The organism is Streptomyces sp. NBC_00988 (assembly GCF_045162645.1).
Lineage (GTDB): Bacteria > Actinomycetota > Actinomycetes > Streptomycetales > Streptomycetaceae > Streptomyces.
Map to the genome: position 1 here is coordinate 4,871,381 of NZ_CP108730.1, position 57,671 is coordinate 4,929,051.

49 protein-coding genes and 1 pseudogene (1 of these 50 cut by a window edge) are annotated in these 57,671 nt (G+C 71.3%); 20 read left to right on the forward strand and 30 right to left on the reverse strand.

All coding sequences use genetic code 11. From position 1 onward, the window contains the following. The 6 genes in view from OG496_RS22120 to OG496_RS22145 are tightly spaced (at most 4 nt apart) and all read right to left on the reverse strand, a layout consistent with a single transcriptional unit that may run on beyond the window. Positions 1-661 carry the 5' portion of a hypothetical protein gene (locus OG496_RS22120; RefSeq protein WP_405972116.1) on the reverse strand. It extends 725 nt beyond the left edge of the window, so 661 of the gene's 1,386 nt are visible here — the first part of the coding sequence; it begins with the start codon at positions 659-661; its stop codon lies beyond the left edge, outside the window. Then, on the reverse strand, positions 658-1,728 hold the full coding sequence (locus OG496_RS22125; protein ID WP_405972117.1) for a RimK family alpha-L-glutamate ligase: 1,071 nt from the start codon (positions 1,726-1,728) through the stop codon (positions 658-660). The genes OG496_RS22120 and OG496_RS22125 overlap by 4 nt, the downstream gene beginning before the upstream one ends. A 4-nt stretch (positions 1,729-1,732) precedes the next feature. Next, positions 1,733-2,941 (reverse strand): ATP-grasp domain-containing protein, encoded by a 1,209-nt coding sequence (locus OG496_RS22130; protein ID WP_405972118.1) that lies wholly within the window; start codon positions 2,939-2,941, stop codon positions 1,733-1,735. Next, the gene (locus OG496_RS22135; protein WP_405972119.1) at positions 2,934-4,139 is read right to left on the reverse strand and encodes an MFS transporter; all 1,206 of its coding nucleotides are present in this window, start codon (positions 4,137-4,139) and stop codon (positions 2,934-2,936) included. The genes OG496_RS22130 and OG496_RS22135 overlap by 8 nt, the downstream gene beginning before the upstream one ends. Further along, positions 4,136-5,338, reverse strand: coding sequence for an acetyl-CoA carboxylase biotin carboxylase subunit family protein (locus OG496_RS22140; protein WP_405972120.1), 1,203 nt, complete (start codon positions 5,336-5,338; stop codon positions 4,136-4,138). Before OG496_RS22140 ends, OG496_RS22135 begins: the two co-directional genes overlap by 4 nt. Beyond that, positions 5,335-6,396, reverse strand: a complete 1,062-nt coding sequence (locus OG496_RS22145) for a pyridoxal-phosphate dependent enzyme (RefSeq protein WP_405972121.1) — start codon at positions 6,394-6,396, stop codon at positions 5,335-5,337. The genes OG496_RS22140 and OG496_RS22145 overlap by 4 nt, the downstream gene beginning before the upstream one ends. 187 nt (positions 6,397-6,583) lie before the next feature. Between OG496_RS22145 and OG496_RS22150 the strand changes: the two genes are divergently transcribed. The 4 genes from OG496_RS22150 to OG496_RS22165 all read left to right on the forward strand — a co-directional run bounded on the left by OG496_RS22150 (position 6,584) and on the right by OG496_RS22165 (position 10,755). Then, a complete protein-coding gene (locus tag OG496_RS22150) occupies positions 6,584-8,395 on the forward strand; it encodes a non-ribosomal peptide synthetase (protein WP_405972122.1) in 1,812 nt (603 codons plus the stop codon). A gap of 14 nt (positions 8,396-8,409) precedes the next feature. Continuing rightward, entirely contained in the window at positions 8,410-9,174 is a 765-nt protein-coding gene (locus OG496_RS22155; protein ID WP_405972123.1) for a thioesterase II family protein, read from the forward strand. Between the two features lie 13 nt (positions 9,175-9,187). Beyond that, positions 9,188-10,498, forward strand: coding sequence for a cytochrome P450 (locus OG496_RS22160; protein WP_405972124.1), 1,311 nt, complete (start codon positions 9,188-9,190; stop codon positions 10,496-10,498). A gap of 110 nt (positions 10,499-10,608) precedes the next feature. Beyond that, positions 10,609-10,755: a hypothetical protein gene (locus tag OG496_RS22165; protein WP_366490744.1), complete on the forward strand. Its 147-nt coding sequence runs from the start codon at positions 10,609-10,611 to the stop codon at positions 10,753-10,755. A gap of 21 nt (positions 10,756-10,776) precedes the next feature. Here the strand turns inward: OG496_RS22165 and OG496_RS22170 are convergent, their stop codons facing one another. After that, entirely contained in the window at positions 10,777-13,848 is a 3,072-nt protein-coding gene (locus tag OG496_RS22170) for a BTAD domain-containing putative transcriptional regulator (protein ID WP_405972125.1), read from the reverse strand. Positions 13,849-14,215: 367 nt separating this feature from the next. Between OG496_RS22170 and OG496_RS22175 the strand changes: the two genes are divergently transcribed. Beyond that, complete coding sequence (locus OG496_RS22175; RefSeq protein ID WP_405972126.1) at positions 14,216-15,754, forward strand: APC family permease; 1,539 nt, start codon at positions 14,216-14,218, stop codon at positions 15,752-15,754. A gap of 40 nt (positions 15,755-15,794) precedes the next feature. Beyond that, complete coding sequence (locus OG496_RS22180; protein WP_405972127.1) at positions 15,795-16,754, forward strand: D-2-hydroxyacid dehydrogenase family protein; 960 nt, start codon at positions 15,795-15,797, stop codon at positions 16,752-16,754. A gap of 40 nt (positions 16,755-16,794) precedes the next feature. On the opposite strand, the gene OG496_RS22185 is transcribed toward OG496_RS22180, so the two are convergent. Then, the gene (locus OG496_RS22185; RefSeq protein WP_399391732.1) at positions 16,795-17,337 is read right to left on the reverse strand and encodes a DUF2087 domain-containing protein; all 543 of its coding nucleotides are present in this window, start codon (positions 17,335-17,337) and stop codon (positions 16,795-16,797) included. Between the two features lie 196 nt (positions 17,338-17,533). Between OG496_RS22185 and OG496_RS22190 the strand changes: the two genes are divergently transcribed. Beyond that, complete coding sequence (locus OG496_RS22190; RefSeq protein WP_327403990.1) at positions 17,534-17,833, forward strand: chaplin; 300 nt, start codon at positions 17,534-17,536, stop codon at positions 17,831-17,833. A gap of 88 nt (positions 17,834-17,921) precedes the next feature. Here the strand turns inward: OG496_RS22190 and OG496_RS22195 are convergent, their stop codons facing one another. The 7 genes from OG496_RS22195 to chpG form a co-directional block, all read right to left on the reverse strand. Continuing rightward, the gene (locus OG496_RS22195) at positions 17,922-18,788 is read right to left on the reverse strand and encodes a tyrosinase family protein (RefSeq protein WP_366490738.1); all 867 of its coding nucleotides are present in this window, start codon (positions 18,786-18,788) and stop codon (positions 17,922-17,924) included. Beyond that, positions 18,772-19,224 (reverse strand): tyrosinase family oxidase copper chaperone, encoded by a 453-nt coding sequence (locus tag OG496_RS22200; protein WP_405972128.1) that lies wholly within the window; start codon positions 19,222-19,224, stop codon positions 18,772-18,774. Before OG496_RS22200 ends, OG496_RS22195 begins: the two co-directional genes overlap by 17 nt. A 166-nt stretch (positions 19,225-19,390) precedes the next feature. Beyond that, entirely contained in the window at positions 19,391-19,909 is a 519-nt protein-coding gene (locus OG496_RS22205) for a hypothetical protein (RefSeq protein WP_366490736.1), read from the reverse strand. Positions 19,910-20,107: 198 nt separating this feature from the next. Then, on the reverse strand, positions 20,108-20,605 hold the full coding sequence (locus OG496_RS22210; protein WP_328683267.1) for a DUF5949 family protein: 498 nt from the start codon (positions 20,603-20,605) through the stop codon (positions 20,108-20,110). Positions 20,606-20,731: 126 nt separating this feature from the next. Continuing rightward, entirely contained in the window at positions 20,732-21,022 is a 291-nt protein-coding gene (locus OG496_RS22215; RefSeq protein WP_033284544.1) for a hypothetical protein, read from the reverse strand. A gap of 256 nt (positions 21,023-21,278) precedes the next feature. Continuing rightward, complete coding sequence (locus OG496_RS22220; RefSeq protein WP_399391736.1) at positions 21,279-21,986, reverse strand: hypothetical protein; 708 nt, start codon at positions 21,984-21,986, stop codon at positions 21,279-21,281. 260 nt (positions 21,987-22,246) lie between these two features. After that, on the reverse strand, positions 22,247-22,486 hold the full coding sequence (gene chpG / locus OG496_RS22225) for a chaplin ChpG (protein WP_019065678.1): 240 nt from the start codon (positions 22,484-22,486) through the stop codon (positions 22,247-22,249). Between the two features lie 254 nt (positions 22,487-22,740). Here chpG and OG496_RS22230 point away from each other — a divergent pair, with 254 nt between their 5' ends. The 9 genes from OG496_RS22230 (at position 22,741) to OG496_RS22270 (ending at position 33,220) form a co-directional block, all read left to right on the forward strand. After that, the gene (locus OG496_RS22230; protein ID WP_405972129.1) at positions 22,741-23,820 is read left to right on the forward strand and encodes a DUF3344 domain-containing protein; all 1,080 of its coding nucleotides are present in this window, start codon (positions 22,741-22,743) and stop codon (positions 23,818-23,820) included. 53 nt (positions 23,821-23,873) lie between these two features. Continuing rightward, entirely contained in the window at positions 23,874-25,049 is a 1,176-nt protein-coding gene (locus OG496_RS22235; RefSeq protein ID WP_405972130.1) for a glycosyltransferase, read from the forward strand. Continuing rightward, positions 25,046-26,467 (forward strand): sugar transferase, encoded by a 1,422-nt coding sequence (locus OG496_RS22240; RefSeq protein WP_366490732.1) that lies wholly within the window; start codon positions 25,046-25,048, stop codon positions 26,465-26,467. Before OG496_RS22235 ends, OG496_RS22240 begins: the two co-directional genes overlap by 4 nt. Before the next feature lie 66 nt (positions 26,468-26,533). Then, the gene (locus tag OG496_RS22245; protein WP_366490731.1) at positions 26,534-27,868 is read left to right on the forward strand and encodes an O-antigen ligase family protein; all 1,335 of its coding nucleotides are present in this window, start codon (positions 26,534-26,536) and stop codon (positions 27,866-27,868) included. Beyond that, a complete protein-coding gene (gene murJ / locus OG496_RS22250; RefSeq protein ID WP_405972131.1) occupies positions 27,865-29,598 on the forward strand; it encodes a murein biosynthesis integral membrane protein MurJ in 1,734 nt (577 codons plus the stop codon). Before OG496_RS22245 ends, murJ begins: the two co-directional genes overlap by 4 nt. Further along, positions 29,582-30,340, forward strand: coding sequence for a polysaccharide deacetylase family protein (locus tag OG496_RS22255; RefSeq protein ID WP_405972132.1), 759 nt, complete (start codon positions 29,582-29,584; stop codon positions 30,338-30,340). Before murJ ends, OG496_RS22255 begins: the two co-directional genes overlap by 17 nt. Further along, positions 30,337-31,491: a glycosyltransferase gene (locus OG496_RS22260; RefSeq protein WP_405972133.1), complete on the forward strand. Its 1,155-nt coding sequence runs from the start codon at positions 30,337-30,339 to the stop codon at positions 31,489-31,491. The genes OG496_RS22255 and OG496_RS22260 overlap by 4 nt, the downstream gene beginning before the upstream one ends. After that, on the forward strand, positions 31,488-32,120 hold the full coding sequence (locus tag OG496_RS22265) for a lipopolysaccharide biosynthesis protein (RefSeq protein ID WP_405972134.1): 633 nt from the start codon (positions 31,488-31,490) through the stop codon (positions 32,118-32,120). Before OG496_RS22260 ends, OG496_RS22265 begins: the two co-directional genes overlap by 4 nt. Further along, positions 32,117-33,220 (forward strand): GNAT family N-acetyltransferase, encoded by a 1,104-nt coding sequence (locus OG496_RS22270; protein WP_405972135.1) that lies wholly within the window; start codon positions 32,117-32,119, stop codon positions 33,218-33,220. Before OG496_RS22265 ends, OG496_RS22270 begins: the two co-directional genes overlap by 4 nt. A gap of 22 nt (positions 33,221-33,242) precedes the next feature. Here the strand turns inward: OG496_RS22270 and OG496_RS22275 are convergent, their stop codons facing one another. Beyond that, positions 33,243-34,523, reverse strand: a complete 1,281-nt coding sequence (locus tag OG496_RS22275) for a glycoside hydrolase family 26 protein (protein ID WP_405972136.1) — start codon at positions 34,521-34,523, stop codon at positions 33,243-33,245. 153 nt (positions 34,524-34,676) lie between these two features. Here OG496_RS22275 and OG496_RS22280 point away from each other — a divergent pair, with 153 nt between their 5' ends. Together OG496_RS22280 and OG496_RS22285 are read left to right on the forward strand one after the other, a co-directional pair. Continuing rightward, on the forward strand, positions 34,677-35,987 hold the full coding sequence (locus OG496_RS22280; protein WP_405972137.1) for an ATP-grasp domain-containing protein: 1,311 nt from the start codon (positions 34,677-34,679) through the stop codon (positions 35,985-35,987). Further along, on the forward strand, positions 35,987-37,243 hold the full coding sequence (locus OG496_RS22285) for an NAD(P)-binding domain-containing protein (RefSeq protein ID WP_405972138.1): 1,257 nt from the start codon (positions 35,987-35,989) through the stop codon (positions 37,241-37,243). The genes OG496_RS22280 and OG496_RS22285 overlap by 1 nt, the downstream gene beginning before the upstream one ends. A 44-nt stretch (positions 37,244-37,287) precedes the next feature. Here OG496_RS22285 and OG496_RS22290 read toward each other — a convergent pair whose 3' ends face one another. From OG496_RS22290 to OG496_RS22300, 3 genes are all read right to left on the reverse strand, one after another. Continuing rightward, positions 37,288-38,220, reverse strand: a complete 933-nt coding sequence (locus OG496_RS22290; protein WP_405972139.1) for a chaplin family protein — start codon at positions 38,218-38,220, stop codon at positions 37,288-37,290. Positions 38,221-38,316: 96 nt separating this feature from the next. Beyond that, positions 38,317-38,544: a chaplin ChpD gene (gene chpD / locus OG496_RS22295; RefSeq protein WP_033284615.1), complete on the reverse strand. Its 228-nt coding sequence runs from the start codon at positions 38,542-38,544 to the stop codon at positions 38,317-38,319. A 259-nt stretch (positions 38,545-38,803) separates the two neighbouring features. Beyond that, positions 38,804-39,220 carry a rodlin gene (locus tag OG496_RS22300; protein WP_405972140.1) on the reverse strand — a complete coding sequence of 139 codons (417 nt, stop codon included), beginning with the start codon at positions 39,218-39,220 and terminating at the stop codon, positions 38,804-38,806. 191 nt (positions 39,221-39,411) lie between these two features. Between OG496_RS22300 and OG496_RS22305 the strand changes: the two genes are divergently transcribed. Together OG496_RS22305 and OG496_RS22310 are read left to right on the forward strand one after the other, a co-directional pair. After that, entirely contained in the window at positions 39,412-39,825 is a 414-nt protein-coding gene (locus OG496_RS22305; RefSeq protein WP_200711929.1) for a rodlin, read from the forward strand. Positions 39,826-40,139: 314 nt separating this feature from the next. Next, positions 40,140-40,550 carry a rodlin gene (locus tag OG496_RS22310; protein WP_200711930.1) on the forward strand — a complete coding sequence of 137 codons (411 nt, stop codon included), beginning with the start codon at positions 40,140-40,142 and terminating at the stop codon, positions 40,548-40,550. 58 nt (positions 40,551-40,608) lie between these two features. Here OG496_RS22310 and OG496_RS22315 read toward each other — a convergent pair whose 3' ends face one another. From OG496_RS22315 to iolC, 11 genes and pseudogenes are all read right to left on the reverse strand, one after another. Continuing rightward, positions 40,609-42,540: an AMP-dependent synthetase/ligase gene (locus tag OG496_RS22315; protein ID WP_405972141.1), complete on the reverse strand. Its 1,932-nt coding sequence runs from the start codon at positions 42,538-42,540 to the stop codon at positions 40,609-40,611. 96 nt (positions 42,541-42,636) lie between these two features. Then, on the reverse strand, positions 42,637-44,232 hold the full coding sequence (locus OG496_RS22320) for a von Willebrand factor type A domain-containing protein (RefSeq protein WP_405972142.1): 1,596 nt from the start codon (positions 44,230-44,232) through the stop codon (positions 42,637-42,639). A 148-nt stretch (positions 44,233-44,380) separates the two neighbouring features. Then, positions 44,381-45,244, reverse strand: a complete 864-nt coding sequence (locus OG496_RS22325) for an ABC transporter permease (RefSeq protein ID WP_328683247.1) — start codon at positions 45,242-45,244, stop codon at positions 44,381-44,383. Then, positions 45,241-48,198, reverse strand: coding sequence for a CocE/NonD family hydrolase (locus OG496_RS22330; protein ID WP_405972143.1), 2,958 nt, complete (start codon positions 48,196-48,198; stop codon positions 45,241-45,243). The genes OG496_RS22325 and OG496_RS22330 overlap by 4 nt, the downstream gene beginning before the upstream one ends. A 173-nt stretch (positions 48,199-48,371) precedes the next feature. Continuing rightward, a pseudogene (locus tag OG496_RS22335) lies at positions 48,372-49,375 on the reverse strand (IS5 family transposase). Positions 49,376-49,448: 73 nt separating this feature from the next. Continuing rightward, entirely contained in the window at positions 49,449-50,855 is a 1,407-nt protein-coding gene (locus OG496_RS22340; RefSeq protein WP_405972144.1) for an APC family permease, read from the reverse strand. A gap of 208 nt (positions 50,856-51,063) precedes the next feature. Next, positions 51,064-52,566 carry a CoA-acylating methylmalonate-semialdehyde dehydrogenase gene (gene mmsA / locus OG496_RS22345; RefSeq protein ID WP_033284526.1) on the reverse strand — a complete coding sequence of 501 codons (1,503 nt, stop codon included), beginning with the start codon at positions 52,564-52,566 and terminating at the stop codon, positions 51,064-51,066. A 14-nt stretch (positions 52,567-52,580) separates the two neighbouring features. Beyond that, a complete protein-coding gene (gene iolD / locus OG496_RS22350; RefSeq protein WP_405972145.1) occupies positions 52,581-54,464 on the reverse strand; it encodes a 3D-(3,5/4)-trihydroxycyclohexane-1,2-dione acylhydrolase (decyclizing) in 1,884 nt (627 codons plus the stop codon). Further along, positions 54,461-55,303 (reverse strand): 5-deoxy-glucuronate isomerase, encoded by an 843-nt coding sequence (gene iolB, locus OG496_RS22355; RefSeq protein WP_405972146.1) that lies wholly within the window; start codon positions 55,301-55,303, stop codon positions 54,461-54,463. The genes iolD and iolB overlap by 4 nt, the downstream gene beginning before the upstream one ends. Before the next feature lie 10 nt (positions 55,304-55,313). After that, a complete protein-coding gene (locus OG496_RS22360) occupies positions 55,314-56,246 on the reverse strand; it encodes a deoxyribose-phosphate aldolase (protein ID WP_405976676.1) in 933 nt (310 codons plus the stop codon). 107 nt (positions 56,247-56,353) lie between these two features. Then, complete coding sequence (gene iolC / locus OG496_RS22365; RefSeq protein WP_405972147.1) at positions 56,354-57,304, reverse strand: 5-dehydro-2-deoxygluconokinase; 951 nt, start codon at positions 57,302-57,304, stop codon at positions 56,354-56,356. Positions 57,305-57,671: the final 367 nt, after the last annotated feature.

Consider the following 57,671-nt stretch of genomic DNA (forward strand, 5'->3'; position numbering starts at 1 on the left):
CGTCGAGGTCCGCCGGGTTGGCGGTGGCCTCGAAGACGTGCAGCGGCCCGTCGCCGCGCGCCCGGGTGAGCCCGGCGAAGACGTCGAGCCACACGCGTGCCGTGTCGGGGCCGTCCAGCCGCAGTCCGCGCCCGGCGAGGAAGGCGGCGTACCGCGAGTCGCGGGTCGCGCCGGTGTACGGGGCGAGCGTGCTGAGTCCGCCGAGTGAGGCGGCCACGTTCAGCTCGACGAGTTTCAGTCCCTCGTCGGTGACGACCAGATCGGGCCGCATGAAGGCGGTGGCGACCCGGCGCAGCCGGGGCCGGTCCAGCGCCTCGGTCATCAGGGTCGCGTCCTCGTCCGGCAGGCCGAGGTAGCCGGCCCACGCCGCCAGGTCGTCGCCGAAGACGCGGCGCGGGAAGCCCGAGATCAGTTCGGCGAGCCGTACCCCGACCGTCTCGACCGTGCGTGCCGCTTCGGCGGTGAAGGCGTGCGGCGGGTACTGGTGCCGCCAGACGGGCCGGCTCAGCCGCTCGGTGAACCACTCCCGGTCGGTCTCGGCGGCGGGCGTCGCCGCGAACTCGTCCCAGGCGGCGAGGGCACGCGGCTCCAGCCAGGACCACGCGCCGGGCCCGGCCGCTTCGCCCTGGAGTGCCCCGGCCCGCGTGACGGCCCCGCTCATGACAGCTTCCCGGCGGTCCGCAGCGCCGCGAGCACGGTGTTGACGGCCTCCGAGGACCTGTCCTCGCCGGTCGCCCGGTAGTGGTAGCTCAGCCCGCCCGGGTTCACCATGTTGACCTCGATGACGTAGGGGAACGCCAGGTCGATGCCCGAGTAGAAGATCCCGAGGTCCGTCATCCGCTTGCCCAGCGCGCGGACGAACTCGTCCTCCTCCGGGGTGAGTTCGAGCGCGGCGAAGCCCGCGCCCAGGGTGGCGTTGGACCGGTGGTCGTTCTCCGGGTGGAAGCGCAGGAACCCGGAGACGGGGACGTCGCCGGCGAGGATGACCCGCTTCTCGTTGGTACGGATGTTGGGGATGTACTCCTGGACCGCGGTGTGCCGCTTGGCCATGCCGATGACGTCACGGCCGTAACGCCCGTACCGGGACGCCGCGTTGCCGGTGGCGTTGGCGAGCAGGGCCGAACGGTTGCGGTCGCCCTTGTTGACGACGAACACGTCCGCCCCGCAGCCGCCGTTGGTCGGCTTCACGACCCAGGAGCGGTCGCCGTCGGCCTCGACGAGCCTGTTGAGCTGGTCGTAGTCGTTCGAGACGTACGAGACCGGGAGGTGCTCGGCGGGGACCACGGCACCCAGGTTGATCTTGGTGTTCAGGTAGAACAGCGCGGACGCGTCGTTGACGAACGGCACCCGCTGGTTGAGCAGCCACAGCAGCTGGAAGGAGTCGGTACCCGACTCCGGGTGCGTGCCGGCCAGTACCCACACGAGGTCGAACTCCTCGGCGGACGCGTACGGCAGGCTCAGCTCGGGGAAGCTGCCGCCGCTGGTGAACTCCTCACTCAGCCGCACCCGGTCGCAGACGACGACGGAGTCGTGCACGCACAGGGTGTCGATGTCACCGATGTGCACCTCGTGGCCCTCACGGTGGAGGGCACTGGGAATGATCGAGTGGTTGTTCAGCTCGAAGGTGGATGCCCCGGAGACCAGGACCAGGATCTTGTACGGCAACGGATGCACCTTGTTCTGTGAGTCGTGGGCCGAGTGGGCGGAGTGCGGGGTTCGGGCGGTCATGCGGTCACGCCGGCTTCGACCCCGCCGTGAGTGTCCGGACCGCCCGGGCGAGGTTGTTCTCCAGCTCCTCGCGGGTGTCTCCGGTGCCGACCACGAACGCGTGCCGGTCGCCCGACCTGCGGACCTCCGGCGGGGTCGCGCCCGCGGGCACGCTGATGTGCACCTCCGCGACGCCGGGCAGCGAGGCGACGAGTTCGGTGCTGATGCCGTGCAGCGGGACCATGCGGTCGAAGGTGACGTACCGGATGCCGGCGACCCGTCTGCGGGGGCCGGCCGGGGGCGGTTCGAGGCCGAGGACGGCGGCGATCGTCTGGGCGAAGACGTCCTCGCCGAGGGCCAGGTCCAGCATGTCGCTGATGCGGTCGCCGCCGGGCCGCCCGTGCGACTCGATGAGCCGGGGTCCGGCCGCGGTCAGCATGACCTCGGTGTGCGAGGGCCCGTAGCGGTAGTCCACGGCGTCCAGCACGGCGGTGACCAGCCCGGTGATCGCCTCCTCGGCCGCGGGGCCGAGCGTCACGGGCAGGGTGTGCCCGGTCTCCACGAAGTGCGGGGCGCCCGTGGTCGCCTTCTCGGTGACGGCCAGGACGCGGTGGCCCTCGGGCGAGGTGACCGCCTCGACGGAGTACTCGGTGCCGGCCAGGAACTCCTCGACCAGGTGGGGCGTGGTGAACTCCGCCGAGCCGGAAACGAAGTCCTCGGCCTCCGCGCGGTCCGCCAGATACCGCACCCCCGAACTGCCCGTGCCGTCCACCGGCTTGACCACGCAGGGGAAGCCGATCCGTTCGGTCGCGGGCAGGATCTCGTCCCTGCCGGTGCACAGGGCGTGGGCGACCGGCGCCCCGGCCCGGTCGCCGACCACGGCCCGCAGCCGCGCCTTGTCCTTGAAGGCGGCCAGCGCACCGGGCGGGTTGCCGGGCCAGCCGAGCCGCTCGTTGACCACCGCGGCCGCCGCGCAGCCGAGTTCACCGAAGCCGAAACAGCTGACCGGCGCGGGGAGGTCCAACTCCCGTAGCAACTCGACCAGTTCACCGGGGTCCTCGATCCAGGCACTGCGCAGCGGCTCGCCGGGCGCGTTGTCCGGCAGCGGTGCGGTGGGATCGCCGACGACGACCATCGCGCAGCCGAGCTTCACGGCCGCGTCGATGACCCGGTCCCGGGGATTGAGCAGGACCGCCGTCGGGGTGCGGAGGCCGGTGTCGGGTGCGTCAGCCATGCTGGGCCCGTGCTTTCGGTAGAAGGAGACTGGTCAGCGCCGCGCAGAGGGAGAGGGAGACGAGCACCAGCCAGATGCCGCGCCCGCCGCTGAGGGACTGGAGCAGATAGCCGCCCATGCTGGAACCGAGCAGGCTGCCGACCGCGCCGACGGCGCTCATCGTGCCGAGGGCGAGTCCGGTACGGAGCGGCGAACTCGCCCTGACCGCCTGTTCGTCCAGGCTGGGCGAGATCAGCATCTCCGCGAAGGTGACCGGCAGGACGAACACGAACAGCGAGAACCAGCCGGTGAGCGGGATGAACACCGCGTAGGCGAGGGCGAAGGCCAGGAAGCCGGCGAGCAGCAGGGTCCGTGCCTCGGCCCGGTGGAACACATGGCGCAGCAGGGTGTACTGACACAGCACCACCAGTGCGCCGTTGACGATGAAGACGACCGAGATCGCGGCCGTGCTCCCCGTCGTCCGCTCGGCGGTGATGGGCATGACGACGTTGAGCTGGCTGTAGATCGCCCAGTACGCCACGCCGAGCAGGCACAGCGGCAGCCACTGCCAGAGTCCCCAGCCGTCACCGGCCGCGCGCGCCGCCGCGTCCTTCCCCGGGGTCCGCGGTCCGGGCGCCGCCCGCCGCACCGGGCGCACGGTCAGCCGTATGCCGAGCAGCAGGTGGGAGAGCACGCAGGCGCCCAGGATCCAGCCGAAGCCCAGCGGGTACACGAGCGCGCCCAGCGCGGGTCCGGCCACCACGCCGATGTTCACGAAGGTCGAGCGCAGCGCGAGCATCTCGCGGGGTTCGACGCCGTCCTCGGTGACCAGCAGGGTCTTGACGGACAGGCCGAGCAGCGAGCCGCCGACGCCGATCGCCGCGATACCGGCGACGAGCGGCACGAGCCGGGTGCCGGCCGGGCCGCCCACGCCGAGACCGACGCCCAGCAGTAGGTACCCCCCGATGCGCAGGGCGAAGCCCGCCGTCAGCACCGACCGGGTGCCGAACCTGTCCACGATCAGCCCGGACACCAGCGAGAAACCCTGGCCGCAGAAGGCGAGCAGTCCGACGAGGAATCCCGTCCGGGCGGCCGGCACGCCCTGTGCGGTGAACTCCAGCGCCAGCAGCGGCAGGAACATGAACGTCGTCAGACCGGTGAGCAGCACCGTCGTGAGCAGGACGCGTCCGGCCGGCGACATCCGGCGCCAGGTGTTCATGACGCCTCGTCCCCCGGGCCGCCGTCGTCCAGGTGCTCCAGGTTGGCCATCAGCCAGGCCTCGGTCTCCAGCAGCCGCTCCTCCACCTGCTCCGCGTCGGCGCCGGCGACGATCACGAAGCACAGGTGCGAGGTGCTGTTCTGGGCCACGGCGCCGGGCGCGAGCCCCTCGTTGACCTGGTACTCCCGCACCCACGCGAACGGCGGCCGGCCCGGAGCGCGGACCGGCCGGCCCTGTGGCAGCACGGAGACCGAGCCGTGCACCTCGGCGGGCGGGCCGGCGGGCGGCGCCTCGACGGGCAGTCCGACCGAGTGGCGCAGCCAGGCGGAGTGGAGGTCGACGCCGTAGGTGGCGCGGGTGAGCGCGGGAATGCGGTTGCCGCCGACCCGGGAGGCGATCTCGCAGAGCACCAGCTCGTCGTCCGGGGTGTGGAACACCTCCAGGTGGTAGGCGCCGACCTCCGGTGTGTCGAAGGCCGCCAGCAACCGGTCGAGGAACTCCTCCAGGCGCCGGGCGAGCGGATCGCCGGGGCGCAGCTGCACCGAGCCGTTGTTCTCCCCGGAGAAGACCCCGAGGCAGCTGCGGAGATAGCGGGAGGCGGCCACGAACCGGTAGCCGGGGGCGAGCACCGCGTCGACGTGGCACATCCGGCCCTCGACGAACTCCTCGGCCAGCAGGTCGTCCCGCCAGTGCCGGCGGCTGAACGCGGTCAGGCCGTCCTCGTCGCGCAGGACGACGATGTCGCGCGAGCCACCCTGCTTCACCGGCTTGACGACCACCGGGAAGCCGTTCGCCTCGATGAACCCGGTGAGGTCGGTGAACGTCTCCAGGCGGGCGAAGCGCGGGACGCGCACGGCGGCGCCGGCGACCCGCTTCATCACCGCCTTGTCCCGGAAGGACAGGGCGCTCGCCGCCGACTGGCCCGGGATGCCCAGGTCCGCGCGGATCCGGGCGGCGCGCTCCAGGTCGTACTCGTTGTCCGTGACGAGGTGGGTGAACGGCTGCTCCGCGGCGAGCCGGCGGATCGTCAGTTCCGGGTACGGGACGAACTCGCAGTCGGGCACGTACTCGTAGCGCGCGAGGCCCTCGGTGTTCTTCAGCTCGTTGTGGCTGAACACGTGGAGCCGGTCCGCCACTTCGGCGAGCATCGCGGCGTAGTCGTGCTGGGGGCCGTAGTTGATGACGGCGATCCGGCTCATGCCGCGTTCCTCGGGGAGCTCGGGACGACCGGGACGACCGGGAGATCGTCCTGGACGTCGTACGGCCTGCGGGCCCAGTGCATCGTGGACCAGGGGCCCGTCATCCGGGACAGTTCGGAAATGGTCCGCGGCCGGTACTCGGGGTCCTGGACGAGCGGGCCGTCGGGCGGGAAGACCCGGTCGACATAGCGGTGTCCCGGGTCGGCCGCGAGGAAGACGACGGGGCCGCCGTCCGGCTCCTGCCGGCGGATGTGCCGGGCGACCTGCCAGCCGGCGCCCGCGGAGAGCCCGGCGAAGACACCGGTGGTGGACAGCAGATGGCGGCAGCCGGCCGCGGAGACGTCGAAGTTGATCCAGTGGATGTCGTCGTAGGCGGTGTAGTCGATGTTGGCGAAGCGGATTCCGCTGCCGATCCCGGCGATGATGAAACCGTCCAGCGGTATGGCCTCCGAGCCGAAGGAGCGGCTGCCGAAGGGCTGGATCCCGGCGACCCGGACGTCGTTGCCCGACGCCCGCAGATAGCGGCTCATCGCGCTGGTCGACGCTCCGGTGCCGACCCCGCCGACCAGCGTGACCCCCGTCGACCCCAACTCCTTGACCAGGGTGTTCGCGACGCTCTCGTAGCCGATGTAGTGGACGTCGTCGTGGTACTGCTGCATCCAGTACGCGTCCGGGTTCTCCTCCAGGTACGTGTGGACCAGCCGGACCCGGGTCTCCTGGTCGTGCTGGAGGCCGTCGTCACCGGAGGAGGGCACCTGGGTGTAGGTGGCCCCGAGGTACTTGAGCTGGGTGCGGATGGCCGCGTCGACCGCCACGGAGGCGAAGATGTGGCACTTCAGGCCGAACTCACGGCAGACGAGTGCGAGCGCGTGCCCGTAGATACCGCTGGAGCTGTCCACCACGGTCTGCCCCGGGCGGACGACCTCACGGTCCAGCAGGTCCCTGACCGCGGCGCGGACCGAGGTGACCTTCATGACCTCGAACCGCAGCACATGGATGCCGTTCCCCAGGTCGATGAGGTCGGGTTCCGCCAGTTTCTCGGCGAATGATCTGTACAACGCGCTCTCCTGCCCTTCTGCTGCCCCCGCGTCGACACCGTGCGGACGACGACATACGAAGAGGTCTAGGGGAGGCGGGTCCCGGCGCCCTACCGGCCCGGTCCCGGCGCGTTCCCGTTCGGATCCCGGAGTGTTTCGGGACCGGGCCGGGAGGGTTCCCGGAATGGCCCTGCCGAGGATCTCCGGCATGACGACATCCGAATCCGGGACATCCGGCGTGATAGCAGGACCCCGCCTGCCCGAACCCGTGCCGCTCGTCTCCGAGGCGGTGCTGGCACACGCCCGCCGCCACCCGGAGCGCACCGCGGTGATCTGCGGCGAGGAGCGGGTCAGCTACGGCGAACTGGCGGCCGGGGCCGCCGCCGTCGCGCGCGCGATCGCCGCGGACGAGGAGAGCGCGGCCTCCCGCAGAATCGGCGTCGTCTCGCACCGCACGGTGGGAGCCGCCGTCCATGCCCTGGGCATCTGGCTGTCCGGACGCTCGTTCGTCTTCCTCGATCCGGCGGCGCCGCACCGCGCCGCCGAGCACATCCGGCGCACCGCCGGGCTGTCGGTGGTCGTCGACCCGCGCGAGTGGCCGGCCGAGCCCGCGGGGCCGACCACGGCCCCGGCCGCGTCGTACCCGCCGGACGCGGAGGCGTACGTCCTGTTCACCTCCGGCAGCAGCGGCCGGCCGAAGGGCGTCTCCGTCTCCCCGCGGAACCTGGCGCACTCCAACGCCGCCCGGCTCGCGCTGTACGACGGCTTCGGCACCCCGGTCTTCCTGCTGCTGTCCCCGTTCCACTTCGACTCCTCGATGGCCGGGCTCTGGGGCACCCTCGCGGCCGGCGGCACCCTCGTCGTCGCCGACGAGGACGAACGGCGCGTCCCCCAGGCCGTCCTCGGCCTGATCGCAGAGCACCGGGTCACCCACACCCTGACCGTCCCCGGCTTCCACACGGAGCTGCTGCACACGCTGCGCGAGGACGAGCGGCACGCGGCCGGGGCGGCCTCGCTGCGGCTGGTGACCAGCGCCGGCGAGGCGCTGCCGCAGAGCGTCGTCGACCAGCACTTCGCGCTGCTGCCCGGCGTGGCCCTCAGCAACGAGTACGGCCCCACCGAGTGCACCGTCTGGTCCACCGCCCGGATCTACGAGAAGCCCGGGCCCACCGGCATCGGCTTCCCGATCCCCGGCACCTCGCTGCGGCTGCTCGACGACCGGCTGCGGCCGGTACCGGCCGGCGCGGTGGGGCAGATCGCCGTCTCCGGCCCGGGCGTCGCCCGGGGCTACGTCGGCGACGAACGGCAGACGGCGGCGAAGTTCGTCGAACTGCCCGCCGGGCCGACGGCCGGTCCGCCCGTACGCGCCTACCTCACCGGGGATCTCGGCCGGTGGTCGGACGAGGACGGCCTCGAATTCGTCGGGCGGCTGGACAACGAGGTGAAGATCCGCGGCGTGCGCGTGCACCTGGAGACGCTGGAGGAGGCGCTGACAGCGCACCCCGACGTCCGGGCCGCCGCGGTGGCGTACGACGCGGAGAACGCCGTCTGCCACGCCTTCGTGGTCGCGGAACCCGGCGCCGAACCGGCCGCCGCCTCGATCCGCGGCTTCCTGGAGACGGAACTCGGCGCCGCCGTGGTCCCCGACCGGATCGTCTTCACCGCGGCCCTGCCGCGCACCGCCCACGACAAGACCGACCGGGCCGCGCTGCTGGCTGCCACGGCCCCGCCCGCGGAACAGGAACGTGAGCGGGAGCAGGAGCGAATACCGGAGCAGGCCGCCCGGCCGCCGGAGGACGGCGCCCTCGCCGACCACATCGCCCGCGTCTGGGAGAAGGTCCTCGGCGTACCGGTGGCCTCTTCCGAGCAGGACACGTTCTTCTCGCTCGGCGGCAACTCCCTGACCGTGATCAGGCTCTCCCGGGCACTGGGCGAGCTGGCCGGCCGCCCGGTCGGGGTCAAGAACGTCTATCGCTGCGGCACGATCCCCCAGCAGGTGGATCTGTTGTCGCGGCTCTGAGCGACGGGGTTCCCATGTCCGCGTACATCAGACCCAGCAGGCCCCTGTCCAGCGGCCCCGCCCATACCGGTGCCGGCTCCGTGCTCTGCTTCCCGCACGCCGGCGGCTGCGCCTCGTTCTTCCGGTCGTGGCAGCCACTGCTGCCCACGGCCCGGGTGCACGCCGTGCAGTTCCCCGGGCGCGAGGACCGGTTCGGGGAGCCCGCGCCCGAGAGCCTGTCCGCCCTCGCCCACGCGGTGACGGAGGAGATCTTGACCCGCGACGAGCGGTACTCCCTGCTGTTCGGGCACAGCATGGGCGCGTACCTCGCCTTCGAGGTGGACCGTCTGCTGCGCGAGGCCGGTGTGCCCACGCCGACCCTGGTGCTCTCCTCGGCGGCGTCCCCCGCCCTGCGGCCACCGGTCCCCTACGAGAAGGACGCCGACGTACTGGCGTACCTCGAACGGTACGAACCGCTCAGCGCCGAACTCCGGCAGGACGAGGAGCTGCTCGGGCTTCTCCTGGAGTACGTCAAGGACGATCTCAGGCTCGTGTCCGGCTACCGGGAACACACCGGGAAGCGCACCGGCGCCCGAATGGTCAGCGTGGTCGGCGAGCACGACATCCCCGAGATCCGGTCCCGGGCCGGGCGGTGGCGGGACCACGCGGGGGGCGAGTTCGTCCAGGTGGTGAAGCCGGGCGGGCACTTCTACCTGCGTTCGGATCCGCCCGTCGGGCTGATCGCCGCCGAGCTGGCCCGCACCGGGAGTCCCAACTCCCGTTCCACATCGACTTCCTGAGGGGGAACGCAGCATGCCGTACATCCACACGGGCCCGGCCGGGAATCCGGGGGACCAACAGGACCTCGCCGAACTGCGCCGCGAGGCAGGCCGGCTCGTCGACGGGCGGACCTACCGGCACGGCAACCCCTTCGAACTGTGGCGGCGGATGCGCGAGGCCGCCCCCGTGCTGTGGCACGAGCCCGGCGTCTTCCCCGGCTTCTGGTCGCTGACCCGGCACGACGAGATCAAGGAGGTGCTCAGGGACGCCGACACGTTCAGTTCCTCGTCCGGCATCCTGTTGCGCCCGCTGTCCCAGGGCGAGGACCCCGGCGGCAACCGCACCCTGGCGCTGTCCGACCCACCACGCCACCGCGTGCTGCGCGGAGCCGTCGCCGGCTGGTTCGCGCCCAGGAACCTGCGGCTGCTGCAGGCTGCCCTGGACGCGTCGGCCCGGCGGATCGTCGAGGCGGCCGTACGGAAGGGCCGGTTCGACTTCGTGACGGAGGTCGCCGCGCAGTTGCCGGTGGAGGTCGTCTGCGCGTTCCTCGGCATTCCGGACGAGGACCGGCCGCGGATCATCGAGTGGTCGACGGACGCCTTCTGCGCCGCCACGGCGGAGGACCGCAGCCTGGCCCATCTGGAGATCCTGGACTACTTCGGCGACCTGGTGGAGCGCCGCCGGGCCGATCCGGGCGAGGACCTGGTCAGCGTGCTGGCCGCGGTGAGCTACGAGGGCGAACCGCTCCCGCTGGACGAGGTGGTGCTCAACTGCGACAACCTGCTGGTGGGCGGCACGGAGAACGTCCGGCTCGCCATGTCGGGCGGGATGCTGGCGCTCCTGGACCACCCGGACCAGTTCGAGCTGCTGCGCCGGCCCATCGACAGCGCCGGCGACGGCTTGATGGAGTCCGCGATCGACGAGATCCTGCGCTGGACGTCGAGCGCCACGCACATCGTGCGGCGGACGACCCGGGAGGTGGAGCTCGGCGGCGAGCGGATCCGGCGGGGTGATCTCGTCGTGTGCTGGCTGACGGCGGGCAACCGCGACCCGGCGCACTTCCCCGACCCCGACAGCTTCGACATCCGGAGGTCCCCGAACCGGCATCTGGCGCTGGGCGCGGGCCCGCACTACTGCGTGGGCACCCAGCTGGCCCGGCTGGAGATCCGGGCCGTGCTGCGGGAGTTCCTCGCGCGGGTGGACCGGGCGGTACCGGACGGCCCGGCCGAGCGACTGGAGTCCATCGTGGTCAACGGCTTGCGGACCCTTCCCGTCCGTTTGACCTCGACATATGCCGTTCCCGCCGGTACCGGTCCGGGAACGGGGCGGGAAGGGCTGCGGTGAGCATTCCGACTACGCGAAGCAGGGAAGCGCCGGCGCACCTCGTCCGGAACACGCCCGTCCTCGCACCCGCACACACACCCACCGGACTCGCAGAAACGAAGGTGCACGGAATGCGCAGCAAACTGGCCGTACTCGCCGGAATCCTCACCATCGCCCTCGCCTCGGGAATCGGCGCCCTCACGCACGAGGTGTCCGCCCCCGCCGCCGGCCACTCCGTCCTGGCCAACGGCACCGGCCCGGGCAGCACCACCTCCTGACCCGGCCGCCGGTGGGCCCGCTCACCGGCGTACGCCCGTCATCCCGGCGTAGAGCTCGTCCGCGCCGAGCCGGTGCGCGGCCGCCTCCCGTACGTCGCCCATGCCGTCGAGGGCCTCGGCCATTCCCTCGACGGCGTGGGCCACCTCGATCCGGTACTCGATGGCCCCGGCGTGGAAGCGCGCGCCGCGGTGCAGTTCCAGGGCCTGCTCGAACTCGCCTCGCCGGCAGTGCACCCGCCCGAGGATGTTCTGGACGGTCGCCTGCCGGGTCGCGGTCCCCTTGGAGCGGATCAGGTGCAGGGCCCGGTCCGCGTACCCGACCGACTCCTCGGCGGCACCGAGCCACTGGCTCGCATCCGCGGCGAGCGCCAGCGCGTGCGCGTACTCCTCCGGCATCCGCCGTTCGTCGCCGAGTTCCAGGGCGCGCTCCACCACGGCGAGTGCGGCCGGGTGCTCCCCGGCGCCGAGCAGGGCCGCCGTCAGATCGGTCAGCGCCGTGATCTCCTCGGCGCGGGCGCCGAGTTCCCGGCTGAGCCGCACCGCGTGCTCGGCGGCCACCACGGCTTCCCGGTACCGGCCGAGCCAGGTGTACACCGTGCTCAGGCTGCACCAGGCGTACGCGCCCTGTCTGCCGTCGGCCATGTCGTGACGCCGTTCGACCGCCTGCTCCAGATAGCCCTGCGCCTCGGGGACATGACCGAGGCAGCTGTGCAGCAGGCCCAGCAGGCTGAGGCAGACCGCCTCGCCGTTGCGGTCCCCGTGGTCCTTCGCGACGCCCAACGCCTCTTCCGCCACCGGGATCCCGTCCCGGAACCGGCCCAGCCGCCACCACGCGGAGCCCAGGTTCGACAGGCTCACCCGGAGCAGCCCGGGATTCCCGAGCCCGCGGGCCGCGGCCACCGCGATCGTCGCCGCCTGCCGGTACTCCTCCAGATAGCTGCGCGAGTTGAGATGGAAGACCAGGTTCCGGGACAGGTGCACGGTCTGGTCGAGGAAGCCCAGCCGCTCGGCGCGCGCGACGGCCGAGAGCAGCGCGCCGTGTTCCCGTTCGAAGAACGACTCCGCCTCGGCGGCCCGGGCGCTCGACGGCGGCTCGGCCGCGGCCGTACCGCGTGCGTCGTCGGTGCTCCCGTGCGCGGCGGCACCGACGGGAACCCGCCCCGGATAGAGGATGCCGCACGCCTGGTCCGTCACCGCCAGGAAGTGGTCGAGCAGTCTCCCGAAAGCGGCCCGCGCCTGTCCGCTGTCCGCCCCCTCCTCCTCGCCCAGCCGCTGCGCGAAGCTGCGCACCAGGTCGTGGAAGGTGTACCGGCCGATCTCGTGCTGCTCGACCAGGTGCATGTCCAGCAGATGCTCCAGCACCTCCTCGGCCTCGGGCGCCCCGGTGTCGAGCAGGGCGGCCGCCGAGTCGGTGTCGGTCTCGGCGCCCGGGTGCAGCCCGAGCAGCCGGAACGCCTCGCGATGCCTCGCGTCCAGTCCGTGGTACGACATCCGCAGGGTGGCCTCGACGCTGCGGTCACCGGACTTCAGCTCGTCGAGCCGGCGGGTCTCGTCCCCGAGCCGGCCCACGAGATGGCCCAGGGTCCACAGCGGCCGGTTGCGCAACCGGGCCGTGGCGATCCGCAGGGCGAGCGGCAGGTTCCCGCACAGGGCCGCCAGCTCCGCCGCCGCCTCCGGCTCACCGAGCGCCCGCTCCTCGCCCAGCGCGCCGGTGATCAGCGCGAGGCTGTCCGAGGGCGACATCGTCCCGATGGACATCCACTCGGCCCCGTCGAGGCCGATCATGCGGGTACGGCTCGTGAGCAGGCCAAGGGAACCCGGGTGCGAGGGCAGCAGCGGGCGGATCTGCGCGGCGTCCGCCGCGTTGTCCAGCACCAGGAGCACCCGCCGGTTCGCCAGGGTGGCCCGCCACAGGGCGACCCGGCCGTCGAGGTCGTCGGGGATCCGCTCCCCCGCCACGCCCAGGGTGCGCAGCAGCGTGCCGATCACCGTGCCGGGCCGCATCGGCTGCTCGCCCGGGGTGAATCCGCGCAGGTCGACGAAGAGCTGTCCGTCCGGGTACCGGTCGGCCAGCCGGTGCGCGCCCCGGACGACGAGCGCGGTCTTGCCGCTGCCTCCCATGCCGTCGACGGCCACGATCCGCACCGCCCCGTCCTGCGGCGGTGCGGCGTACTCCAGCAGCTGGGTCAGCTCCCGGTCGCGCCCGGCGAAGTCCGTGAGGTCGTGCGGCAGGGTGCACGGGGCCGCCGCCGTCCCGGGCTCGGGTCCACCGGTCGCCGCGGGCGTCGCCGGCGCGACCGCGGGTTCCGCCAACACGGCGTCCGGCACGGCCAGTTCGGGACTGTCCCGGAGAATGGCCTCGTGCAGCCGGGTCAGTTGGGGACCGGGTTCGATGCCCAGTTCCTCGACGAGCAGTTCTCTGGCCCTGGCGTACTCGGCCAGTGCCTCGGCCTGTCGCCCCGAGCGGTACAGCGCGAGCATCAACTGCCCGCGAAACGATTCGCCCAGCGGATGTTCGGCGACGAGCTCGCGCAGATCACCGATGAGCTCCCGGCTCTCGCCCAGCGTCAGCCGCAGCTCCATCAGCTGCTCGACGGCGGCCAGCCGACGCTCCTCCAGCACGACGGAGGCCGCGGCGATCACGGACCCGCCGCCTCCGGGCAGCACGGGGCCGCGCCACAGCACGAGCGCGGTGCGCAGCAGTTCGACGGCCTCGGCGGGGTGGCCCGCCTCCAGCGCGTCCCGCGCCTCGCGCAGCCGGTCGGAGAACAGGCTCAGATCGAGTTGCTCACGAGCGACGTCCACCCGGTATCCCGGACCGTCGGTGACGATCATCGAAGGCCCGTCCGGGATGCGCTGCCGCAGATCGGCGATCGCCTTGCGCACCTGGTGCGCCGCTGTCGCCGGCGGTTCGTCGTCCCACGCGGACTCCACCAGCCGCGACACCGGCACCATCCGGCACGGGTCGAGCAGCAGGGTGGTCAGCACCCGCGCCTGGATGGGCCCGCCGAGTCGCAGCCGGACCCCTCCGGCCCTGACTTCCAGCGGCCCCAGGATCGCGAATCTCGCCTCCCCACGCACACCGTCGTCCACTCTGCGTCCCCCTCGGCTCCGCTTTCCGCATGATCGTGTGCATGATCATCGAAATCTACGCGTGGTGATTTTAAGCTGTCACCCGTTCACGGAACGTCAAAAAAACGGAAATGATCTCACGCCGGTAACGGGCCGTCGGGCGCCCCGCCAGGAGAAGCCCGCCGGACCATGACCGGCGCCGTCCGGGTCATCCGCCCATGTCCGCCCCGTGTTTCGGCCCGGTTTCCGTTACGTCCGGATGGACACGTAATGGTCAAGACTGACCCCCGAACGCTTGTGGGATTTCGCAAGGACGGCGGATCATTGGCCGAATCCCGCCCCCCGTCCCCGTTAGTGTCCCCTCCTCCCCGAACCCGCAGGAGCCCCGGTGGCCGCTGGTCAGATCGACTCCGAGCCGGCCGGCGCGCCGGCCGCAGCGCAGGTGGAACGGCAGAAGCTGCGCAAGCACTTCGGCCGTTTCGACATCCTCTTCTTCCTCCTCTGCACGATCGTCGGCGTGGACACGATCGGCACGGTCGCCTCGTCCGGCGCCGAGGCGTTCACCTGGCTCATCATCCTGGCCGCGGTGTTCTTCATCCCCTCCGCGCTGCTGATCGCGGAGCTCGGCGCCGCGTTCCCCGAGGAGGGCGGCCCCTACATCTGGACCAGCCGCGCCTTCGGCCGCCTCGCGGGCGCCGTCAACAACTTCCTGTACTGGATCACCAACCCGGTCTGGCTCGGCGGCACCCTCGCCGTCTCCGCCGTCACGGCCTACACCACCTTCTTCAACGACGGCAAAGACCTGAGCACCCCCGCCTTCTACGTCTTCGCCCTCGTCTTCACCTGGGTGGGCGTCCTCGCCGCGATCCTCTCCTTCGACGTCGGCAAGTGGATCCCCACGATCGGCGCCTGGAGCCGCTTCGTCCTCCTGGGCCTGTTCACGATCACGGTCGTCATCTACGGCATCCAGCACGGCCTGCACGGTTTCGGCCCCGGCGACTTCTCCCCGACGTACGCGGGCTTCGTCGGCCTGGTCCCCGTCCTGATGTTCAACTACGTCGGCTTCGAACTCCCCAACACCGCCGGCGACGAGATGACCGACGCCCAGAAGGACGTCCCCTTCGCGATCTTCCGCAGCGCCGGCCTCGCCGTACTCCTCTACGCCCTCCCCATCCTCGGCATCCTGCTCGTCCTCCCGGTCAAGGCCATCACCGGCCTCGGCGGCTTCCTCGACGCGATCCGCCAGGTCTTCACCGTCTACGGCGGTGACGTGGCCGCCGACGGCACCGTCACCAGCAGCGGCGCGGGCACGGTCCTCGGGGACATCGCCGCGGTCCTGTTCATCCTCACGGTGCTGTCCTCCGGCGTCACCTGGGTCATGGGCTCCGACCGCGCCCTCGCCGTCTCCGGCTACGACGGCGCGGCGCCCCGCTTCCTCGGCGTCATCTCCAGCCGCTTCGGCACACCGGTCCGGGTCAACATCCTCAGCGGCCTGGTCTCCACCCTGGTCCTGGTCCTGGCCCACCAGCTCACCAACGGCAGCGCGGCGAAACTCTTCGGCGCCGTCCTCGGTCTCGCCGTATCCACCACGCTGGTCAGCTACTTGGGCATCTTCCCGGCCCTGGCGGTCCTCCGCCGCAAGGCGCCGGACGTCCCCCGCCCCTACAGGGCGCCCTTCCCGCGCACGATCAGCACGGTCCTCACCGTGCTCATCCTGTTCGCCAGCATCCAGCTGATCGCCCCCGGCTTCGGCGACCACTGGTTCGGCGCCGACTACCTCCCGGACGGCTGGACCCACGCCGAACGCTGGAAGTACCTGCTGACGGAACTCGTACCGCTCCTCGCCTTCATGCTCCTCGGCGTCCTCTTCTGGGCCCTGGGCAAGCCGACCCGCACGGCCAACTCGCTCTCGCTCAGCAAGGAGTAGCGTTCCGGACGATCACCGGGAACCTACCCAAGGAACTGCCGTGCCCCTGCGCTGTGTTGTCCTCGACGACTATCAGAACGCGGCGACCGAACTCGCCGACTGGTCGCCCGTCGAGGACACCGTGGAGGTCGTGACCCTCCGCGAACACCTCGACGACGAGGCCGAGTTGGCCGCCGCCCTCGCCACCGCCGACATCGTCGTCACCCTGCGCGAACGCGTCCCCTTCCCCGCCTCGCTGATCGCCCGGCTCCCCCGCCTGAAGCTGCTGATCGCCTCCGGCATGCGCAACACGGTCATCGACTACGCCGCCGCGAAGGCGCACGGCGTCACCGTGTGCGGTACGGCCAGTTCCTCGACCCCGCCCGTCGAACTGACCTGGGCGCTGCTGCTGGGCCTCGCCCGCGGGGTCGTCGAGGAGGCCAACTCCCTGCGCGGCGGCGGCCCTTGGCAGCAGACGGTCGGCGCCGACCTGCACGGCCGCACCCTCGGGCTGCTCGGGCTCGGCAAGATCGGCAGCCGTGTCGCACAGGTGGGCCTGGCCTTCGGCATGCGCGTCACGGCGTGGAGTCAGCACCTCACCGAGGAACGCGCGGACGAAGTCGGCGTACAACTCGCCCCGTCCAAGGAGCAGTTGCTCGCGGACAGCGACTTCGTCTCCGTCCATCTCGCCCTCGGCGACCGCACCCGCGGTCTCCTCGGCCCCGCCGAACTCGCCCTGCTCAAGCCCACCGCGTACCTGATCAACACCTCGCGCGCGGCGATCGTCGACCAGGACGCCCTGCTCGCCGCCCTGCGCGAGGGCCGGATCGGCGGCGCCGGGATCGACGTCTTCGACACCGAGCCCCTCCCCGCCGGCCACCCGCTCCGCACGGCTCCGCGCCTGCTCGCGACACCCCACCTCGGGTATGTGTCGCGGGCCAGCTACACGACGTACTACGGCCAGGCCGTCGAGAACATCCAGGCCTACCTGGCGGGTGCACCCGTACGGCAGCTGCCGTAGAACCCAAGGCCCGTACGACGGCTGCCATAGGAACAGCGGGTCACGCGGCTGCCGACAGCCGGTAGATTCCCTCGCTCCGGCGCAGGTGGTGGAGGTCCACCAGGTAGCGCCGGAGCGTCACATGGTCGACCTCGCCCTCGTCGCACCAGGCGCGCAGCTTCTCGTTGACGATGCGCTCGGGGTACTCCATACCGGGGGCGAAGGTCTGCTCGGCGATGTGCTGGAGGACCACCTGCTTGCGGGTCCACTGGGCGGGGAGGCGGATCAGCCGGCCGCCCCGGACGAAGGTCCGCAGGATCATGTCGGTGTGCTCGTCGCCGGTGACCGGGCCGTCCTCGGCCGGCTCGTCGCCCTCGCGGGCCAGCTGCTTGAACAGGTCGTAGTCGACGCGGAGTTCACCGTCGTCCATGGTCTTCACCACGCCCTGTTCGCGCAGCCGCAGCAAGGCGACGGCCGTGCCCCGCGGGGTCAGGCCGGCCACCTCGGCGACCTGCTCGGAGGTCTCGGCCCCCAGGGCCACCGCCGCGAAGGCGCGTACACGGTTCTGCTCGGCGAACAGACGGATCAGTTGGTCGGTTGCCATGTCCGGAGGCTAATGGACACCCGCCCGCCGAGGGCAGCGAATTTCCGCCGTCGAACATCCGCGCCCGGCGCTCGAAGCCGTGTTCAAAAAGGGTGATCCCCACGTCGGCGCCGTTACCAGCCATGCGCCGCCGCGTTGAACTCCAAGTGCGGTGGCGAGTCGTGCCGTCGCACTCATCGAACCAAAGGAGAACGTGATGTCTCGCATCGCGAAGGCGGCCGTTGTCGCCCTCGGCACGGGTGCCGTGGCGCTCGGTGGCGCCGGCCTGGCCATGGCGGACGCGGGCGCGCAGGGTGCGGCCGTCGGTTCGCCCGGCGTCCTGTCGGGCAACGTCGTGCAGGTCCCGGTCCACATCCCGGTCAACGTCTGCGGCAACACCATCAGCGTGATCGGCCTGCTGAACCCGGCCTTCGGCAACACCTGCGCCAACGTGAGCGGCCACGGCCACCCCGGCCACCCCGGCCCGGGCTACGGCGGCAACGGCTACGGCCACTGATCCGACCGCACGCGCGGACGGACGTACGCGAAGAGCCCCGGCACCTCAGGCGCCGGGGCTCTCCCCGTTTCCACATGTCGATGACCGGTCAGGCGTACCGGTAGATCGCGCTGACGTCCTCCAGCTGCTCCGGCGTCACGTCCCACGGCGGCATCCGCTCCTGCCGTGCCACGACCCGCCCCTCCTGGTCGTCGCCCGCCCCCGGCGGCTTCGCGGGCAGGTAGCGGGCGCCGCGGTGCCTGCTCTGCCAGCGTGACCACTGCAGGTCGATGAAGGCGTGGTGCAGCCAGAACACCGGGTCGTTGACGGACGCGCCGCCGAGCATCACGCCCCCGACCCACTTGTGGACCCGGTTGTGGTTGCGCCAGGACGCACTGCCCGATCCGGTGCCCCACCCTTCGAGCCGGTTGCGGAACCCCGTGCGGCAGGTCGAGTCCCAGGGCGAGATGTCGTAGACCGGGTCGGCCAGCGCCCCGTCCAGGTCGCTCTTCGTCGGCAGCGCGATCGGGGCACCGGCCCGGCCCAGGTCCCTTGTGAGGTACGGCTCGTCGGTGATGTTCTCAGTGATCTTCCACTTGCCGGTCGAGTACGCGAACGGCCCGGTCGTCACCTGGTGGTCGGAGCGCCGCCCGGTGCCGCCGAGCAGGTCCTTGGTCCAGGGCAGGGCGGTCGCGGAGCGCTCCCGCGTCCAGTCCCAATAGGGCACCGTCACCGAGGAGTCGACCCGGCGCAGCGCCCGCTCCAGGTCCAGCAGGAACTGCCGGTGCCAGGGCAGGAAGGAGGGCGCCATGTGCGCGGAGCGCAGTCCGTACTCCCCGTCGGGCACGAAGAACTCGATGTGGGTGCGCACGAACTCGTCGTACTCGCCCCGCCGTTTGATCTCCAGCATTGCCGCCACGAACCGCCGCTTCTCGGCGCTCGTGAGTGTGCTGACGTCCTTACGCGTGTACGCCATGGTCTCCCCCCATGTGCATCTGCTCCATCGGCCCGTCCGCCTCGCGCAGCTCCCGGCCGGGGCTCAGCTCGTCGACGGCGGCGCGGGTCGCCTCCAGGGCGGTGGGATACGAGCGGTAGTGGTCGACCATGCTCAGCCAGGTGCCGTCCGCGCGCCGCATCAGATGCAGCGGCCGGCCGTCCACCGTGACCTGCCACCCGTCCTTCAGCACGCCGCGGATACGACGGCCCCGGTACGTCTCGGCGAAGGCGGTGTCCCCGGGGTCCTCGCCGGAGCGCGTGGGCCGCGAGGCCGCGACGACGGGCACGAGGGCCACGGCGAGCGCGGCACCGAACGCCCCGCGCAGCGCCTCCCGCCGCGTCCTGCGCACCGGCCCGGGTCTGACCGGCCGCGGCGACTCCCCGCCCACCGAAACTCCACCGACGCTCACGCTCATGGCCCAACTCCCTCGTCCGGTACGGCTCGTTCGAGGGGCTAACCGTCCGGTGGCCCGTGCGGTCACTCTCCGCAGGGCTCGGGCAGACAGAAGGGCCCGGGTCGCACCACCCGGGCCCTCATCCGTTCCGGCCCTGCGGCCGCCTTCGTACTTCTTGCGCTACGGCCTAGAGGCCGGCGCCCGTGACCAGGTCCGCGCCCGGCACGGTCTGCAGCACCGGGGCCAGGACGCCCAGCTGGGGCGCCTTCAGGTCCGGGAGGCCGAAGTTGTCGGGGTTGGGCGGGGTCAGCGGCACGTCCAGCGCCAGGCCCGGGGCCATCGTGCGCAGGTCGGAGGCGGGCGCGCTGACGCCGAGGTGGTCGAAGCCGTCGCCGAGGACGTGCGGCAGCGGTGCGCGCAGCTCGGCGCCGGGGAGGCCGCCGTGGACCGGGAGTTGGGGCAGTACCCGCTCCGGGATGAGCCGGCCCTCGACGTACCGCGGGCCCTCGGGCGAGCCCGGCATGGGCACGGGCACCTCCCCGCCCAGCTTGGGGAGCTCCATGCCGAGGGCGCTCTCCGCACCCTCAAGCGGCACGGGCACAGGGACCGTGCCGATCGCGGCGGCGGGGGTCGCGACGGCGGCGCCGGTCGCGGCCGCCACGGCCGTGATGACGGCGGCGATGGTTCCTCGGGTGGTCGACTTCATGGAGTGCGGTCCCTTTCGGAATTCGGAGGCTCTGCGTGCTGACCGGGTAACGAGGCCGGGCAGCGCATCAGTTCAAGATTCCCCCGAGTGCCGTAGTAGTCAGCTTTCCGGAATTCCCGTCGGCGGGCCGGAAGTTGCTTCCCGTCAGCGGGCCGGAACCGGCAATTCCCGCCCGCTGTCCGGTCGTCCGTCCGGTCGTCAGCCGCGCAGGCTGCGGGCGGGCAGGATGATGTGCGCGGCGGCGTTCAGGGTGTCCTCGGAGCCGGCGAACTCGGCCAGCGCCTCGGGGGTGACAGGCTTGCCCGGCTCGGCCTCGGGCCAGGGGCGGGTGGTGAACACGAGGTAGGCGAAGCCGCGTTCGCCGACCGCCGCGAGCCACTCGGGCGGCGGCACGCACTGGGCGTTGAGCTGCGGCATGTTGAGGACGGCCTGCCCGGACTCGACGAGCATGGTGATCGGCAGGCTGGGCTTGGTGGCACCGTCGACGACGTTGCCGCCGACCGGGAGCCCGTTGTCGGTCAGCAGCCGTTCCACGGCGGCGGTGGCGGCCTCCGGGCCGTCCGCGGCGTCGCCCAGGGTGTAGGCGAGGAGATAGGGCATGTCCCCGTCGGGGGCCTCGCCGCTCCACGCCAGGACGACGAGGGTGCCGAGGTCGGCGACGCGGAAGGGGCGCGTTTCGCTTGAGGTTGAGGTCACCGCGTGACCTTATCGACGGGCCGGAAGGCCACCGGACGCGTTCTCACCCGTCCGGCCGATGGCACGGGCGCCCCGCCACACGAACGAGGGACGCCTCGCGACGCCCCTCGAACACCACCGGGAGACTCAGCTCTGCAGCGGCAGACCGCCGAGCAGCGGGTTGTGCTGGTTCAGCGCGGCGGTCGCACCCTTGAGGGTGTTGAGCGCGGAGCCCTTGTTCTCGGTGTCGAGCGCGTCCGACTGGTGCTGCAGCGGCATCACGTCGGCGGGCTGGAGCTGACCACTGGTGAGGGTGTTGACGGCGCCGGTGAGGCTGGTGGGCGTCACGTCGGCGGGGCTGTAGGCGAACGCGGGCGCGGCGGCACCGGCGATGGCGAGGGACCCGGCAACGACAGCGGCAGCCTTCAGGGACTTCATCGTGTTCCTTTCTTCGGCAACTCATGTCACCAGAGCGAATTCTGTCGCCGTGTGTAACGAGTTCCGGCCGGGGCGGAAACCCCGTGCGCAGAAACTTTCTGCTGCCCACCCGAATGCGGCGTGTGTCTCATCGGCGTTTCCCATCCTCATATGAAAAGGCCGTGGAACCGAAAAGGCCGCCGGACCGGCCCCCGGAAAGGGACCGGCCCGACGGCCGTTCTGCGACTGCTCTACGACTGTTCTGCGGCTGCTCGCGTCAGACGCCCGGAACCGCCGGAACCGCCGGTACCGCGGGCACCGCCGGAAGCGAGGACGTCGACGGCAGCGACGGCAGCGCGGGCAGACCGGGCAGGCTCGGTGCGGGCAGACCGCCGCCGAGCAGCGTGGCCGCGACCACGTTGACGAGGCCGGTCACGACACCGGTGACCGCCGGGACGACGCCGGCGACATCGCCGGAGGTGACCGCCGCGAGCAGCGAGGCGACCGCCTTCTGCAAGGAGGCGAGCGCGTCACCGGCGAGGTCGGCGGGCGCCTTGGCCTTGGAGTCGTCACCGCTCTTGAGCGAGGGCAGCGCGGGCACGGCGGGAACCGCGGGCACGGCAGGCGCCGCGGGAACAGCCGGAACCGCCGGTGCGGCCGGCGCCGCCGCGGTGATCTTGGCGACGGCCGCGGTGACGGCGTCGCCCAGCGACTTCGCCTGGTCGGCGGAGAGCTGACCGTTGTCGGCCTTGAGCGCCTGGGTCAGCAGGTCGGTGACGGGGGTGAGCACGCTGCCGAGGTCGCCGAGGCTCTTGACCGGGGCGAGCAGTGCGTCAGCGTTGGGGACCGGCGCGCTCGACGCGGCGTGGACGTGCTTCCGCGCCGAGCCGTTGTCGGCCGCGACGGCCGCGGGGCCGGCGATTCCGATCAGGACAGTGGCACAGAGCACGGAGGACGCGACGCGCCGTGCGGGCAGACCACGCATGGGTGTTTCCTTTCGGTGGTGCTTCGGATCTTGAGCCCACCGTGAAAGCGCTCACCACCATCTGCAACCGGTCGGACGCGCCGGGTGACCGTCCGTCAGCCGTACGGTCGACGTCGTGCCTGGTGAGGGCCATGTCAAGACCGAAGCGCCGGACCGGGACCGCTACCGCCCATTCGGGGCAACACCGCCGAACGCCGACCGGCCGTCCCCCCGTGGAGACCCCACGGGAGAACGGCCGGACGAAGTGATGCGCGCGGACGTCAGTCGTTGACGCAGGTGTTGCCGAAGGCCGGGTTCAGCAGGCCGATCACGTTGACGGTGTTGCCGCAGACGTTGACCGGGATGTGGACCGGAACCTGGACGACGTTGCCGGACAGCACGCCCGGGGAGTGGGCGGCCGCGCCGTGCGCGTCGCTGTCGGCGGCGGCGATGCCGGCGGTGCCCGCCATGGCGGCGGCGGCAACGGAGGTCAGGACCAGGCCCTTCGCGATACGCGACATGGAGAGGTGCTCCTTGGGGTTGAAACAAACATCCGGGCGGGGATGCCCGGCGCTGTGTCAACGCGCGGCACCCAAAGGGGTTGTGCCGCCAATGGGGTGATCTGCCAGAGGGCCGAACTTCACCATTCCGACACACTTGTCGCGTTTCGCAGGATTAATACGGATAGCCACTAGAGTTGCGCACCTCCCGAAGTACCCCTATAGCCATCAGATCGCACATAGGGGCCGTACTTCCCGAAAGGGCACCTCCGGTCATGCGTAATTCCCTGGGTCCGCTGCTGCGCCGGGCGTCGACGGGCGCTCTCGCCCTCGTCACGATCTGGGCCCCGGCCGCATCCGGAGCATCCGCCCCGCCCGCCGAGGCCGAGCGCGTCCCGTTCGCCCAGCGCTATCACGCGCTCCAGCACGGCGGCATCGTCCGCGCGGCCAACACCTCCATCAGCTGCCGCGCGAACTCGGCCGCCTGCCCCGCCGTACGAGAAGGACAGGCGGCGGTCAACGGCGACTTCGACATGTTCTACGTAGACGTCGACCGCGACCCCAACACCTACAACTCCTCCCGCGCGGAGGTCCGGCTGCCCGAGGGCGCCCGGGCCACGTACGCGCGGCTGTACTGGGGCGGCAACCTCCGCGTGGGCGAGCAGAAGCCGCCCAAGGACGACGGCCGGGTGCTGATCGCGGAGCCCGGCGGCGAGTACAAGGCGGTGCTCGCGGACACGGTCGTCGGGCACCGGGTGGCGGGCGGCGCGGACGCGTTCCAGGCGTCCGCGGACGTCACCGAGCTGGTCCGGGAGAGTGGTTCGGGCCTCTACACCGTGGCCCAGATCAACACGGCGATGGGCAAGTCCGCGGCCGGTGCATGGGGCGGCTGGACGCTCGTCGTCGCGTACGAGAAGCCGCAGGAGCCGCTGCGCCGGCTGGAGTTGTGGGACGGCTTCGGCGCGCTGGACTCCCGTACCGGCGCGGAGATCCGGATGCGCGGGGTGCGTGTGCCCGCGCACGCCGGGGGACGCGCGGGCGTGGTGGCGTACAACGGGGATCGCGGCCGCACCGGGGATTCGCTCACCCTCTCGACCAGTCGTACGAACGCCACCGCGCTCGGTGACGGCGCCAACCCCCGTGACGACGTGCTGAATTCCACGATCAGCGACCCGGCGGCGGCGCCTTCGGAGCGTGCGCCCGCGTATGCGAACACGCTCGGCTACGACTCCGATGTGTTCGATCTCGGCAAGGCGCTGCGTCCCGGCGGTGACCAGCTGGCCTTCCGGCTCGTTTCCCAGCGGGACGCGGCGTGGTTCGGGGCGCTCTTCGTCGCCGTCGACGCCCAGCAGTGAGGCGCGTTCCCGCCCGCAGTCCCGAGCGCCACCCGTGAGCGAGGAAACGCGCAATGCACCAGCCAGCAACCGACCCTCGGCCACGGGTCCTGCACCTCGCCCAGCCCGTGGACGCCGGGGTCGCCCGTGTCGTCCTGGATCTGACGCGGGCCCAGCTCGCGTCCGGCCTGCACGTCACGGTCGCCTGCCCCGCCGGCGGCGGCCTCGCGGACGGGGTCCGGGCACTCGGCGCCGACGTACGCCTGTGGGAGGCGACCCGGTCACCCGGTCCGGCGCTCGTCTCCGAGGTACGGCGGCTCGCCCGGGTGGTCGCGGAGGTGCGGCCCGATCTGGTGCACGCGCACAGCGCGAAGGCCGGACTCGCCGGGCGGCTCGCCGTGCGGGGGCGGATCCCGACCGTGTTCCAGCCGCACGCCTGGTCGTTCGAGGCGGTCGGCGGGGTCACCGCCACGCTCGCCGTCGGCTGGGAGCGGTGGGGTGCGCGCTGGGCCACCCGGACGGTGTGCGTGAGCGAGGCGGAGCGGACGACCGGGCTGCGGGCCGGGGTCCGGGGCCGCTGGAGCGTGATCCCCAACGGGATCGACACCGAGCGCTTCCACCCCGCGGCCGTGGACACCGTACGGGCCGGGATCGAGCAGCTCGCCGGGGTCGATCCGGCGGCGCCGCTGGTGGTGTGCGTGGGGCGGCTGTGCCGGCAGAAGGGGCAGGACGTCCTGCTGAACGCGTGGGACGCGGTCCTGCGGCAGGTGCCGAAGGCGCGGCTGGTGCTCGTCGGCGACGGGCCCGACCGGGCCGCGCTGCGTGAACTCGCCCCGGATTCCGTGCTGTTCGCGGGTGCCGTCACCGATGCCGCGCCCTGGTACCAGGCCGCCGACCTGGTGGTCCTGCCCTCGCGCTGGGAGGGCATGGCGCTGGCCCCGCTGGAGGCGATGGCCTGCGGGCGGCCCGTCGTCGTCACGGACGTGGCAGGCGCCCGCGAGAGCCTGCCCCCCGGTCTCGCGCCGCGCTGCCTGGTCCCGGCCGAGAACCCGGCGGTGCTGTCCGGGGCCGTCGCCGAGTTGCTGCTCGACCCGCTGCTGCGCGAGTCCCTCGGCCACCAGGGGCGCCGGTACGTCCAGTCCACGCACGACGTGCGGCACTCCGCCGAGGCGGTCGCGGAGGTCTATCGCGAGCTCCTCGGCGGCAAACCCGTCGTGCCCACCGAGTGCAGGGAGTCCATCCACTCGTGACTGCGGAAAGCACCGTCCCCTCCCCCGGCGGACAGCCACGGGACCACGGATTCTCTAACGTCTCGGTCATCCCCCGCCGCACCGGCGGCGGTTTCCGGTTCCCGGTCCGCCGCCCGCCCGCGCGGCCGACCTCACCTCTGCCGTTGCTCGGCGCGGACCTCACCGCCGCCCTGGTGGGCGCCCTCGCGCTCACCGGCAGCCGGCGCGGACCGCTGCTGGTGGCCCTGTTGATCGCCGGGTCGATACTGCTGCGCCCGCACCTGCCCCGGGCCGTGCCGCGCGTCCTCGACGAACTGCCCGCCGTCTGCGGCCGGATCGCGGTCGCGTGGCTCGCCCTCGGCACGCTCACCGCGGCCTACGCCCCCGACCGCGCGCTGTCCCCGCGCACCCTGCTCCTGGGCTTCGCCCTTCAATCGGCGGCAAGTTGCGTGGCCCGCGGCGCGGTGCACCGACGCCGCCGCAAGGCCCTGGTGAGCCGCCCCCGCACCGCCCTCGTGATCGGCCCGGCGACGACCGCGCAGCGCGTGGCGGCGGCGGTGCTGCGGCACCCGAACTGCGGGGTCGAGCCCGTCGGCATCGTCGCCGAACACCCCGACGGCACCGAGGGGTTGCCCGTCCTGACCACCGGCGAGGAGGTCGAGCGGGCCCTCATCCAGAACGGCGTCCGGGCCGTCCTCACCGTGCATCCCTCCGTACGGTCCGAACGCGGGCCGCTGCTGCGGGCGTTGGCGGAGTCGGGCTGCGTGGTCTGGGAGGTCGACGCCGACTCACCGTCGTACGAGATGCGTGACCAGCTCGCCGGATTCGCCTGCAGGCGGCTGGAGTTGGGGTCGCGCCACCCCGGCAGCCTCGGCAAGCGGGCACTGGACGTACTGGCGTCCGGGACGCTGCTCCTCCTGGTCAGCCCGCTGCTGCTGGTGTGCGCGGTGGTGCTCCGACTCACCGACGGGCGCGGTGTCGTCTTCCGCCAGGAGCGCATCGGCAAGGACGGCCGCCCCTTCACCCTGCTCAAGTTCCGCACCCACCGCCCGGTCGACGAGCACGAGGCGGCGACCCGCTGGAACATCGCGCGCGAGCCGCAGATGAGCCGCTTCTGCCGCTTCCTGCGCCAGACCTCGCTGGACGAACTGCTCCAGCTCTGGAACGTGTTCCGGGGCGACATGAGCCTGGTCGGCCCGCGCCCCGAACGCCCGTACTTCGTCGCCCAGTTCAGCCAGACCTACCCCGGCTACGCGGCCCGCCACCGGATGCAGACCGGCATCACCGGCCTCGCCCAGATCCACGGGCTGCGCGGCGACACCTCGATCGAGGACCGCTGCCGGTTCGACAACGCGTACATCGACAACTGGTCGCTGTGGCAGGACATCTGCATCCTGGCCCGCACGGTGACCGCGCTCGTACGTCCGACCGGGAGCTGAGCCGTGAACCACCGAGCCCTCATGAACGCCCCTGCCCTGCCCGTACGTCCGACGGGGAGCTGAACCGTGCTGCGCCGCGTCCACACGTTCGCCCCCGTCCTCCCGGTCGTCGCCGTGATCGCCCTGCTGGGCCTGCCGCTCGCCCCGGGCGAGGGCGGCGCGGGCCCGGCCGACGCGGTCTCCGGCCTGGTGGTGCTGTACTGCGGGATCCGGCTGCTCCGCGACCGCAGCCGCCCCCTGACCCCAACCGCCGTAGCGGTCATGGGACTTCCGGTCCTGGGCCTGTCGATCGCCGCGATGGGCGCGTCCTCCCCGGGGGCAGGGCTCAGCGGCCTGGGCCGGTACCTGCAGATCTTCGTGCTGGTCCCCGCGGCCGTCGTCCTCCTCATCCGCGACCGCCGCGACTTCCGCCTGCTGGCCTGGTCGTTCGTCGCACTCGCGCTGTGGCAGGGGGCGATCGGCGTCAAGCAGTACGTCACCGCGACCGGCGCCTCGTACCAGGGCGAGGACATCCGCGCGGTGGGCACGTTCGGCCCGACGGACGTAATGGGCATGGCGACGGTGGTGTCCTTCGGCCTGATCTGCGCGCTGGCCCTCGCCCTGGGCCGAAATGACGCACGGCAAAGGGCAGTTGCCGCCGCCTGCGCCTTCGCCCTCCTGATCCCCCTCGCCCTCTCCTTCAGCCGGGGCGCCTGGATCGCCACGGCCGCGACCTGCGCGATCCAGCTGGCTCTGGCGGGCCTGCGCCGGGCCCTGAAGGTGGCGGCCGCGGTGACGGCGGCGGGCATCGTCCTGGTGGGCGGCTTCGGCATCGGTACGGCGATGCTCCAGGAGCGGATCGACAGCATCACCCAAGTCACCGACGCCCCCGACCAGTCGGTGATCGACCGCTACACGATGTGGGCGGCGGCAACAGCGATGTGGCGCGAACACCCGTTGACCGGCGTCGGATTGAAGGGCTTCCCCGAACACCGGGACGGCAACGCCTCGTTGGCCCTCTCCTCAGGCAGCGACACGGAGGGCGCGGGCGCCGCCTTCCTCAAACAACCCCTGCTCTCCCCGCACAACATGTACCTCCTGGTCCTCAGCGAACAGGGCCTCCTCGGCCTCGTCACCCTGGCCGGCAGCTGGCTGGCCCTGCTGGTGTGCGCGTTGCGCGGCCTGTTCCGGGTCCACCGCACCAAACTCCCGGGCCTGGACTGCGCGTTGGTCTCCACGGGCCTCCTGACCTGGCAGCTGATCGACTTCGTCTACGCGGATATCGGCGGCCCGTCGACGGTCCTGACGGCGGTGGTCTTCGGCCTGTCGGCGTGGTGGTCGCTGGTGGGCGCAGACGCGGAGGAGCAGCCGCGTGCGGCAACTCCGGTACGCGCAACCGCCGAAGGGGCCCTGACCCGATGACGGTGACGGGCGACACCGAGCAGGACAACCCACCCAAGGGGCGCGGGGCTGCATCGATCAGCGGCTCCGCCGCGGGGCGCGCCCAGCCCCCACAGCGCAGCATCCAACCCCCCACCGACACCACCCCCCTACTGCCACCGGCCCGCACCTCCGAAGACACCCCCGCCCCCGAATCCCGCGGCTTCCTGGCCAAAGCCGCACTGATCACCGCCGTCCTGTCCATCACCGGCTCCCTCCTGGGCCTCGCACGGGACCAGGCCCTGGCCCGCCTCTTCGGTGCCGGCAGCGAGACAGACGCCTTCCTCGTCGCCTGGACCATCCCGGAATTCGCCGCCACCCTCCTGATCGAGGACGGCCTCGCCTTCGCCCTGATCCCGGCCTTCAGCCTGGCCCTGGCCCGCAGAGCGCAAGGCGCCCCCGGCGACCCGGTCCGCACCCTGGTGGCAACCACCCTGCCCCGCCTGACCCTGGCCTTCATCGCGGTATCGGCCCTGCTCATCGGCACAGCCCCCTACCTGGTCGAAGCGCTGGCCCCCGGCCTCCCGAACCCCGCCCTCGCCATCAGCTGCACCCGCCTCACCGCGACCTGCGTCCTGAGCTTCGGCCTGGCCGGCTACTGCAGCGCGGCGCTCCGCGCCCACCGCCGCTTCGTAGCGCCGGCCGCGATCTACGTGGCGTACAACATCGGCATCATCGCCGGGATGTACGCCTTCGGCGCCCACTGGGGCGTACGGTCGGCGGCCCTCGGTGTGGCCGGGGGCGGCTTCCTGATGGTGCTGACGCAACTCCCCGCGCTGTGGCGGCAGTTGACGAGCCACAAGCCCACCACCCCGGACACGGGCCCCGCCGAGGCCCGCCCGATGAACCTCGCCCTGATGGCCACCGTGCTGCTCTTCGCGCTGTGCCGTCAGTCGCAGGTCCTGATCGAGCGCTTCCTCGCCTCCCACCTCCCGGCCGGCGCCATCTCGCATCTGAACTACGCGCAGAAGGTCGCCCAGATGCCGATGGTGCTCTCGCTGATGCTGTGCACGGTCACCTTCCCGGTGGTCGCGCGGGCGCTGGCCGAGGGTGACACGGAGAAGGCGCGCAACCGCGTCGAGCGGGACCTCGCGCTCGCCGCCTGCCTGGTGCTGCTCGGCGCCGCCGTGGTGATCGCCTGCGCCCCGCAGATCATCCAACTCCTCTTCCAGCGCGGCGCGTTCACCGCTCACGACACCGCCGCCACGGCCGGCGTGATGCGCGTGTACGCCCTCGGACTGCTCGGCCAGACCCTGGTCGGCGTCCTGGTCCGCTCCTACTTCTCGGCGGGCCGCCCCACCTGGTACCCGGTCGGCGCGATGGCCGCCGGCATCGTCGTGACCACCTGGATCGGCGCCTGGACGGTCGGCCCCTGGGGCGTCATCGGCATCGCCGTCGCCAACGCCACCGGCATCACCTTCACCGCCCTGCTCCTGCTCTACGGATCGGGCCCGCGCAGTGTCCCGCTCCGCACCCGGCAGGTCCTGATCGAGCTGAGCCGGCCGGTGCGCGCGGCCGTGGTCGCGACGATCGCGGGGGCGTTCGTGGCCCGCGCGCTGCCCTCGCCGCTGCTCGGTCTGACCGTCGGCTGCACGACCGTCACCGTCGTCTTCGTCCTGCTCGGCTGGGCCCTGGGCGCCCAGGGCTTCGCACCCGCACTGGAATCCGTACGCTCGATCACACGAAGGCTCATCCATGGCCGCTCCCGTTGATTCCCCGACCACCGGCAGACGCGTCACGGGCCCGGTCCCGTGGGTGGCGATGTACCACTCCGTGGGCGACTGCTCCGACGACCCCTACCGCATCACGGTCACCCCCGACCGCCTCGAACAGCAGCTGAGTTGGCTGCGCAGGCGCGGTCTGCGGGGCGTGTCCATGGCCGACATGCTCGCCGCCCGCGCCCGGGGCGAGGGCCACGGTCTGGTCGGTCTCACCTTCGACGACGGCTACGCCGACTTCGTCGCCAATGCCCTTCCCCTGCTGGCCCGTTGGGACTGCGGCGCCACCCTCTTCGTCCTCCCCGGCAGGCTCGGCGGCGACAACGCCTGGGACCCACTGGGCCCCCGCAAACCCCTCCTCACCGCCGACGGCATCCGCCAAGCGGCCGCCGAGGGCGTCGAGATCGGCTCCCACGGCCTGACCCACGTCGACCTCACGAGGGCGGACGACGTCACCCTGCGCGCCGAGGTCACCGAAAGCCGTTCCCAGCTACAGGAGTTGCTCAACTCCCCCGTCGACGGCTTCTGTTACCCCTACGGCACGATCGACGCCCGCGCCATGGACGCCGTCCGCGAGGCCGGTTACGCCTACGCCTGCGCCATCGACCCCGGCGACCTCAACGGCCCGCACGCGCTCCCCCGCGTCCACATCGGCCAGAACGACACCGCCGTACGCCTCTTCCTCAAGTACCGGCTGCACCGCCTGCGCCGGCGTCCGGTGGAGGGGCTCGCATGAGGGCCCTGCACATCATCACCGGGCTCGGCGTCGGCGGCGCCGAGCAGCAACTGCGGCTGCTCATCCGGCACTTGCCGGTCGACTGCGACGTCGTGACGCTCACCAACCCGGGCGCGGTCGCCGCCGGTCTGACCGCCGACGGGGTGCGCGTCTTCCACCTCGGCATGACCGGCAACCGCGACCTCGCCGCCCTCCCCCGCCTGGTCCGCCTCATCCGCACCGGCCACTACGACCTCGTCCACACCCACCTCTACCGCGCCTGCGTCTACGGCCGGCTCGCCGCCCGGATCGCGGGCGTGAAGGCGGTCGTCGCCACCGAACACTCCCTGGGCGACTCGCAGATGGAGGGCCGCGGCCTCAGCACCGGGGTCCGCGCCCTGTACCTCGCCAGCGAACGCCTGGGCCGCTCGACGGTCGCCGTCTCCCCCACGGTCGCCGAGCGCCTGAAGCGCTGGGGCGTACCCGGCCCGCGCATCGAAGTGGTCCCCAACGGCATCGACCTGGCCCGCTTCCGCTTCGACCCGGTCCAACGCCTGCGCACCCGCCAGCGGCTCGGCCTGCCCGAGGGCGCGTACGTCGTCGGCGGCATCGGCCGCCTCGCCGCAGGCAAACGCTTCGACGTCCTGGTCCGCGCCCTGGCCCAACTCCCGGACGACTACTGGCTGTTGCTGGTCGGCGGCGGCACCGAGGAGAACCTCCTGCGCCGCACGGCCCACGACTACGGGGTCGCCGACCGGGTGCTGTTCACCGGCGAACGCCCCTACACACCCGACGGCTCACCGGGCCCCGACCTGCCCTCCCTCACCGCCGCGATGGACCTGCTCGCCTCCCCGTCCCCCGAGGAGGCCTTCGGCCTGGCGGTCGTAGAAGGGCTCGCGTCCGGGCTGCCCGTGCTCTACGCCTCCTGCCCCGCCATCGAGGACCTCCCCCCGCAGGCCGCGGCCGCCGCCCGGCGCGTGCAGGGCGGCCCCGAGGTCTTCGCCCGCGCGCTGGCGGCGGCCCGCGCGCAGGGCCCGCGGCCGCGCACCGCACCGGACGCCGCCCACCACTACTGCATCACCCGCAGCGCCGCCCAACTCATGGACGTGTACGCGGCCGCGGTCTCCACCTCGTCGCCGTCCCCCGCACCCCAGGGAGCCAGTTCCTCATGACCGAGATCCGACAGCACCTCCCCCTCAGCCGCGCGAAAGCCCTCCCGGCCTGGTCCCTCCTCGCGGCCGGCGCCGTGACCGGCGGCCTGCTCGGCGGCGCGTACGGCGTCGTCAAGCCCCCGACGTACACGGCCACCAGCTACATCATCGCCGTCCCCACCGACAAGGCGGACTCGTCGACCGCGCTCGGTTTCGCGCAGGCCTACGGCCGGGTCGCCACGCAGCTCGCGGTGCTCGGGGACGCGCAGGTGTGGGCGGGCGTGCCGGTGAAGACGCTGCAGTCGAGCGTGCAGACGGCGACCTCGCCGGACGCGCCGATGGTCGCCGTCACGGCCACCTCCTCGCGTGCCGACCTCGCCGCCGACATGGCCAACGCCGTGTCCCGCTCGCTGACCGTGCACGCGAACGACGCGAAGGCCGACACCCACGTCGAACTCCAGACCTTCGCCCGCGCCATCAAGCCCGCCGCGCCCACCTCGGCCTCGGCCGCGGTGACCGGCCTGGTCGGCGCGAGCGCGGGCGGTCTCCTCGGCGGCCTGCTGCTGCTCGTCCGGCCGCGCCGGACCACCGAGGAGACCGGCCGACCCGCCTCCGTGCCCAGCCCGGCCACCGCGGCCGACGTGCTGTGACACCGGTGTACTCGACCGAACTCGTCACCGACGCCCAGGAGTTCGCCGAACTCGCCCCGGCCTGGGGCCGGTTGTACCAGAAGTGCGGCGCGGCGACCCCGTTCCAGTCGCATGCCTGGCTGCACTCCTGGTGGCTGTCGTACGGCCGAACAGGCCGCCTGCGCCTGCTAGTTGTCCGCGACGGCCGCGAACTCGTCGCCGCCGCACCCCTGATGCTCGTACGACGTCCGGTGCCCTCACTGGTCCCGCTCGGCGGCGCGATCTCCGACTACGGGGACGTCCTGTTGGACGACGACCACGGCGACCCGGCCGTCGCCGCGCTCACCGAGGGCCTCGCGGCCGCCGCCCGCACCGCGCTGATCGACTTCCGCGAGGTGCGCCCCGGCGGCGCGGTCGAGCGCGTCTACGACCGCTGGCGCGGCCCCCGCCGCCGCGTCCACGACTCGCTGTGCCTGGAGCTGCCCGCCGTACCGATGGACGAACTGGTCGCCCGTCTCCCCTCCTCCAAGGCGCAACGCGTCCGCGCCAAGCTCCGCAAGCTGACCGCGCTCGGCGTCGAGCGTCACGTCGTACATCCGGACGGGGTGGACTCGGCGCTACGGCGGCTGCTGGAACTGCACGAACTCCAGTGGCAGGGACGGAAGGTGACGTCCGAGCATCTCCAGACCCGGTTCTGCGAACACCTGGTGCGCTCGGTCGGGCCGATGGTGCGCTCCGGGGACGCCGTCGTCACCGAGTTCCGGCTCGACGAGGACGTGGTCGCCGTAGATCTGACGCTGTTGTCGCGGCGGCTCGCGGGGGGTTATCTCTACGGCGCGCATCCGCGGCTGCGGGAGCGGAAGGCGGATGTGGCGGTGATGCTGCTCGACGCGTGCGCCGAGCACACCGGCGCCGACGGGCCGCGCACGCTGAGCCTGTTGCGCGGGGACGAGCCGTACAAGCATCACTGGCGGCCCGAACCGGTCGTCAACCAGCGGCTGTTGCTGGCCCGGCGGCGCACGGCGCCGCTGATGTCGGCGGTCGTCTGCGACGTCGCCGCGCGCCGGCGGGGCAAGGTGCTCCTGCGGAAGTGGAAGGAACGCGGTGGCGACGGACCGTGAGCGGCCCGCCGCCACCTCTGGTTCAGCGGTCGCGCTGCCACCAGTCGAACTTCACGCACAGCTTCCCGCCGAGCCAGTACTCCACCCAGTCGCCCAGCTCGACCGGCGAGCAGTTGGCCGGGTGCGTCGGGGTGGGCGGTGTGGTGGGCGCGGTCGGCTTGGTCGGCTCCGGGGTGACCGGGGTCGTGGGTGTGGTGGGTGCGGTCGGTGTCGTGGTCGGGTCCTCGGTGCGGCCGAACAGGACCGAGCGGTAGACCTGGGACGACTTCGGGTTCTCGGAGCACTGCCACACACCGTGCGGGCAGTAGTCGGTCACCGTGTTGTACAGCGGCTTGTGCTCGTCCATCCAGGCGAGCATGCGCTTCATGTACTCCGCGTTGTCGCCGTTACGGAAGAGTCCCCATTCAGGATAGGAAATGGGCTTGCCGTGGGATTTGGCGAAGTCCACATGTGCCTGAAGTCCGTAGGGCTCTTTCACCTGCTCGTCGAACGTCAGCCCGGAAGGCTGGTCGTACGAATCCATTCCGACGATGTCGACCGTGTCGTCCCCCGGATAACACTGCGTCCAGGGAACGGCGTCCCGGCCGCGGCTCGGATCGAAGTCGAACCGGAATTTCTGGCCCGGCACCGAGCGCATCGTGGTGACGATCCTGTTCCAGTACTTCTTCCAGGCCTCCGGGTCCGGCCCGCAACGAGAGGTGTACGTGGTGCCGTTCATCTCCCAGCCGAGCACGATCACCGTGTCCGGCACCTTCAGGTCGACCAGCCGCTCGGCGAGGGCCTTGAAGTGCTGATCGAACTGACCGGCCGCGCCCTGCTGGAGCAGCTGCCGCACCTGCCAGTCGGACACGCCGTCCTCGTTGTGCTCCTGCATCGGCACGTTGAGGACGAGCATCCGGTCGGACTTCTCGGTACGCCAGTCCGCCCACACGTCGAGGAGACCGGGGGCGCCCTCGATGTCACTCCAGTGATTGCCCGGCAGGTAGGTGTGGCCGACGCGCAGTTCGGCCCCGCCCAGCCAGCTGCTCAGCGCCGCCATACGGGCCACACCACGAGCCCCGGAGTCGAGGAAGGCACCGAAGGCCGGGCTCATGGGCGCGGTGGGCGTGGGTGCGGTCGTCGGGGATGCGGTGGTCGTGGGTGTGGTGGTCACGGGTGTGGTGGTCACGGGAGCAGGCGGATCGGTGACCCGCGTCACCCCCGCCGCGAACCCGGGACCCGACGCGAAGGCCGCCGACGCGGCGACCGTAGCCGCGATGAAGGCCAGCCGGGCGGTTCGGGACCGTCGCTGCTGTGGGGCCATGCCTGCTCCTCTCTCCACTCTCGTACTCCGTGCCGACTTTGCTTTTCCTTCTACTGACACTCAGTCATATGAATATGAATTACGCCACCGCCGTTACGGCTTCCGAGTTCCTCCATCGCCCGCACGGGTGAACCGAACCGAAGGAAACAGTCCGTGTCGCTGCTCGACATCCGTGTCCCCGCAGTTCTGTTGCGGATCGACCGGAATCCCTTTCACCACGGAACGCTGGGTGCCGTGCGTTCGCTGGGCCGGGCGGGAGTGGAGGTGCATGTGGTCGCCGATTCCGCCGGAAGTCCCGTACGCAGCTCCCGCTTTGTCTGCCAGATGCATCCCCCGCCGGCGCCCGGCGCGTCTCCCGGCGAGATCGCCGGCACACTCCGCCGGGTCGCGGCGCGGATCGCGCGTCCCGCCGTACTGATCCCGATGGACGACGCGAGTGCCGTCGCGGTCGGCCGGCTCGGCGACGAACTCTCGCCCTCCTATCTGCTGCCGCAGCAGCCCGGCGCGCTGTCCGAACGGGTCGCGGACAAGGCCGAACTGGCCGCCGTGTGCGCGGGCGCGGACATCCCGCACCCGGTGACGCTGATCCCGGAGAGCCCGGCGCAGGCCGCGAGCGCCGCCTGGCAGCTGGGGCTGCCGGTGGTCGCGAAGTGGAGCCGGCCCTGGCTGGTGCCGGCCGGGACCGGGCTGCGCAGCACGGTGGTGGTGCACAGCGCGCAGGAGGCGCGCGAGCTGTTCCTGCGCGCCGAGGAGGCGGGCAGCCGGCTGCTGTTGCAGGCCTTCCTGCCGCCCGGGCCCGACCGTGACTGGTTCTTCCACGGGTACGCCGACCGGTCCGGTGCCGTACGCGGTGGCGGGTCCGGCCGCAAGCAGCGGGCCTGGCCGCGTGGCGCGGGGCTGACGGCGGTGGGCCGCTGGACGCCCAACCCGCAGGTGCAGGCGCTGGCCGAGCGGCTCACCGCCTCGCTCGGCTACCGCGGCATCTTCGACCTGGACTTCCGCCGCTGCGGCTCGACCGGCCGCTATCACCTGCTCGACTTCAACCCGCGGCCCGGCGCCCAGTTCCGGCTCTTCGCCGACTCCGCGGGCCTGGACGTCGTCCGCGCCCTGCACCTGGACCTGACCCACCGTCCGCTGCCGGACGGGTCGCCGCGGCCGGGGCGGGTGTTCGTGGTGGAGAACTACGCGCCGCTCAGCGCGCTGCGCCCGGCGCTCGGCGGACGCGAGCTGGCCTGGCACGCGCCGGACGACCCGGAGCCGGGCCGCGCGATGTGGGGGCTCTGGGGCCGGCATGTGCTGCGCAAGGTGCGCGAGCGGCTGGTCGGGACGGCGCCGGCGCCGCGCACGGCGGAGCCGCGCGTGGTCCGGCAGGCGGGCGAGAGTCACCCCAACGGGCCTGTCGAACCAGCCGAGTTGACGAAATTGACCGAGTTGAGCGATGACGAGAAAGCGAGCAGCTGCTGATGTACGACCTGCTGGTGGTGGGCGCGGGCCCGTACGGCCTGTCCATCGCGTCCCACGCCGCGGCCGCGGGGCTGAACCTGCGCGTCTTCGGCCGGCCGATGGCGTCCTGGCGCGACCACATGCCCCGGGGCATGTTCCTCAAGTCGGAGCCCTGGGCCTCCAACTTGTCGGACCCTGAAGGCCGTTGGCCGCTTGACGTGTACTGCGCCGGCCAGGGCGTGGAGGCCCGGCACGGGGAGCCGATCCCGGTCGAGATGTTCGCCTCGTACGGCCTGTGGTTCGCGCGCAACGCCGTCCCGGAGGTGGACGAGCGGACGGTGGAGCGGATCGCGCCGGTGCCCGGCGGCTTCGAGGCGGTGACCGACGACGGCACGGTGCTGCACGCCCGGACCGTCGCGCTCGCGGTCGGCGTCATGCCCTTCGTCGAAATCCCGTCCGCGCTGCGGGGGTTGGGCCGGACCCTCGTCTCGCACAGCAGCCACCACAGCGCGCTGGACGAGTTCCGCGGCAAGGACGTCACGGTGATCGGCGGCGGCCAGGCGGCACTGGAGACGGCGGCCCTGCTCGCCGAACAGGGCACGCGGGTACGGGTGTTGGCACGCGCCGACGAACTCTTCTGGAACGACGTGCCGCCGGCGTGGGAGCGCCCGTGGTGGCAGTCGGCCCGCTCCCCGCACAGCGGGCTGGGCCCCGGCTGGCGCAACTGGTTCTACTCCGAGCGTCCCGACCTCTTCCACCGCCTCCCGGAGTCGACCCGGGCCAGGATCGCGGCCAACGCCCTTGGTCCGGCGGGTGCTTGGTGGGTGCGGGACCGGGTCGAACCGGCGGTGGAGGTGCTCCTCGGCCACGAGGTAGCGGCGGCCGACGTGGTGCCGGGCGGGGTACGCCTGGAGACGGTGAGCCGGGCGGGCGGTACGCGGATCCTGGACACCGAACACGTCATCGCTGCAACGGGGTTCAAGGCGACGACCAACCGACTCGGGCTGCTCTCCAGCGAGTTGAGGGGCTCCCTGACCGCGGTCGCCGACGGCTCCCCGGAAATCGGCCGGGACTTCGAGTCCTCGCACCCCGGCCTCTTCATGGCGGGCCTGGTGACGGCCTCGGGCTTCGGCCCGGCGATGCGCTTCGTGCACGGCGCCACGTACACGGCGGGCGCGCTGGTTCGGGGAGTCGAGCGCCGACTGCGCTCGGAGCCCCGCGGCGGCATGATCCCGGCACCGGGCCGACGGAGCACGCCGACTTTCGTACGGCGCTGACGGCGCGGGTGTGCCGGGCGGTGACGTCCGGCACCCCGTGCGTCTTACCTACGGGACGCGGCTCGGCCTCGTCGGTAGAGGATCGTGCCACCCGCGATCAGCGCGGCACTGACACCCGAAGTGGCCAGCATGGCCTCACTGCCGGTGTGCGCCAGAACGGGCGGCGGCGGTGTGTGCTCCCCACCGGTGGGCGGAGGCGTGTGGTGCCCGCCCGTGGGAGGCGGCGGGGTGTGATGCCCACCCGTGGGAGGGGGCGGGGTGTGGTTGCCGCCGGTGGGAGGCGGCGGCGTGTGATGCCCGCCGGTGGGAGGCGGCGGCGTGTGGTGCCCACCCGTAGGGGGAGGCGGGGTGTGTTCGCCACCGGTGGGGGGCGGCGGCGTGTGGTGTCCACCCGTGGGCGGAGGCGGGGTGTGATGAGGGGGCGGAGTGTGATGCGGCGGCGGGGTGTGATGGGGCGGCGTGTGCGGAGGAGGCGGCGTGTGGTGGTGCCCGCCCGTGGGAGGAGGCGTCTCCTCGCAGTCCGGGGTGCCGTAGCCCGAGTGATCTCCGTGGCCGTAACCCGTGTGATCTCCGTGCCCGTAACCCGACTCACCGCCGGAGCCGTAGCCCGAGTCGTCTCCATAGCCGGAGCCGGAGCCGTGGTCGTGGCCGTAGCCGCCGTAACCCGAATCGTCGTCGGAGTCCCCGTACGACGGCTCGGTCCACCGGTGGTGGTCGCCGTGCCGGTGCTCGTCCTTGCCGCCGGCGCAGGAGTTGCCGAACGTGGGGTTGAGCCCGGACACCCCGTCGGCGGTGTTGCCACAGGCGTTGACCGGTACGTCGACCGGGACCTGGAGGCTGTTGCCGGACAGGACGCCCGGCGAATCCTTGGCAGCGCCGCCGGTGTACGAATCGGCCAGGGCGGGGCTGCCGCACAGGGACAGAATGCTCGTCGCGGCGGCCGCCGCGACCATTCCCTTACCCAGGGTCTGTCGCAATCTCGTTGTCTTCCTGCTTGAAGTGGGAAAAGCCGGCCTTGGAAACCTGTCCAAGGCCGGCCATGACACAGCCGGAACGGCTGGTGCGTTACGTCGTCAGTCGTTGACGCACGTGTTGCCGAACGCCGGGTTCAGCAGGCCGATCACGTCGATCGAGTTGCCGCACACGTTGACGGGGATGTGCACGGGAACCTGGACCACGTTGCCCGAGAGGACACCCGGCGAACCGACGGCCGCACCCTCGGCACCCGCGTCGGCGAAGGCCGGGGCGGCCATACCGAGAGCCATGATCGCACCAGCGACAACAGCAGCGCTCTTCTTCATGAACGTTCCCTTCTCTGCGGTCATGCCCACCATGACCTGCAGCCTGTAAAACGAGGGATAGACGCAGGAAGAAACTCAAGAACGCGTGTCACCTGACAATTCACTCGATCGTCCGCACCGAATTGACGCGATGGCCGCACGGATGCAGAAACGCTTCTCTTCAAGGGAAGCCAGGAAGAGGACGGCTATGTGAAACGACGAGGGCGGCCCGCACGGAGATTTCCGTACGGGCCGCCCTGGCCGTTTTATTGACGTCCGGTCAGCTGCCGATGGCGCCGTTGCCCGAGAGCACCGGGATGTTGTCGGCGAGGTGCGACAGCGGCTCGTCACCCTTGGCCTGGGTGGAGTTCTCGGCGCACTGCTGGTTCTGCGGGGCCGAGAGGACCGGCACGTCCTGGAGGACGGTGACCGGCACCAGCACGCCCACGATCGAGGCCGCGTTGACCTTGGCCGGCAGGCCGACACAGAGCTTGTTCAGGTCGCCCTGGGCGAGCCCGAGCTGGGGGCTCATGTCGCCGGCGGTCTTGGCGTTGCCGTAGATCTGCTGGGCACCGTTCCCGTCAACACTGGTGACGCCGTTGTCGTTTCCGATGGCCAGCGCCTGCGGGGCGGCCGTCGCCGAGACGCCGACGACGGAAGCCGCGACAGCCGTCGCAGCCATTGCCTTCTTGAGCATTTCTGCGGTCCTTTCCTGGCAGAGACACAATTCCTGCTCCCCCATCAACAGAGGTCCGCCGGATTGGTTGCGTGGCTTCACCCGGTTGGATTCATCTGGGCCATTGGAGTGAATCGGAGCAACCATGCGGCCCGGCGCCAGTTGTTCAGGTCGCTCCGGTGGACGGGGTTACTCCAGAAGGGACCACGCAAGTGATCAAGAAGGTTATGGCTGCTGCGGCTGTCGCCGCTTCCGTCGTCGGAGCCTCGGCTGCCGTCGCCGCCCCGGCGATGGCGATCGGTAACGACAACGGCGTCACCACGACGAACGGCAACGGCGCCGAGCAGGTCTACGGCAACCAGGCCACGTACGGCAACATGAGCCCCCAGATGGCGCTCATCCAGGGCTCGCTGAACAAGCCCTGCATCGGCCTGCCCGCCAAGGCGAACCTCGCCTCGCTGGTCGGCCTCGTGCCGGTCACCGTCGCGCAGGACGTGCCGATCCTCTCCGCGCCGCAGAACCAGCAGTGCACCGAGAACTCCACCCAGGCGAAGGGCGACGAGCCGCTGTCGCACATCCTGGACAACATCCCGGTCCTGTCGGGCAACGGCTCCGCGGGCAGCTGACCTCGCGGACGTGCACAGCGGGCCGCCGATCTCTCGGCGGCCCGTTGGCCTGCCTCGCCGGGACGCGCGGAAGGCGGCCGAGGAGTTCGGGAAGCTGCGCGCGGCCCGTCCGCTGGTCCCCCGCGGACAGCAGCCCCTGCCGAGCGACCCGCCGCGGATCACCCGCCGCGTCCCCGGGCGAGGAAGCCAACTTGCTTACACGCGAGCCGACTTATTGCTCCATTCAGGGCAAAGGCCGCAACCAAACCAGTCATCACTCAGTTGATCATCGCGCGGCTCCGCAACGGGAGTCCGTCCTCCGAAAGGGTTTGAACATGAAGAAGCTGTGGGCGACCGCGGCTGTTGCCGCCTCCCTCGCCGGTGCCACCGCCGCTGTCGCCACCCCGGCGATGGCGATCGGCAACGACGACGGCGTCACCACCACCCAGGGCAACGGCGCCGTGCAGAAGTACGGCAACCAGGAGACCAAGGGCGACATGAGCCCCCAGCTCTCCCTCGTCCAGGGCACCCTGAACAAGCCCTGTGTCGGCCTGCCGGTCAAGGCGAACCTCGCCTCGATCGTCGGCGTCGTGCCGGTCACCGTCCTGCAGGACGTGCCGATCCTGTCGGCCCCGCAGAACCAGCAGTGCACCGAGAACTCCACCCAGGCGAAGGGCGACGAGCCGCTGTCGCACATCCTGGACAACATCCCGGTCCTGTCGGGCAACGGCGCCGTGGGCAGCTGACCTCAGCACCACGCACCACAAGAGCGGGCCGCCGAGCACTTCGGCGGCCCGCTTCTTGTTATGCCTGTTTCGGTTTCGCGTACAGGGCCTCGATGTCCTCCGCGTACGCCGCCGTCACCACGTGCCGTTTGAGTTTCAGGGACGGGGTGAGGAGGCCGTTGTCCTCGGTGAACTCGCCCTCGATCAGGGCGAAGGCGCGGATGGACTCGGCGCGGGAGACGGCCTCGTTGGCGTGGTCGACGGCCTTCTGGACGTCGGCGCGCAGTCGTGGGTCCTCGACGAGGTCGGCGAGCGGGGTGTCCGCGGGGAGTCCGCGGACCGAGAGCCAGTGTGCGAGGGCCTCGGGGTCGAGGGTGATCAGGGCGGCGACGAAGGGGCGGTTGTCGCCGACGACCAGGCACTGGCCGACCGGGGCGCGGCTGCGCAGACGGTCCTCCAGGACGGCCGGGGAGACGTTCTTGCCGCCGTTGGTGACGAGGATGTCCTTCTTGCGGCCGGTGATGGTGAGATAGCCGTCCTCGTCGAGCGCGCCCAGGTCGCCGGTCGCGAACCAGTCGTCCTGCAGTACGGCGTCGGTGGCCGCCGGGTTGTTCCAGTACGCGCCGAAGACCACTCCGCCCTTGATGAGCACCTCGCCGTCGTCGGCGATGCGGATCGTGGTGCCGGGCACCGGGAGGCCGACCGTGCCGGGGCGGGGCCGCAGCGGCGGGACGACGGTGGCGGCGGCGGTCGTCTCGGTGAGGCCGTAGCCCTCGTAGACGATGATTCCGGCGGCGGAGAAGAAGAGGTTGAGGTCGCGGTCGAGCGGTGAGCCGCCGCTGATCGCGTACCGCAGGCGGCCACCGAGTTCCTTGCGGATACGGCGGTACACCAGCAGGTCGTAGAGGGCCCAGGCGGCGTAGAGGGCGGGGCCGGGGCCCTTGCCGGTGCCGAGGAACTTGTTCAGGTAGGCCTCACCGAAGCGGACCGCGATGCGGTCGGCGCGGTCGAAGGAGGCGGCGCGGCCCATCTTCTCGGCGGTCGCGCGGCCGGCGTCGTGGATCTTCTCGAAGAGGTACGGCACGCCGACCAGGAACGTGGGCCTGAACTCCTTCAGCGCCGGGCGGAGTTCGTCGGGCTTGATGCTCGGGCAGTGGCCGGTCTCGATGCGGGCCATCAGGCAGGCGATCTGGAGGGTGCGGCCCATGATGTGCGCGAGCGGGAGGAAGAGGAGCGTCGAGGCGACCTGGCCGGTGACCTCCGTGAAGAGGGGGTGCAGCAGCTCGACCATGTTGGCGGCCTCGGCGTGCAGGTTGGCGTGGGTGAGGACGCAGCCCTTGGGCCGTCCGGTGGTGCCGGAGGTGTAGCAGATCGTCGCGATCGTGTCGGGGGTGAGGGAGGCGCGGCGCTTGGTGATCTCGTCGTCGGGCAACTCCTCCCCCAGAGTGGCGAGTTCGGCCATGGCTCCGGCGTCCAGCTGCCAGACGCGCGGGGGTTGGGGGTGGCGGGCCGTGCCGGTGGTGACCGTGCCGGTGTTCTCGGTGGTCTCCGTGATGACGAAGCGGGTGCCCGAGTCCCTGACGATCCACTCCACTTGGTCCGCCGACGAGGTGGCGTAGACCGGTACCGTCTGGCCGCCGGCCGCCCAGATCGCGAAGTCGAGGACCGTCCACTCGTAGCGGGTGCGGGACATGACCGCGACCCGGCCGCCCGGTTCGAGGCCTGCGGCTATCAACCCCTTTGCGGTGGCGGTGACTTCGCGGGCGAAGGCGGTCGCGGTGACGGGGTGCCAGGTGCCGGCCTGTTCGCGGCGGAGGACCACGGTGTCGGGGGCCTCCGCCGCGTTGGTGAACGGGAGGTCGGCGGTGCTGCCGGTCGTCGGGCGCGCGGCGAGCGGCAGGGTGCCCGCCTCCCGTACGACGCCCCGCTCGTCCCGGGTGAGTTGGACCCGGGTGCGGGCCGCCAGGTCGGTACGTTGCCGCGCCCGCTTCAAGTCCTTGCGTACGCCCATGACAGCTGCTCCCGGTCGACGGTGAGACGGTGGCTGGGGCGTCAACTTACTCGCAAGTAGGGGAAGGTCAATGGGGTCTGTGCGGTTCCGGTGGGTTCAGTCGATTCGGCGCGCCTCGTCGATCGCCTCTGCGAGCTGCCGTACGTCCGTGTCTTCCGTTTTCTTCGCCAACGCGTGGGCGCGGGCGGCGAGTTGGCCGAGGCCTGGGTTGCCGGGCAGGGTGCCCGCGGTGTCCTCGGGTGAGCGGAGGGTGTCGGCGAAGTAGGCGGCCACGGCGGTGACTTGGAAGGTGTTCGGGGCGCTGCTCAGGGAGTCGTGCAGGGCGTCGGTCTCCAGTTGGCCCGATTCCTCGTGCGGGGCGCGGGTGTCGGGGTCGAGCCAGCGGACGCTCGCGGTGGCGAGGTGGCCGTCGGCGCCGGGCCTGGTGCGGACGGCGTAGAGGGCGGTGACGGTGTGGCCGGGGCCGATCTCGCCGCCGTCGACGCTGTCATTGCGGAAGTCGTCGTCGGCGACCTTGCGGTCCTCGTAGCCGATGAGGCGGAACTGCGCGACCGTCTCGGGGTCGAAGGCGACCTGGGCCTTGGCGTCGCGGGCGGTGAGGTCGATGTTCTGCGGGAGTTGGTCGACGAAGACCTTGCGGGCATCCGTGTCGTTCGAGACGTACGCGGTGTGGCCGTCGCCCTTGTCGGCGAGTTTCTCCATCAGGGCGTCGCCGTAGTCGCTGCCGACGCCGACGCCGAAGAGGGTGATGCCGTGGTCGCGGCGTTCGTCCGCGATGCGGTCGAGGATCGAATCGGCGCTGGTGTCACCGGTGTTGGCGAGGCCGTCGGAGATGAGGACGACCCGGTTGGTGGCGCCCTTGCGCAGGCCCTCGGTGGCGGTGGCGTAGCCGGTCTCGACGCCCGCGCCGAGGTTGGTCGAGGACTGGGTCTCCAACTCGTCGATGGCGTCGTGGACTTGGCCGCGGTGGCCGTCGAGGCGGGTCATCGGGAGGACGGTCTCGGCCTCGTCGCTGAAGGTGACGAGCGCGACCGAGTCGTCGTCGCGGAGTCGGTCCGTCATCTCGTCGAGGGACTTCTTGGCGAGGTCGAGGCGGCCCGTCTCGCTCATCGAGCCGGAGACGTCGATCACGAACGTCAGGGCGGCGGGCGGGCGTTCGTCGCTGTCGTCGGCGGTGCGGGTGGCGAGGCCGACGCGGACGAGGGACCAGTTGGAGCTGTCGGTGCGGGCGCCGTCGACGGTGACCGTGAAGCCGTTGCCGTCGGGGCGGTCGTAGTCCTGGCGGAAGCTGTTGACGAACTCCTCGGGGCGGATCGTGGACGGGTCGGGGCGTTGGCCGTCGGCGAGGACGCGGCGGGCGTAGCCGTAGGAGGCGGTGTCCACGTCCAGGGCGAAGGTGGAGAGGTAGTCGGGGGACGGGGCGACCTTGTCGGCGGGGGTGCCGGTCTGCTCGCCGTCCTGTTCGCTGCTGTTGTCACCACCGGAGACGACGGGTGGGGCCGGTGCCGGGAAGCCGGTCCGGTTCGCCGCGTCCGAGTTGCTGGAGTTGCTGCCGCCGCCGCCCGCGCCGCAGCCGGTGAGGAGCAGGCCGCTCGCGGCGGTGAGGGCGAGCAGGGTGGTGCGCAGTCGCCGGGTGCGGTGGCGTGACCGCACCCCCGGCAGCTTGCCCGGTCGTGTTCGGTTGGTCTCCATCTCCCGTGCCCCCTCGGTCCGTTGACGTCGGCTTCTTGCGACTGTGACGGCGGAGGGGGCGGGAATGTGCGCTACGGGGAGTTGCGGAAGCGTCTCGAAGGGGTCGCGATCATGGCCCGTCGAGACCGGTGGGAGATCCTCCGGTGACCTAGGACACGATGTCCTTGCGGGCGAAACCCCGGAAGGCCAGGGCGAACAGCACGATGGCGTACGTAACGGAGACCGCCGTGCCCTGGATCATGCCGGACCACTCGGGATGGGGCTGTACGGCGTCCGCCCACGCGAACTGCCAGTGCGCGGGCAGGAAGTCGCGCCAGTGGCCGAGGGCCGTGACGGCGTCCAGGACGTTGCCGACGATGGTCAGGCCGACCGCGCCGCCGACCGCGCCCAGGGGTGCGTCGGTCTTCGTCGAGAGCCAGAACGCGAGCCCGGCGGTGACCAGTTGGGACACGAAGATGAACGCCACGACGACCAGCAGGCGTTGGGCCGCCGTGCCCGCGCCGATCGCGCCGCCGGTGGGCAGCTCCAGTGGGCCCCAGCCGTAGGCGGCGGTGCCGACCGCGAGGGCGACGAGCGGGAGCAGGATCATCGCGGCGAGGCTGAGGCTCAGGCCGACGACCAGCTTGGACCAGAGGAGGCGGGCTCTCGGCACGGGTGCCGCGAGCAGATAGCGCAGGGAGGACCAGCTGGCCTCCGAGGCGACCGTGTCCCCGCAGAACAGGGCGACCGGGACGACCAGGAGGAAGCCCGCCGACACGAACAGGTTCACCGCGGCGAAGTTCGCGCCGGAGGAGGTGGCCGTGTCCATCAGCGTCAGCTGGGAGCCGCGGTCGCCCGGGGTGCCGCCGATCGCGAAGGCGGCGACCAGGATGAAGGGCAGCGCGGCGAGGATGCCGCCCATGACCAGCGTGCGGCGCCGCTTCAACTGCCGGACCAGCTCCACCCGCAGGGGCAGGGTGCGGCCGGCCCGGTAGCCGGAGGCCACCTCGACGGGCTCGGCGAGCGTGCTCATGCGGAACCTCCGATCAGGGTGAGGAAGGCGTCTTCGAGCCGACGGTGCGGGCCGACGGAGGAGACGGGGACTTCCAGTCGTACGAGTTCTACGAGGAGGCGGGCGGCGGTGGGTGAGCCGTGGGTGGGGAGTGAGGGAGGCGGGGGTGTTGGTGCGTCGAGTGCGGTGTCGGAGGCTTCGTCGGTGGGGTCGGCCGGCTCGGCGAGCGCGACGGTGGACGTCTCGGGCGTGGTGGCGCCCTGAACGTCACGTGCCGTACCGGAAGCCTCGGCGACGGCGACGCCGGGCTTGGCTGCGGGAGCCGCGTCGGCGGGTGAACTCGCCCGGTCCGTCGAGGAGTTGACGGACACCAACTCGTCGGCGGGAGCCAGGTGGTCGGCGGATCCCGGGCCGTCGCCGGGATCCGATCCGTCGCCAGGCGCCAGTCGCAGCAGCAAGCCGCCCTCCGCGCGGGCCACCGACTCCACGTCCGGGAGGGCCGCGATCTTTTCCACCAGGGGGTCGGGGATGTCGGCCGCCAGGCCGACCAGGAGGGTGTCTCCGGAGCCGATGATCTCGGCGACCGGGCCCGCCTGGACGAGACGGCCGCGGTCCATGACCACGAGGTGGGTGCAGGACTGTTCGACCTCGGCGAGGAGGTGGCTGGAGACGATGACCGTGCGGCCGGCCTCCGCGTAGCGGATCATCACCTCGCGCATCTCGCGGATCTGGGGCGGGTCGAGGCCGTTGGTCGGTTCGTCGAGGATGAGGAGGTCGGGGAGGCCGAGCATGGCCTGGGCGATGGCGAGGCGCTGGCGCATGCCCTGGGAGTAGGTGCGGACCGCGCGGGCGAGGGCGTCGCCGAGGCCCGCGATCTCCAGGGCCTCCTCCAAGTGGGCGTCCTGGGGCGGGCGTCCGGTCGCCTGCCAGTACAGCTCCAGGTTCTCGCGGCCGGAGAGGTGCGGGAGGAAACCCGCGCCCTCGACGAAGGCGCCCACGCGGGACAGCACCGGTGCGCCCGGACGGATCGCGTGCCCGAAGACCCTGATCTCGCCGGCGTCCGGCTTGATCAGGCCCATCAGCATGCGCAGGGTGGTCGTCTTGCCCGCGCCGTTCGGGCCCAGGAGACCGAGCACCTGGCCCTTCTCGACGCGGAAGGACAGGTCCCGTACCGCGTACCGGTCCGCCGACTTCGCGTACCGCTTGCTCAAGTCGGTGATCTGGAGCGGCACTTCGGCGAGCGCGGGGTCGGGGGGCGTCGATGCCGTACGCCTGCGGCCGGTCAGGAGCAGGGCCGCGGCGATCGCCGCGCCCGCCAGCGGGAGCCACCACACCCAGGACGGCAGCGTTGCCGCCGCGGTCGTGACGCCGGGGGCCGTCGGTACCTTGAGGTCGCTCTTCAGGGTGACCGTGTACGTCGCCGGGGCCGCCGGAGAGGCGTAGCCGAGGTCCGTGGAGGCGAGGACCAGGCGCAGATGGTGGCCGCTCTGGACGTCGTAGTCGATGGCCGGGAGGGTGATCGTGACGTCCTTGCCGGACTTGGTGCCGTCGACCCTGAGGGGGGTCACCAGCTGGGAGGGGAGCACCTGTTGGGTGCCGCCCGGGCCTACGTCGTAGACCTTGCCGAAGAGGACGGTGTCGTCGCTGGTCGACTTGACGTGGACGGTGACCGTGGGCGAGCCGGTGATGCGGAGGCTCTTGGTGACGGGGGCCGAGTCGAACGCGGCGTACTGGCCGGGGAAGTCGAGGGACACCCCGATGCCCAGGGAGGACAGTTGCGAGAGGCCGCCGGTGCTGCCGAGTCCGGGGAGGGCCGAGATGGCGGGTGGGCTGGCGCCGGCCGGGTTGGTGAAGGACTGCTCGCGACGGCCGGTCAGGGCGATCGTGCGCGGGTCGCTCTCCAGGCCGGGGTACGCGCTGCCGCTCGCGCCGCGCAGCAGGGCGGCGCCGTCCGTGGAGTCGACGCCTCCGGTGCGGGTGACGCGGAACGCCGGGCCGGTGTCGGTGTTCTTGTCGTCCTTCAGGTACCGGTCGAACCAGGACGTCACGCGTGCCTGGACGCGGCTCGTCTCCATGTCGCCGCCGTCGTGGCCGCCCGCGATCCAGTCGACGTCCACGGGGGCGCCGTTCGCGCGGATCGCCTTCTCGGCCGCGTCGGCCTGGCCGAGCGGGAAGAGGGAGTCGGTCTGGCCCTGGATCAGGAGGGTCGGCACGTTGATGTGCGTCGCTACGGCCGACGGTGAACGGGCCTCCAGGAGCGCGCGGGCCTGGGCGTCCGGTTTGCCTGACTCGGCGACCCGGTCGTACATCTGGCACAGCGCGGGCTCGAACTTGGCGCAGCCGCCACCAGAGTTGATGAAGATGCCGGCCCAGAGCTTCTTGAAGACGCCGTTCGGGAACAGGGCGTCCGCGAGGTTCCAGTACGTGATCGCCGGGGCAATGGCGTCGACCCGGTCGTCGTATCCGGCGGCCAGGAGGGAGATCGCGCCTCCGTAGGAACCGCCTGCCATGCCCACGCGCGGGTCGCCCGGCTTGTCGAGTTGGACGTCCGGTTGCTTCGCCAGCCAGTCGATCAGCTTCGACACGTCCTTGACCTCGCCGGACGGGTCGTTCAGGCCGATCTTGCCGGTGGACTTGCCGAAGCCGCGGGCGGACCAGGTCAGTACGGCGTAGCCGTCCCGGGCCAGGTCTTGGGCTTCTTTTCGTACGTCGGTCTTGCTGCCGCCGAAGCCGTGGGCCAGGAGGACGGCTGGGCGGCGGGTTGATCCGCCCGTTGTGAAGTACGAGGTGTCCAGGGTGACGCCGTCGATCGCCATCATCCGGTCTGACTGGTGGACCGGGGGTGTGGTGTCCGAGGCTGCGGCCGTCCAGGTGCCGGCGGCGGCGAGCACGACGACGGCTGCGGTGGCTGACAGCCAGCGCCGGGGGTGTCGTAGTCGTCGTAGGCCTTGCAGCCCGGGCAGTCGAAGATCCATGCAACAACCGTACGGCCCTCGACTGACAACCGATGCCGACCCCGGGGTGAACAGGCAGACCTCCCTTGGGAGTACGGGGTTGCCGCGCTGTACCGCGGCCGTGGTACGGCCAAGAGCACATCGATACAGCCCCGCGCCCCTGAAAGACCTCTAGGGCCTGTGTGATGTCGTGATCAAGCGGTTGCTTGCAGCAGGTCGTTGATCCAGATCATCGAGGCGCGGAGGTGGAGGCCGGCGAGATAGCTCTCGGGCGTCTTGTCGTATCGAGTCGCGATGCCCCGCCAGGCCTTCAGCTTGTTGATCAGGCGCTCGACGGTGTTCCGTTCCTTGTAGAGATCGGCGTCGTGACCTGTGGGCCGGCCGCCCCGGCTGCCTTTCCTCTTCCGGTTGGCGGCCTGGTCCTTCTTCTCCGGGATGACGGCCTTGATGCTGCGTTTGCGCAGGTAGGAGCGGTTGGCGCGGGATGAGTAGGCCTTGTCCGCGGCGACAGCCCCGGGCCGGGTTCGGGGACGGCCGACCGGCAGACGGACCCGCACCTTCTGCAGCACGGGGGCGAATTGCGGGCTGTCAGCAGCCTGTCCCGCGGTCAGGACGAACGACAAGGGACGGCACTTGCGGTCCGCAGCGAGATGAATCTTGCTCGTCAGCCCGCCTCGGGACCTGCCGAGCAGGGCTTCCTTCAGACGGAGCTTGCGCCGTCGCCTGAGGTGCCGCAGTTCTTCCCGGCCGGGGGCGTCGCGTCCGTCCTGTCCGTTCTGTTCCGGCGGGCCGCCCCCTTTTGCCGGGCCCGTTCCTGGTCGGCGGCGGCTTCCTCGAGGGCGTCCATGACTTCCTTGCCGATGCGCATCCCGGCGGCGTCGTGGTGGGCACGGACGGTGGTGGAGTCCACGCTGACCAGGGACAAGTCGGCCTGCTCCTGCCGGGCGGCCTCAGCGATCATGCCTTCCAGTAATGCGGTGAAGACGCCGGCGTCCCTCCAGACGCGGAAGCGGCCGTAGACCGTCGGCCATGGGCCGAACTCGCCCGGCATCTCCCGCCACTGGCTGCTGGTGCGGAACCGCCAGATCACCCCCTCGAACTGCTTACGCAGCCGCTCAGGGTACGGACCGTAATCGCCTATCGGCAGGAACGGTTCGATCAACTGCCACTGCTCGTCGCTGAGTTGCCTGCGCGTCACGAACGCCTTCCTACCGGATCCGCGTTCCAGACGGATCCAGATCGGCACGATTGATCACGACATCACACAGGCCCTAGTTCTCCGGGATGGAGATCAGCCAGCGCGTCTCCCTGCGCGGGCGGAGGTAGAACGCCCAGTACAGCGTCGCCACCGTCACTATCCCGCCCGTCCACAGCAAGTAGGTCGTCTCCTGCTGGGTGAGGATGTAGGCCAGGACCGCGATCAGCAGGATCGGCATTGCGGGCCACAGCGGCATGCGCCACGCGTGCGTGTGCCTGTGGGATCCGCGTCGGGCGAGCAGGGCGGCGACCGCCACCAAGAGGTACATGCCGGTCACCGAGACGCCTGTCACGCCGTACAACGTGTCGAGGTTGACGAAGCAGAGGATCGCGCCGGGGATGCCTACGGCGAGCGTGGCCACCCAAGGGGAGCCGAAGCGGCCGAGTTTGGCGAAGAGGGTGTTGACCGGGTCGGGCCAGGCCTTGTCCCGGGCCGAGGCGAAGAGGACCCGGGAGTTCTGGATGACCATGACGATGCCGGCGTTGATGATCGCGAGGGCTACGCAGAGGCTGACGAAGGTGCCTACTGCGGAGTTGGACCAGGCGGTGACCATCGTGCTGATGTCGCCGCCCGTCAGCGTCGAGAGGTCCGACGCGCCCATCGTGATCGCCACCACCGGGACCAGGATGATCACCGTCGAGATCGCGAGGGTGGCCAACACCGTGCGGGCCACGTTGCGGCGCGGGTTCTCCAACTCCTCGGAGAGGTAGACCGCCGTCGAGAAGCCTTGCGTGACGAACAGGGCTATCGCCAGGCCCGAGACCACCAGCATCGCCGTCACCGTGTCCGTGTGGCCGCCCGTCCCGGCTACCTGCATCGACGTCAGGCTGCCCAGGCCTCGTTGGCTGTGCGTGAAGCCGAGCAGCGCTACGACTCCTGCCGCTACGACCTCCAGGACCAGGAAGATGCCCGTGATCCACGCGTTGGCCCGCAGGTCCAACAGGCCCGCCAGGGTGGCCAGGAGCATCACTCCGGCGCCGGCCATGGACGGGTTCAGGTGGGCGATCGGGGCCAGGTAGTCCGCCGTGCCCATCGCTATCACCGGCGGGACGATCATCACGACCAGGAGGGACAGGACGAAGACCAGCCAGCCCGCGAGCCTGCCCGCCAGCGTCGACACCATCGCGTACTCGCCGCCCGCGCTGGGGATGAGGGTGCCCAGCTCCGAGTAGCAGAACGCCACGGCGATGCAGAGGACCGAGCCGATCGCGATCGTGAGGGCGGTCGCGGTGCCGAGCGAACCGAACAGGTCGGGGACGACCACGAAGAGCGTGGAGGCCGGTGTCACGCAGGAGAGCGTGAGGAGGGTGCCGCCGACGATGCCGATGGAACGCTTCAGCTGCTGCGGACGCCCGGAGGTGTCCGGCGCCTCGGCTATGGCGGCTCCGGCGGCTTCGGCGGTGGGGAGGGTGTCGGTCACGCGCTGATGGAACATTGACGGAAACCATCACGTCAATGGGTGTTCACCTACGGAATCCGTTGATCCAGTCCGGCTGGAGTGCCGTATTCGGCACCTGGAGGCAGTGCCGGTCCCGCCTGCGAGCGCTACGGGAACCGCAGCCGTCGTAGCCGAAAAAATGGGGCCGTCCGCGATACGGACGGCCCCACTCGGTGCTGCTCGTTGTTGATCAGTGGTTGCGCGGGAAGCCCAGGTCCACGCCCGACGGGCCGTCGGCCGGGTCCGGCCAGCGGGTGGTGACGACCTTGCCGCGGGTGTAGAAGTGCGTGCCGTCGTTGCCGTAGATGTGGTGGTCTCCGAAGAGGGAGTCCTTCCAACCACCGAACGAGTGGTAGCCCACCGGGACCGGGATCGGGACGTTGACGCCGACCATGCCGGCCTCGATCTCCAGCTGGAAGCGGCGGGCGGCGCCGCCGTCGCGGGTGAAGATCGCGGTGCCGTTGCCGAAGGGGGAGCTGTTGATCAGCGCCACGCCCTCGTCGTACGTGTCGACGCGCAGGACGCACAGCACCGGGCCGAAGATCTCGTCCTGGTACGCCTTCGCCGTCGTCGGCACCTTGTCGAGCAGGGAGATGCCGATCCAGTGGCCGTCCTCGAAGCCCTCGACCGTGTAGCCGGTGCCGTCGAGGACGACCTCCGCGCCTTCGGCCGCCGCGCCGGTGACGTAGGACGCCACCTTGTCGCGGTGGACCGCGGTGATCAGCGGGCCCATCTCCGACGTCGGGTCGTTGCCGGGGCCGATCTTGATCTTCTCGGCGCGCTCGCGGATCTTCTCGACCAGCTCGTCGCCGATCGAACCGACCGCGACGACGGCCGAGATGGCCATGCAGCGCTCGCCCGCCGAGCCGTAGGCCGCGCTCACGGCCGCGTCCGCCGCCGCGTCGAGGTCGGCGTCCGGGAGGACCAGCATGTGGTTCTTGGCGCCGCCCAGAGCCTGGACTCGCTTGTGGTTCGCGGCCGCTGTGGTGTGGATGTAGCGGGCGATCGGCGTCGAGCCTACGAAGGACACCGCCTTGACGTCCGGGTGCTCAAGGAGGCGGTCCACCGCCACCTTGTCGCCGTTGACGACGTTGAAGACGCCGTCGGGGAGGCCTGCCTCCGCGAGCAGTTCGGCGATCTTCAGGGATGCCGACGGGTCCTTCTCGGACGGCTTCAGGACGAAGGTGTTGCCGGTCGCGATGGCGATCGGGAACATCCACATCGGCACCATGGCCGGGAAGTTGAACGGCGTGATGCCCGCGACCACGCCCAGCGGCTGGCGGATCGACGACACGTCGACGCGGCTCGCGACCTCGGTCGACAGCTCGCCCTTCAGCTGCACGGTGATCCCGCACGCCAGGTCGACGATCTCCAGGCCGCGCGCGACCTCGCCCAGCGCGTCGCTGTGCACCTTGCCGTGCTCGGCGGTGATCAGCTCGGCGATCGCGTCCCGGTTGGCGTCCAGCAGCGCGCGGAACTTGAACAGGATCGTGGTGCGCTTGGCGAGCGACGACGTGCCCCAGGTCGCGTAGGCATCCTTGGCGGCGGCGACGGCCGCGTCGACCTCGTCGACGGTCGCGAAGGCGACCTTGGTGGTGACCGCGCCGGTCGCCGGGTCGGTGACCGGCCCGTACGTGCCCGACGCGCCTTCGACGGTCTTGCCGCCGATCCAGTGGTTGACGATCTTCGTCATGCCCAGATGCTCCTTCACAGATGGCGGCGTCGGGTGGAGACGTGCCGTTCGTACAGCTCACGTGCCTTGACCGCGGACGATCGGGTCGCGGTCGCGGCCACAGGTACATCCCACCAGGCCTGCGCGGGAGGCGCGCCCGACACTGTGTCTGCGGTTTCGGTCTCCACGTAGACACATGTGGGAGTGTCGGCCCCCCGCGCCACGGCGAGTGCCTCGCGCAGGTCGCTGACGGTCTTCGCGCGCAGCACGCGCATGCCGAGGCTGGCCGCGTTGGCGGCGAGGTCGACGGGCAGCGGGGCGCCGGTGTAGGTGCCGTCGTCCGCCTGGTGGCGGTAGGCCGTGCCGAAGCGCTCGCCGCCCACCGACTCCGACAGGCCGCCTATCGACGCGTACCCGTGGTTCTGTATCAGCACGACCTTGATCGCGATGCCTTCTTGTACGGCGGTCACGATCTCCGTCGGCATCATCAGATACGTGCCGTCGCCGACCAGCGCCCACACCGGGCGGTCCGGCGCGGCCAGCTTCACGCCGATCGCGGCCGGGATCTCGTAGCCCATGCAGGAGTAGCCGTACTCCAGGTGGTACTGGTCGAACGACCGCGTCCGCCACAGCTTGTGCAGATCGCCGGGGAGCGATCCGGCCGCGTTGATGAGGATGTCCGACTCGTCGACGATCTCGTCCAGCGCGCCCAGGACTTGGGGCTGTGTCGGTCGTACGTCGGGTTCCTCCGCCTCGTAACAGGCGTCGACGCGTTGCTCCCAACGCTCCTTGTCCTCGCGGTACTCGGCGATGTACGACGGGGTGACCCGGTAGGCGTCCGGGCCCAACTCCCTTGCCAGCGCGGTGAGTCCGCTCCTGGCATCCGCGATCAGTGGCTGTCCGGCGAGCTTGTGGCCGTCGTAGGCACCGATGTTGAGGTTGAGGAAGCGGACGCCGGGGCGTTCGAAGAGGGTGTGGGAGCCGGTGGTGAAGTCGGTGTAGCGGGTGCCGATGCCGATCACCAGGTCGGCCAGGCGGGCGAGTTCGTCGGCGGTCGCGGTGCCGGTGTGGCCGATGCCGCCGACGTCCTGGGGGTGGTCGTGGTTCAGGGAGCCCTTGCCGGCCTGGGTGGAGGCGACCGGGATGCCGGTGGCCGACGCGAACTCCGCGAGGACCGCCTCCGCACGGCTGTGGTGGACTCCGCCGCCCGCGATGATGAGCGGCCTCTTGGCCTCGCGAACTGCCCTTACCGCTTCGGCGAGTTCGGCCGGGTCGGCGGCCGGTCGCCTTACGTACCAGGTGCGTTCGGCGAAGAACTCGTCCGGCCAGTCGTACGCCTCGGCCTGAACGTCCTGCGGGAGAGCGAGAGTTACGGCTCCGGTCTCGACGGGGTCGGCCAGTACGCGCATGGCGTTCAGGGCGGCGGGGATGAGCGCTTCCGGCCTGGTGATGCGGTCGAAGTACTTCGACACCGGGCGCAGGCAGTCGTTGACCGAGACGTCGCCCGCGTACGGGACTTCGAGCTGCTGGAGTACCGGGTCGGCGACGCGGGTGGCGAAGGTGTCGCCGGGGAGGAGCAGGACCGGGAGGTGGTTGATGGTGGCGAGGGCGGCGCCGGTGACGAGGTTGGTGGCGCCGGGGCCGATCGATGTCGTAACGGCGTGTGCCGCCAGGCGATTTGACTGACGCGCGTAGCCGACTGCCGCGTGGACCATGGACTGTTCGTTGCGGCCCTGGTGGTACGGCATGTCGTCGGCGTACTCGATGAGGGCCTGGCCGAGGCCGGCCACGTTGCCGTGGCCGAAGATGCCCCAGGTCGCGTCGATCAACCGCCGCCGTACGCCGTCGCGTTCGGTGTACTGGACGGACAGGAACCGTACGAGTGCCTGTGCGACCGTCAGCCTCGTCGTCGAGGTCATCGGTAACCACCTGTGCTTTCAACGTGGTCCGGGTGGAAGCAGATCCGCCACTCCCTCGTTCCACCCGGCCCCGCCATGACGTTCAGGTAGTACATGTCGTGACCCGGCTGGGCGATCGACGGGCCGTGCCAGCCATCGGGCACGAGCACGGCGTCGCCGGAGCGGACCTCCGCGAGGACGTCGGATCCGCCCTCACGGGAGGGGAATACGCGCTGATAGCCGAAACCGTTCGGGCCGTCGATCTCGAAGTAGTAGATCTCCTCCAACTCGGCTTCCTCGCCCGGCCGTTGTTCGTCGTGCTTGTGGGGCGGGTACGAGGACCAGTTGCCGCCGGGGGTGATCACCTCTACGGCGATCAGTTTGTCGCAGTCGAAGGCGTCGGCCGAGGCGAAGTTGCGGACGCGGCGAAGGCAGGTGCCCTCGCCGCGTCGTTCCACCGGAACCTCCGGCGCGGGGCCGTAGCGAGCGGGGAGTCGTCGCTCGCACTTCGCTCCTGCCAGGGCGAAGCGGCCTCCCGCGCCGGAGGCGATCTTGGCCTGGGCGTCGCGGGGCACGTACGCGAAGTCGGTGACTCCGGCGAACACGCTTTCCCTGCCCAGGAGTTGGAACTCTTCGTCCGCAATTCGCACGGTACATCCACCGCTGAGCGGAAGCACGATCCACTCGCTGTCACCGGTGGTGAAGTGGTGTGTCCCGCCCGGCTCCAGCTCGACGACCCGCAGACTGCTGTGGGTCCATCCGGCCCGCTTCGGGTCGATGTCCACGGCGTACTGCGCGTTGGCGGCGGAGCCCTTGGGAACGTACAGCTCGGGGACGTACGGCTCGGCGGTCGTCGTCATAACGCGGCCCTCACAGCAGTCCTACGGCGGTGTCCACGGCGGCGGCGACGTCTCCGTCCGCCGGGTAGAGCAGCGAGCGGCCGACCACCAGGCCGCGCACGGTGGGGAGTTGGAGGGCGCCGCGCCACTTCTCGTAGGCACCGTCCTGGTCGTCGCCGACCTCGCCGCCGAGAAGCACGGCGGGGAGGGTGGAGGTCTCCATGACCCGGGCCATGTCGTCCGGGTTCTCGGTGACGGGGAGCTTGAGCCAGGTGTAGGCCGAAGTGCCGCCCAGGCCCGAGGAGATGGCGATGGACTTGATGACGGCATCGGCGGAGAGATCGTTCTTCAGCCTGCCCTCGTCCGTGCGGCGGCTGATGAACGGCTCGACGAACAACGGGAGTTGACGCGCGGCCATGTCGTCGATGGCGCGGGCGGTGGACTCCAGGGTGGTGAGGGAGCCCGGGTCGTCGTAGTCGATGCGCAGGAGGAGCTTGCCCGCGTCGAAGTTGAGGCGCTCGATGTCCTGGGCGCGGTGGCCGGTGAAGCGGTCGTCGAGTTCGAAGCTCGCGCCCTGGAGGCCGCCGCGGTTCATCGAGCCCATGACGACCTTGCCGTCGAGGGCGCCGAGGAGGAGCAGGTCGTCCAGGATGTCGGCGGTCGCGAGGACGCCGTCGACACCGGGCCGGGACAGGGCGAGGCAGAGGCGTTCGAGCAGTTCGGCGCGGTTGGCCATGGCGAACTTGCGGTCGCCGACGCCGAGCGCGCCGCGGGCCGGGTGGTCGGCGGCGACGATCATCAGCCGGCCGGCGTCGTTGAGCAGCGGGCGCCGGACGCGCCGGGCGGCGGCCTCGGCGATCGCCTCGGGGTGCCGGGCGCGGACGCGGACGAGCTCGGAGATGTCGACGCGGGGGCCGGTGCCGGTGCCAGTGCTGGTGTCGGTGCTGCCTTCGTGGCCGGAGATGTCGTCCCCGCCGTCCTGGCCGCCGTGCGCGTGCGTCACACCGTCCCCGCCTTCGTACTGGCCCTCGAACTCTCCCCCGTGCTCGGCGCCCGCCACGCGGCCGGCCCTCACAGCACCGCTCCGGCGGCGATCGCGCCCTCGACCTCGGCGACCGTGGGCATCGCGGAGGAGCACTCCAGGCGGGAGGCGACGATCGCGCCGGCCGCGTTGGCGTGCCGCATGATCTTCTCCAGGTCCCAGCCGGACAGCAGGCCGTGGCACAGGGAGCCGCCGAAGGCGTCACCGGCCCCGAGTCCGTTGAGGACGGTCACGGGCAGCGGGGGCACCTCGGCGGTCGTACCGTCGCGGTGCACGGCCAGGACGCCCTTGGGGCCCTGCTTGACGACGGCGAGTTCGACCCCGGCGTCCAGGAGCGCGCGGGCGGCGGCGTGCGGTTCGCGTACGCCGGTGGCGACCTCGACCTCGTCGAGGTTGCCGACGGCGACAGTGGTGTGGCGCAGGGCCTCTTCGTAGAAGGGGCGGGCCGCGCTCGGGTCCTTCCAGAACATGGGCCGCCAGTCGAGGTCGAAGACCGTCGTACCGGACTTGGCGCGATGGGCGAGGGCCGCGAGCGTGGCCGTACGGCTCGGCTCCTCGCTCAGGCCCGTGCCGGTGATCCAGAAGATGCGGGCCTCGTGGATCGCGTCCAGGTCGAGGTCGTGGGCGTCGATCTCCAGGTCCGGGGCCTTGGGCTGCCGGTAGAAGTACAGCGGGAAGTCGTCCGGCGGGAAGATCTCGCAGAAGGTGACGGGGGTCGGCAGGCCGGGGAACGGGGTGACCCAGCGGTCGTCGACGCCGAAGTCGCGCAGCGCCTCGTGCAGGTAGGTGCCGAAGGGGTCGTCGCCGGTGCGCGAGACCAGGGCGACCTCGCGGCCCAGCCGGGCGGCGGCGACCGCGACGTTCGCCGCCGAGCCGCCGAGGAACTTCCCGAAGGTCGTCACCTGGGGCAGCGGCACGCCCGTCTGCAGCGGATAGAGGTCCACCCCTAGCCGCCCCATGGTGATCAGGTCGTACGCCATCGACTTCCCTTCGCGCCCTCGCGAGCGGACCCCCTGAGGACCGGATGCGGAGCGGCTTCGTTTCGGCTCTCCACGGTTTGTAGTCCCGTGCCCCGAGCCCTGTCAATGTTTTGTCCAGACATTCGGACGAGACGGGGGTGTGTTGGGGGTAAGGGCTTGCATTGCGACGGCCATGACAGGTCGTTTCGTCGGGTGCGGGTCCGGCTGCGGGTCCGGCTGCGGTTGCTCGCGCCCACGCGGCGGAGCCGCACGTCGATACAGCCCCGCGCCCCTTTCGGGGCGCTGTCGTCCCGTAGGACTATGAGCGGATGTCTGTTGCTGCCGTGCACATCCGGCGCGGGCACGGGGCCGATGGGTCCTGGGAGAC

Bases quoted from the DNA above. Each gene is read 5' to 3' on its own strand.
- OG496_RS22325 (WP_328683247.1), bottom strand. From the start codon at position 45,244: ATGAGCACGCTCGCCGAGCCCGTCGAGGTGGCCTCCGGCTACCGGGCC.
- OG496_RS22155 (WP_405972123.1), top strand. From the start codon at position 8,410: ATGTCCGCGTACATCAGACCCAGCAGGCCCCTGTCCAGCGGCCCCGCC.
- OG496_RS22255 (WP_405972132.1), top strand. From the start codon at position 29,582: ATGGCCGCTCCCGTTGATTCCCCGACCACCGGCAGACGCGTCACGGGC.
- iolB (WP_405972146.1), bottom strand. From the start codon at position 55,303: ATGACGACGACCGCCGAGCCGTACGTCCCCGAGCTGTACGTTCCCAAG.
- OG496_RS22165 (WP_366490744.1), top strand. From the start codon at position 10,609: ATGCGCAGCAAACTGGCCGTACTCGCCGGAATCCTCACCATCGCCCTC.
- chpD (WP_033284615.1), bottom strand. From the start codon at position 38,544: ATGAAGAAGAGCGCTGCTGTTGTCGCTGGTGCGATCATGGCTCTCGGT.
- OG496_RS22205 (WP_366490736.1), bottom strand. From the start codon at position 19,909: ATGAAGTCGACCACCCGAGGAACCATCGCCGCCGTCATCACGGCCGTG.
- OG496_RS22200 (WP_405972128.1), bottom strand. From the start codon at position 19,224: ATGAGCGTGAGCGTCGGTGGAGTTTCGGTGGGCGGGGAGTCGCCGCGG.
- OG496_RS22265 (WP_405972134.1), top strand. From the start codon at position 31,488: ATGACCGAGATCCGACAGCACCTCCCCCTCAGCCGCGCGAAAGCCCTC.
- OG496_RS22275 (WP_405972136.1), bottom strand. From the start codon at position 34,523: ATGGCCCCACAGCAGCGACGGTCCCGAACCGCCCGGCTGGCCTTCATC.
- OG496_RS22190 (WP_327403990.1), top strand. From the start codon at position 17,534: ATGTCTCGCATCGCGAAGGCGGCCGTTGTCGCCCTCGGCACGGGTGCC.
- OG496_RS22135 (WP_405972119.1), bottom strand. From the start codon at position 4,139: ATGAACACCTGGCGCCGGATGTCGCCGGCCGGACGCGTCCTGCTCACG.
- OG496_RS22300 (WP_405972140.1), bottom strand. From the start codon at position 39,220: ATGCTCAAGAAGGCAATGGCTGCGACGGCTGTCGCGGCTTCCGTCGTC.
- OG496_RS22260 (WP_405972133.1), top strand. From the start codon at position 30,337: ATGAGGGCCCTGCACATCATCACCGGGCTCGGCGTCGGCGGCGCCGAG.
- OG496_RS22235 (WP_405972130.1), top strand. From the start codon at position 23,874: ATGCACCAGCCAGCAACCGACCCTCGGCCACGGGTCCTGCACCTCGCC.
- OG496_RS22310 (WP_200711930.1), top strand. From the start codon at position 40,140: ATGAAGAAGCTGTGGGCGACCGCGGCTGTTGCCGCCTCCCTCGCCGGT.
- OG496_RS22330 (WP_405972143.1), bottom strand. From the start codon at position 48,198: ATGGATCTTCGACTGCCCGGGCTGCAAGGCCTACGACGACTACGACAC.
- OG496_RS22320 (WP_405972142.1), bottom strand. From the start codon at position 44,232: ATGGAGACCAACCGAACACGACCGGGCAAGCTGCCGGGGGTGCGGTCA.
- OG496_RS22285 (WP_405972138.1), top strand. From the start codon at position 35,987: ATGTACGACCTGCTGGTGGTGGGCGCGGGCCCGTACGGCCTGTCCATC.
- OG496_RS22230 (WP_405972129.1), top strand. From the start codon at position 22,741: ATGCGTAATTCCCTGGGTCCGCTGCTGCGCCGGGCGTCGACGGGCGCT.
- OG496_RS22220 (WP_399391736.1), bottom strand. From the start codon at position 21,986: ATGCGTGGTCTGCCCGCACGGCGCGTCGCGTCCTCCGTGCTCTGTGCC.
- OG496_RS22150 (WP_405972122.1), top strand. From the start codon at position 6,584: ATGACGACATCCGAATCCGGGACATCCGGCGTGATAGCAGGACCCCGC.
- OG496_RS22185 (WP_399391732.1), bottom strand. From the start codon at position 17,337: ATGGCAACCGACCAACTGATCCGTCTGTTCGCCGAGCAGAACCGTGTA.
- OG496_RS22215 (WP_033284544.1), bottom strand. From the start codon at position 21,022: ATGAAGTCCCTGAAGGCTGCCGCTGTCGTTGCCGGGTCCCTCGCCATC.
- chpG (WP_019065678.1), bottom strand. From the start codon at position 22,486: ATGTCGCGTATCGCGAAGGGCCTGGTCCTGACCTCCGTTGCCGCCGCC.
- murJ (WP_405972131.1), top strand. From the start codon at position 27,865: ATGACGGTGACGGGCGACACCGAGCAGGACAACCCACCCAAGGGGCGC.
- OG496_RS22195 (WP_366490738.1), bottom strand. From the start codon at position 18,788: ATGGCGTACACGCGTAAGGACGTCAGCACACTCACGAGCGCCGAGAAG.
- OG496_RS22130 (WP_405972118.1), bottom strand. From the start codon at position 2,941: ATGGCTGACGCACCCGACACCGGCCTCCGCACCCCGACGGCGGTCCTG.
- mmsA (WP_033284526.1), bottom strand. From the start codon at position 52,566: ATGACGAAGATCGTCAACCACTGGATCGGCGGCAAGACCGTCGAAGGC.
- iolC (WP_405972147.1), bottom strand. From the start codon at position 57,304: ATGGCGTACGACCTGATCACCATGGGGCGGCTAGGGGTGGACCTCTAT.
- iolD (WP_405972145.1), bottom strand. From the start codon at position 54,464: ATGACCTCGACGACGAGGCTGACGGTCGCACAGGCACTCGTACGGTTC.
- OG496_RS22140 (WP_405972120.1), bottom strand. From the start codon at position 5,338: ATGAGCCGGATCGCCGTCATCAACTACGGCCCCCAGCACGACTACGCC.
- OG496_RS22315 (WP_405972141.1), bottom strand. From the start codon at position 42,540: ATGGGCGTACGCAAGGACTTGAAGCGGGCGCGGCAACGTACCGACCTG.
- OG496_RS22160 (WP_405972124.1), top strand. From the start codon at position 9,188: ATGCCGTACATCCACACGGGCCCGGCCGGGAATCCGGGGGACCAACAG.
- OG496_RS22125 (WP_405972117.1), bottom strand. From the start codon at position 1,728: ATGACCGCCCGAACCCCGCACTCCGCCCACTCGGCCCACGACTCACAG.